This is a genomic window from Pseudomonas sp. NPDC087690 (assembly GCF_044743175.1).
GTDB lineage: Bacteria > Pseudomonadota > Gammaproteobacteria > Pseudomonadales > Pseudomonadaceae > Aquipseudomonas.
In genome coordinates this window covers 112,437-156,922 of the sequence record NZ_JBIUVX010000005.1, presented here as the reverse complement: position 1 = coordinate 156,922, position 44,486 = coordinate 112,437, and the positions used below count along the sequence as shown (strand labels likewise).

Sequence of the window (44,486 nt, the reverse complement as noted above, 5' to 3'; positions counted from 1 at the left end):
CGGCGATCAGTTGGTCTTTAGTAAGAGCCATGTAGTGTTCCTTCCCTATCAAATTCATATGGATTGCAGAGTGCAGTGTCAGCCATCGAGCCCGATCTTCTGGATCTGGCACCCTCGGCGATAACCACGACGAGTCGGGTTATAGATGCCGAAATCAGGGTTTGGTTCGACCTGACAAATGCTGATTGCACGCTTAACGCAGTGACTTCGCGTAAGACCGGGCAAAACTAGCACAGAGACGGGGAAATATCCGCCTCTAGCTACCCATTTGGTCAGCTTTATTGCTCTAAATCGGTAAAAAACTGCATAAGCCCGGCGGCACGACCCGGTTTTGCCCTACAACCCCCCGTTTATACTGCCGTCGACACAGTTTCCCGGTTATGCAGGAGCTGCCGAAGGCTGCGATCTTTTGATTTGGCTTTTGAAAAAAACAAGATCAAAAGATCGCAGCCTTCGGCGGCTCCTACAGAGAGTCTCGACCGGAGATTCGGGTACACTTAGCGCTTTTTCGGGGGAGCCTGCCCTCCTCCCTTCCAACAGCCGAGAAGCCCATGCCGATCCGTCATTGCATCGTCCACCTGATCGACAAAAAACCCGACGGCACGCCCGCAGTTCTGCACGCCCGTGACACGGAACTGGCCGAGTCTGCAGCCATCGAAAACATGCTCGCCGACCTCAACGAGAGCTATAACGCCAAACAGGGCAAAGCCTGGGGTCTGTTCCATCCGGAATCCGGTGCGTTCCCGTTCAGTGGCTGGCTGAAGGAATACATGGAAGGCGGCAAGGACTTCACCGCGTTCAGCAAAGTCGCGGTCGAGCATTTGCAAAAGCTGATGGAAGAATCGAACCTGTCGGTCGGCGGCCACGTGCTGTTCGCCCACTATCAGCAAGGCATGACCGATTACCTGGCGATCGCCCTGCTGCACCACAGCGAAGGCGTGGCGGTGACCGATGAGCTGGACGTGACCCCGTCGCGCCACCTCGACCTCGGTCAGTTGCACTTGGCGGCGCGCATCAACGTCTCCGAGTGGCAGAACAACAAGCAGTCCAAGCAATACATCTCGTTCATCAAGGGCAAGAACGGCAAAAAGGTCTCGGAATACTTCCGTGACTTCATCGGTTGCCAGGAAGGCGTCGACGGCCCCGGCGAAACCCGCACACTGCTCAAGGCCTTCAGCGACTTCGTCGAGAGCGAAGACTTGCCGGAAGAATCCGCCCGCGAGAAGACCAAGACCCTGGTCGATTACGCCAGCAGCCAGGCCAAACTCGGCGAACCCATGGGCCTGGAAGAACTATCCGAGCTGATCGACGAAGAGCGCCCGAAAGCCTTCTACGATCACATCCGCAACAAGGATTACGGCCTGTCGCCAGAGATTCCGGCGGACAAACGCACCTTGAATCAATTCCGCCGCTTCACTGGCCGTGCCGAGGGCCTGTCGATCAGTTTTGAAGCGCACCTGCTGGGCTCGAAGATCGAGTACGACGAAGAAGCCGGCACCTTGGTGATCAAGGGCCTGCCGACCTCGCTCACCGATCAGCTGAAGCGCCGTAACTGATGCTCGGCAATGTGCTGAAGAAGGTTGCGCTGGTTCTGCTGGTGGTCGTGGTTTATCAGAACTGGGGCAAGATCGAGCGGGTGTTCAACCCTTCGCAAATGGTTGCAGAGCAAACGCGCGCGCAAGCCAATGTCGTGCTCTACGCCACCGACTGGTGCGGCTACTGCAAGCAGACCAAACGCTTTCTCGACAGCAAGGGAATTCCCTTCAAGGAGTTCGATATCGAGAAGGATGCCGAGGCGCGCAAGGCGTATGAGGCATTGGGTGGACGCGGGATTCCGTTGATTGATGTCAACGGCACGTTGATTCGCGGGTTTGACCCGGACGAAATCCTCGCTGCCCTGAAATAACCTGTAGGAGTGAGCCTGCTCGCGATAGCGGTGTTTCAGTCGATAAATCCGCCGATTGACACACCGCTATCGCGAGCAGGCTCACTCCTACAAAGTTTTGCTACAGACTTGAGAGATCAGCGGGCTTCGATGCGGAAACCAAAACGCGGGAAGTGCACATGCACTACGCCGCCACGCTCGTCCTCGCGACGAATGATCAACTCTTCGCGACCGGCAAACAACAACTCACCCACCACCGGATCAACCCCGTAATCCGTCGCCGAGATTGCCACCTGCTGGCCAGCCTTGCAGCCGTTTGGGTCAACGAACTGCTCGTTCGGCAAATCTGCCGGCATCGCATTGCGCGCCACTTCCAGTGCTTCCTCAGAAGTCATCGCGCTCGCCGCGCCATGGCCAAAGCCCAGCACTCGACCCAACCACGCCGAAACGGCCGGATACTCATCCACCAGCGGCGCCGTGACGTGAGTCGCCTTGAGGAACCACATTGGATGCGCCAGTGCGAAGTCGGCAATCGACGGCTCACCGAACAGGAAGTCACCCTGCTCGCGCTGCAATTGCTGCTCCAGCCGCGCCATGATCGTCGGCCACTGATGCTTGGCCTGTTCGGCGGATAAACGCGTGGCACTGCCACCCGAGAACAGACCTGCACGGTCGGCGATAAACGCCTTGATCGCTTCCGGTGGCAGCTTGGCGAAACGCACAGCCACCGATTCCGGCTGGAATACCAGACTTACGGCATGCTGGAACACCACCGAATCAACCCAGGTGGCGAAACTCGCGGTGGTCATTTCCTGACCTTCAGGAAAGAAGCTCGGCAGGGCTTTTTCCTGCTCCAATCGACGGGCGATCAGCGAAGTGTCGCAATAGATGTCTGCGCCGATTTGCAGCACCGGAGTCTTGCGATAACCGCCGGTCAGGGCGGTCAGATCAGGTTTCGGCATCACTGGCGAAATGTGTACCGAGCGCCACGACAAGCCTTTGAAGCCCAGCAGCAGGCGGGCCTTCTCGGCAAATGGAGAGGTCGGGTAATGATGCAGAATCAACTCGGACATGCTCGGCTCCGCCGCTCAGATAGTGAGCTGGCAGCTTAGCGTGCATTTGCTTAGCAGCCTACAGATCTGGCTGATGGGAACCAATCAGTCAGATTGATAAGACGCGACCAGACATTCCTTGGCACTCTTGCGCAACTTTTTGATCAGCCGTTCCTGGCGCAACGCATCACTTTTGTCGCGGCACAGTTCAGTGTAAACCAATGCCATGGCCGGGCTGGAGAGGAAGAACCGTGCGCCTTTGCCACTTTGATGCTTGGCGAAACGACGCACCGGATCGTCGCTGATCCCGCAATACAACGAACCATTGGCAGCGCGAACGAGGTAGACGAACCAGGATTTGCTCACCGGCTCGGCAACATCGACAGATTTTTCGCTAAGGCTGGTCACTTCGGGATCAGAACGTGTAGGAAACAGGCGGCGATCTTATCAGCGACTGGCCTGAAATGCCCTCAGTCCCTTCAACGCCTGCGCTCGCACGGCATTGCGTACCAGCGGCGTCCAGCCGAGCAGCAAGCCTTTGAACCCCAGTGCCTGACGGGACCAGCGCCACAGATCGAAGTGGTCGTGATGCTCGCAGATCCTGCCGTCACGGAAGACGAAACGCGCCTGGATATCATTGATGACGATATTGCCGGTCTGGCTGAACAGGTAAGTCGCGACCCAATGCGCTCCGCCGCTGCGCTCGTCGGCGCGGACGTTGTCGAAGGTCAGCGAGAAATCCCTGGCCCGAGTGGTAAGCATGCGCCACATGTCGCCGGCATCGCGCCCGCGCAGTTCGCCAAAGGCCGGGTCGCTGAACACCACGTCGTCGGTATAGCACGCGGCCATGGCCTCGGCATCCAGACGCTGGAAGGCTTCGTAGAAGCGGGTGATCAACTCGGCGTGGACTTCACTCATGGGCAATCTCCAGATAGGTACAGATTGCCAGCACGATAATCTGCAATGGGCGGAAACACTATCGGCATTCGCCCACCGAATACGGCAACACACAAAACTCCTGTAGGAGCTGCGGCACGCTGCGATCTTTTGATGTTGATTTACCAAGGATAAAATTCAAAAGATCGCAGCGTGCCGCAGCTCCTACAGGGGTCAGATTCTTTCGCTCTGCACTTGCACGTACAGCGCACGCCCGGCTCCGAGGCCGGCGAGGATCGCACCTGTGCCAATGATGCCGAAGATCCAGCCCACCGCGTTCCAGCCGCCGGTCCAGTCATGCACCACGCCGACCGCGAACGGCCCCATCGACGCCAGCGTGTAACCGAAGCCCTGAGACATGCTCGACAGGTTCGCCGCAACATGGGAATCGCGTGAGCGCAACACGATCAGGGTCAATGCCAGACTGAACGTACCGCCCTGCCCCAGACCCAGCAGAATCGCCCAGCCCCACAAACCTTCGATCGGCGCATAGAGACAGCCGAACAGGCCACCGAGGGTCAACGCCATGACCACGACAATCGCCAGACGCTGATCCTTGCCACGGGTCGCCAGCCACGGCGCCGCCAGCGAACTGGCGAGCTGGATAATCACCGAACCGGACAACACCAGACCTGCCTGAGTCGGCGTCAATCCACGACCGATGAGGATCGACGGCAACCAGCCGAACACGATGTACGCCAGCGACGATTGCAGGCCCATGTACAACGTCACCTGCCAGGCCAGCGGATCACGCAGCAAACCGCGCACGCGATAGGCGGCATTGTGTGCGCCGTGTTTCTGGCCGACCTGCGGCAGCCAGAACAACGCCGCCACCAGCGCCGGGATGACCCAGAAGCCCAGGCCAATTGTCCAGTCGCCGCCAAAATGCTCGCTTAGAGGCACACTCGTGCCCGCCGCCATTGCCGCGCCCAGGCACAGGGCCATGGTGTAGACGCCGGTCATGGTGCCGGCGTGTTTGGCGAAGTCGCGTTTGACGATGCCCGGCAGCAATACGCCGACGATGCCGATACTCGCGCCGCCCAGTACGCTGCCGGCGAACAGACCGATTTCACCAAAGCTGCTGCGCAAAATGATGCCGCCGGCCAGTGTCAGCAGAATCCCCAACACCACACGTTCAGCACCGAAACGCCGCGCCAGAATCGGCGCCAGCGGTGCGAACAAACCGAGGCACAGCACCGGCAGCGTGGTCAGCAATCCTGCCTGAGCCGCCGACAGACCGAGGCTTTTCGACACGTCGCTGAGCAGCGGCGCCATGCTCGACAGGGCCGGACGCAGGTTCAACGCGACCAGAATCAAGCCGAGCAGCAACAGCCAGGGCCGGCGCACCAGCGGATGGCTTTGTTGCACTTGCTCGTCATCGGCCTCGGCATCGATCAGCAGCTCTTCAAGCTCCGTTGTGCGTTTGGGGGTTGTGGATATCTCACTGCGGGACATGGATTTCTCGGTTTCAAGGTTCATTGATCAACTGCCTCGACAAGGCTTTGGCCCGTTCCGGGTCGCGTTGTTCGACCGCATCGAGCAACGCGATGTGCAGGTCGAACACTTCCTGACGGCGCGGGACGATGTTCAGGGTCTGGCGCAATTGCGCGCCGACGATGCTGGAGAAATAGCGATACAGCTCGCTGAGGGTCGGGTTGTGCGCGGCGTCGACCAGCCGGCGGTGGAACACCAGATCACAGGCAATGTAGGTGTCGAGGTCGCCATGGTAGTGACTGCCGCTGGTGCCAAGGGCCTCGCGCAACGCAGCGAGGTCTTCATCGGTGCGGCGCAATGCCGCCAAACCGATGGCTTCGACTTCGAGGATGTGCCGGGTTTCACGCGCTTGATCCAGCGAGCAGCACGACAGCGCCTTCAGCGTGTCGAGCGGATCGACCAGCGCGCGCAAATAACTGCCGTCGCCCTGACGAATCTCGATCAGCCCGGAAAACGCCAGCACCCGCATGGCTTCACGCACGGTGTTGCGGCTGATGCCCAGCTCAGCGCACAGCTCGGGTTCGGTCGGCAGACGCTCGCCGACTTGCCAGGTACCGCTGTTGATGCGCTGACGGAGTTGATCCAAGGCCTGATCGACCAGGGATCGTTTGATGAGTGGAGAAATGTCTGACATAGGATTCGCCCTTTCATCCAATCATAGGATGAATTTTCTGACATGTTAGTCAGACCCGTGTAGGACGGCAACCACCTAGGGTCAATCGGAGACCCATGAAGCGGTATTTTCGATTGGTCAAAATTACCCTTTAAGGGTAATTTCAGGGACAGGGTTTTGGTTTCTTATGGAAAAGAACACACCCCATTATGAGCTGGCGGTGATAAAGGCTGAGGTGAGGCGGTTAGGTCAAAAAGCTTTCACCAAAGCTTCGGTCAAATCAGCGGAGAAGCTCGGCTTCAACCTCAGCGAAATGCTAGAGATCGTTTTCGAGCTAAAAACCAGGATGTTGTACAAATCGATGACTACTTATGACGATCATCGAATCTGGCAAGACGTGTATCACATCAATTCACGAGATCAGGAGATTTACATCAAGGTGACCTACCGCCCCGGCGGCAGCCCACCGGTAATCTCCTTCAAGGAGAAGAACCCATGAAAACCCAGCAATGTGTCAGCTGCGGTGCACGTGAGGGAATGAGGCATTTCCAGGGTCGCGGAGAAACCCTGAGTGTCAAAGGCATGGAGCGCCGTGTAGACGATCTATCTGGTTGGGAGTGCCAGAAGTGCGGTGAAGTGGAATGGGATTTCGACACCGATAGTGCTGAGCGTTATTGTGATGCCGGTGACGAGCTGGTTCTCGCTGGCAGACAAATGATCGGCGCCGAGATGAAACGTATTCGACGCAAATTGCACCTGACGCAGAAAGAGACGGTACAACTGCTCTCTGGTGGCGGGCATAACGCATTCTCTCGCTACGAACGCGGCGAGTTACTTCCACCCAAAGCATTGGTGCTGCTGATGCGTCTATTGGATCGTCATCCCTACATGCTCGTCGATATCCAGACCTTGGCTGAAGGCGCAGACCTGCGAGGTTTCACGCACACCGTACACAAGGAACACGAAACCCTCAGCGTTTCCTGACTCCAAAAAACAAACCCGGCACAAGGCCGGGTTCGTTTTACTCACAAACCATCAATGCAAAATCTGACTCAAGAACAACTTCGTCCGCTCATTCTGCGGATTATCGAAGAAGTCGTTCGGCGCCGCCTGCTCAACGATTTCACCCTTGTCCATGAAGATCACGCGGTTGGCCACGGTACGGGCAAAGCCCATTTCGTGAGTCACGCAGAGCATGGTCATGCCGTCTTCAGCCAGACCGATCATGGTGTCCAGAACCTCTTTCACCATCTCCGGATCGAGCGCTGAAGTCGGTTCATCGAACAGCATGATTTTCGGTTTCATGCACAGGGCGCGGGCAATCGCCACACGCTGTTGCTGACCGCCGGACAGTTGCCCCGGAAACTTGTGCGCCTGCTCCGGAATGCGTACGCGTTCCAGGTAATGCATGGCAATTTCCTCGGCCTTGCGCTTGGGCATCTTGCGTACCCACATCGGCGCCAGGGTGCAGTTCTGCAAAATGGTCAGGTGCGGGAACAGGTTGAAGTGCTGGAACACCATGCCGACTTCGCGGCGGATCGCTTCGATCTGCTTGAGGTCGTTGGTCAGTTCCACGCCGTCGACGACGATGCGGCCCTGCTGGTGTTCTTCCAGACGATTGAGGCAACGGATCGTGGTCGATTTGCCCGAACCCGAAGGGCCGCACAGGACGATACGCTCGCCCTGTTTGACGTTGAGGTTGATGTCTTTGAGCACGTGGAACTGGCCGTACCACTTGTTGACGCCCTGCATCTGAATAATGCCTTCAGGACCTGCAGGCTTTTTGATTGCTTCACTCATTTACACAACTCCTAACGCTTGTGGCCAGTGTCGAGCTTGCGTTCCAGATGCATGGAATAGCGCGACATACCAAAACAGAAAATCCAGAACACCAGGGCGGCGAACACGTAGCCTTCGGTGGCCATGCCCAGCCATTTCGGATCGGCAGCGGCTTGCTTGACGCTGTTGAGCAGGTCAAAGAGGCCGATGATGATCACCAGACTGGTGTCCTTGAACAGCGCAATGAAGGTGTTGACGATGCCGGGGATCACCAGCTTCAGGGCTTGCGGCAGGATCACCAGGCCCATCGAACGCCAGTAACCGAGGCCCATCGCCGCAGCCGCTTCGTACTGACCTTTGGGGATCGCTTGCAGACCGCCGCGCACCACCTCAGCCACATAGGCCGACTGGAACAGGATCACGCCGATCAGCGCCCGTAGCAGTTTGTCGAAGTTCATGCCCTCAGGCAGGAACAACGGCAGCATCACCGAAGACATGAACAGCACGGTGATCAACGGCACGCCGCGCCAGAACTCGATGAAGGTCACGCAGACCACACGAATCGCCGGCATGTTCGAGCGTCGCCCCAGCGCCAGCACAATCCCCAACGGCAAGGCACCGGCGATGCCGACGGTGGCGATCACCAGGGTCAGCATCAGGCCGCCCCACTGGCTGGTCGCCACGTTGGTCAGACCGAACCCGCCATGCAGCAAGGTGAAGGCAATGATCGGGTACAACACCAGAAAGCTCAGCCCGTAGATCGCTTTGTGCGGCATACGCGCGATGAACAATGGCGCCGCGCCGATCACCGCCAGCCACACGGTCAGGTCGACGCGCCAGCGCAGTTCCGGCGGGTAGTAGCCGTACATGAACTGGCCGAAACGCTGCTGAATGAACACCCAGCAGGCGCCGTCCTTGGTGCAGTCGGCGCGAGTGGTACCGACCCAGTTGGCATCAATGATTGCCCAACTGAGGATCGGTGGCACGACGAGGTAGATCAGGTAGAACGCAAACAGGGTCAGCAGGGTGTTGAGCCAGCTGGAGAACATGTTCGCGCGCATCCACGCCACCACGCCGATGCTGCTGTTGGGTGGAGGCATGTCGGGTTTGAAAGTATGAGTACTCATGCGCTTTTCCTTACCGCTCGATCAGCGCAATGCGCTTGTTGTACCAGTTCATCAGCAGAGAAATGCTGATACTGATCGCCAGGTACACGCTCATGGTGATGGCAATCACCTCGATCGCCTGACCGGTCTGGTTAAGCACCGTGCCGGCGAACAGCGAGACCATTTCCGGGTAACCGATACCGGCGGCCAGCGAAGAGTTTTTCGCCAGGTTGAGGTATTGGCTGGTCAGCGGCGGAATGATCACGCGCAGGGCTTGCGGAATGATCACCTTGCGCAGGGTCGGGCCGTTGCGCAGGCCGAGCGAACGCGCCGCTTCGGTCTGACCATGGCTGACCGACTTGATCCCGGAACGCACGATCTCGGCAATGAACGCCGCGGTGTATACGGTCAGGGCCAGAGTCAAGGCGAGCAATTCCGGGATCAGCACCCAGCCGCCGACAAAGTTGAAGCCTTTGAGCTCAGGCATTTCCCAGTGCAACGGGGCACCGAAGATCAGTGCGCACAGGGTCGGGATCACTAGCAGAATCGCCAGACCAACCCAGAACTTGTGGAACGGCACACCGGTTTCTTCAAAACGCTTGTTCGCCCAGCGTGTCATCAGCACGATGCCGACAATGGCCACCACGATACTGATCACGAACGCCCAGAAACCGTCGGCGGCCAGCGCGGCCGGCATGTTCAGGCCACGGCTGCTGACGAAGAAGGTGTCACCGAAGTTATGGCTGTTGCGCGGCCCTGGCATGGTCAGGAATACCGCGAAGTACCAGAACAGAATCTGCAGCAGTGGCGGAATGTTGCGGAAGACTTCCACATACACCGTCGCCAGCTTGCTGATGATCCAGTTCTGCGACAGGCGCGCCACACCGATGATGAAACCGAGGATCGTCGCCAGAATCACGCCGATGACGGTCACCAGCAGGGTATTGAGCAGACCGATGACAAAGACGCGGGCATAGCTGTCCGCTTCGGTGTAGTCGATCAGGTGTTGAGCGATGCCGAAGCCGGCACTGCGCTCAAGAAAGCTGAAGCCGGAAGTGATGCCCCGGTGCTGCAGGTTGGTTTGGGTGTTGTCGAACAGGTACCAGCCCATCGAGACCACCGCGACAACGGTGATGATCTGGAATAGCCACGCACGCACTCGTGGATCGCTGAGGCTGAGCCTCTGCTTTGGTGCGCCGATTGAATTTTGCATGAAGTGCCCCGCAAGAAATGGAACAGAACATCACCCGGCGGTTGGCCCGCCGGGTGATAGAACCATTAGCGCACTGGTGGTGCGTACTGAATGCCGCCGTTGTTCCACAGGGCGTTCAGGCCACGGTCGATTTCCAGCGGAGTGCTCTTGCCGAGGTTTTTCTCGAAGATTTCGCCGTAGTTGCCGACTTGCTTGACGATCTGCACAACCCAGTCCTTCGGCAGTTTCAGGTCTTTGCCGTATTCGCCGTCGGCACCGAGCATACGAGCGACGTCCGGGTTCTTGGTCGACTTGGCTTCAGCCTCGACGTTCTTCGAGGTGATGCCGGCTTCTTCGGTGTTGAGCAGCGCGTAGCCAACCCAACGCACGATGGCCAGCCACTCGTCGTCGCCGTTACGCACGACCGGACCCAGTGGTTCTTTGGAAATGGTTTCCGGCAGAACCACGTAGTCTTTCGGCGATGCCAGCTTGGAGCGCTGGGCAAACAGCTGAGACTTGTCGGAAGTCAGTACGTCGCAACGACCGGATTCCAGCGACTTGGCGCTTTCATCGGAGGTATCGAAAGTGATCGGGGTGTATTTCAGACCGTTGCCGCGGAAGTAGTCGGAAACGTTCAGTTCGGTAGTGGTACCGGCCTGGATGCAGATGGTTGCACCGTCCAGCTCTTTGGCACTTTTCACGCCCAGCTTGTTGTTCACCAGAAAGCCGATGCCGTCGTAGTAGGTAATGAAGCCCGGGAATTTCAGGCCCATGCCCGCATCGCGGGAACTGGTCATGGTGGTGTTGCGCGACAGGATGTCGATCTCGCCCGATTGCAGCGCGGTGAAGCGCTCCTTGGCGTTCAACTGACTGAACTTGACCTTGGTCGCGTCGCCGAATACGGCAGCGGCCACAGCGCGGCAGACGTCAGCGTCGATCCCGAGGATCTTGCCGGTAGCGTCCGGTACCGAGAAGCCCGGCAGACCGTCGCTCACGCCACACTGCACGAAACCTTTCTTCTGCACTGCATCCAGGGTTGCACCCGCCTGAGCGAACCCGCTGACACCGAGTACTGTTGCTGCAGTCACGATGGCCAGGGTGGATTTCAACATCTTCATTCAAACCTCCAGTTTTGCTCTTGTTGTGTCGGAGCTTGAGTCCAGTCGCACCCTTTTGAGGCGTTGTTGACCCGTGTTGGCTTTTTTTGGGGTCAACCGACGTAAGACCTTCGCTATGAGTCTAGTAGGAGAAAATCCACATCATGGACAACTCACTTCTCACCAATCGGCCGAACGGGCTGTAGCCCTTTCACGTTCGCTGCGCCCGTAGCGGCCATTGGCGAACATCCATCACCGGATTTTTTGCAATCCCGTCGCCAGTCGTACACTGATAGTGTTACCGCCGGGCGTAGGATCTTTCGTACAGTTCCCTCCATAGCAAAGCCCGTACCACACCGACTGCGGAAACGATTCGGCGACAGGTCAATAGCAAAACTTGTAACCTTGCGACATCTTCTTAACGGATCAACCAGACGCGCACTCGAATCACGCACTCAATGAGAGCGCCCGCACATATTTGGAGCAGACATGACCGAGCCCTTGATTCTTCAGCCTGTTAAGCCCGCAGACGCCTGCGTGATCTGGCTGCACGGCCTCGGCGCCGATCGCTATGACTTCCTGCCCGTAGCGGAAGCCTTGCAGGAAAGCCTGTTGAGCACGCGTTTCGTGCTACCGCAGGCGCCGACTCGTCCAGTGACGATAAATGGCGGATATGCCATGCCAAGCTGGTACGACATCAAGGCGATGAGCCCGGCGCGAGCGATTGATCGCGATGAGCTGGAAGCCTCTGCTGATCGCATCATCGAATTGATCGAAAACGAGCGCGCCAGCGGAATAGACGCCTCGCGGATTTTCCTCGCAGGGTTTTCCCAAGGTGGCGCCGTGGTCCTGCACAGCGCATTTGTGAAATGGCAGGGGCCGTTGGGCGGTGTGCTGGCGTTGTCGACGTATGCGCCGACCTTTAATGATGAGATGCAGCTTTCAGCCAGTCAGCAGCGGATTCCCGCAATATGCCTGCACGGCCAGTTTGATGGCGTGGTGCAGAACTCGATGGGACGCAGCGCCTACGAGCATTTGGTGAAGCATGGTGTCACCGTGACATGGCAGGAATACCCAATGGAGCACGAAGTGTTACCCGAGGAAATTCGCGACATTGGCGTCTGGTTGAGCGAGCGTCTGCGCTGATCACGCCAGCATTGCCTGTCCTTTGATCATCCCACTACGCCGCGCCCGTTTCTTGCATTACACTGGCCGGCGTACATTCCTTAACCAATTGATGAGATGACCGTGCTCGAAGCACTCAAGAAAATGTTCGGTAAAAGCGAGGCTGAGCAGCTCGCGCCAGTTCCCAGTGTGCCGTCGCACGCCCCCGGTCATCGCCACGATGCGCCCCAGGCCGACCGCCCCGCTGCCGTAGCAGCACCGAAGCAAGACCCAAAACCCGTTCCGGCCGCGCCAATCGTCGCCGAGCCTGCACGCAGTGAAGAGCCGAAACCGGCCAGACCGCGTCGCGAACCGAAGCCCAAGGCTCCGGTCATTCCGTGGAAGCTCGAAGATTTCGTCGTCGAGCCACAGGAAGGTAAAACCCGCTTTCACGATTTCAAACTGGCTCCAGAACTGATGCACGCCATTCAGGATCTGGGCTTCCCGTATTGCACGCCGATCCAGGCGCAAGTGCTGGGTTTCACCCTCGCCGGCAAAGACGCCATTGGCCGCGCGCAAACCGGTACCGGTAAAACCGCCGCGTTTTTGATCTCGATCATCACCCAACTGTTGCAAACACCGCCGCCGAAAGAACGCTACATGGGCGAACCCCGTGCGCTGATCATCGCGCCGACCCGTGAGCTGGTGGTGCAGATCGCCAAGGACGCCGCCGACCTGACCAAGTACACCGGCCTCAACGTCATGACGTTTGTTGGCGGCATGGACTTCGACAAGCAGCTCAAGCACCTCGAAGCGCGTCACTGCGACATTCTTGTGGCAACCCCGGGCCGCCTGCTCGACTTCAACCAGCGTGGCGACGTGCACCTGGACATGGTCGAAGTGATGGTGCTGGACGAAGCCGACCGCATGCTCGACATGGGATTCATCCCGCAAGTGCGGCAGATCATTCGTCAGACCCCACCGAAAAGCGAACGCCAGACGCTGCTGTTCTCCGCGACCTTCACCGAAGACGTGATGAACCTCGCCAAGCAGTGGACGACCGATCCGTCCATCGTCGAAATCGAAATCACCAACGTCGCCAACGAAAACGTCGAGCAACATATTTACGCCGTGGCCGGTGCCGACAAGTACAAACTGCTCTACAACCTGGTCAACGACAATGGCTGGGAGCGGGTGATGGTCTTCGCCAACCGCAAGGACGAAGTCCGCCGCATCGAAGAGCGTCTGGTGCGCGACGGTGTGAACGCTGCGCAGTTGTCCGGCGACGTGCCACAACACAAACGCATTAAAACCCTGGAAGGCTTCCGCGAGGGCAAGATTCGCGTTTTGGTCGCCACCGATGTTGCCGGTCGCGGCATCCACATCGACGGCATCAGCCACGTGATCAACTTCACCCTGCCGGAAGTGCCGGACGACTACGTGCACCGCATCGGCCGTACTGGTCGTGCGGGCGCTGACGGCGTGTCGATCAGCTTCGCCGGTGAAGACGACTCCTACCAGTTGCCGTCCATCGAAGAGAAGCTCGGTCGCAAGATCAGCTGTGAAACGCCGCCGACGCACCTGTTGCGTGCGGTTGAGCGCAAACGTCCGCAGTAAGCGCCGTTTGAAAGCGAAGCGCAGCCGGCAACGGACTGCGCTTTTTTTTCGCCCGGGATTTGATCGGAGCTTGCGAGACACAACTAAAAGTCCATAATGGACAAATAAGTTTAAATAAAGACTCCGGAGCCTGACATGTCCAGTACGCCCTACGTGATCGACCAGCATCAGGCCCGCGAGTTGTTGGCGCGTCTCGATGTGCCGCAGATCCTGCGCAAGTTGTTTCGCGACCTTGCAGCGGGTAACGCCGTGCAACCGGCGCAGCAGCTGGTGGAATTCCCGCAGGGTGCTGGCGACTTCATCAATTATCTAGGCGTGCTGGCCGAGGATGGCGTTTACGGGGTCAAGACTTCGCCGTACATCGTTCGCGAGCAAGGTGCGCTGGTGACAGCGTGGACGCTGTTGATGTCGATGAAAACCGGTCAGCCGTTGTTGCTGTGTGATGCAGGTGAATTGACCACTGCGCGTACGGCGGCGACTACAGCGGTGGCGGTTGATGCGCTCGCGCCTTTGGACGCTGAACATTTGGCGATTATTGGGAGCGGCAAGGTTGCTCAGGCGCATCTGCACTATGTGAAATCGCTGCGTGACTGGCAGAGCATCAGCCTGTATTCGCCAAGTTTGTCCGCCGACATGCAAACTCAATCACTGTTGAAAGCCATTACGCCCAATCTGAAGATCGCTGACAGCCGTGAAGCGGCCATCGCCGAAGCTGATGTGATCATGCTCTGCACCTCCTCAGCCGGGCCGGTGATCGATCCGGCCGCGTTGAGCAAACCGACGCTGATCACCTCGATCAGCACCAACGCCCCGCGCGCCCATGAAGTCCCGCCGCAGAGTCTCAATGACATGCAGGTGTTCTGTGACTATCGTCTGACCACGCCGGGGTCGGCGGGTGAGATGTTGATTGCCAGTGAACAGCATGGCTGGAGCCAGGATTCGATTGTCGGTGACCTCGCCGACCTGCTCAGCGAGAAAGTGCAGCGCCCGGGTTACGACCGTCACGTGTTTTTCCGCTCAATCGGCTTGGGCCTGGAAGACATTGCTCTCGCCAATGCGGTTTACCACTTAACCCACTAACGCCAAAAATCCCTGTAGGAGTGAGCCTGCTCGCGATAGCGGTCTTACACTCAGCATTATTGTTGCCTGATACACCGCTATCGCGAGCAGGCTCACTCCTACAGGGGATAGCGAACTATTGGATATTGCGTACTCACTGGAGAACCTCATGAGCCAGGCAGATTTCATCATCATCGGCGGCGGGATTGCCGGCGCTTCCACTGGTTTCTGGCTGTCGCCCCACGCCAAAGTCATCGTGCTCGAACGCGAATCCCACCCGGCCTATCACTCCACAGGGCGCTCCGCTGCGCTGTTCACCGCCGCCTACGGCACGCCGCAAGTGCGCGCACTGACCCAGGCCAGCCGAGCGTTTTTCGACAACCCGCCAAGTGGTTTCTGTGAACATCCATTGCTGACCCCGCGCGGCGAAATGACCGTGGACTTCACCGGCGACGCCGCCGAACTGAACAACCAATACCTCAGCGCCAAAGCCACGGTGCCGGAGATGCAACTGCTTAGCGCCGACGAAGCCTGCGCGCGGCTACCGATCCTGCGCCGGGAAAAAGTCCACGGCGCGATCTACGATCCGAGCGCCAGCGACATCGACACCGACGCCTTGCATCAGGGCTACCTGCGTGGCATTCGTCGCAATAACGGTGAAGTCCACACCGAGTGCGAAGTGCTCGGCCTGAGCCGCGACGCCGACGGCCTCTGGCAGGTGCAAACCAACGGCCAGACTTTCAGCGCACCGATGATCATCAACGCCGCTGGCGCCTGGGCCGACAAAATCGGCGTGTTGGCCGGCGCCAAGCCGCTGGGCCTGCAGCCGAAACGCCGCGCCGCGTTCATCTTCGCCGGCCCCGAAGGCGTCGACATTCATCACTGGCCGATGCTGGTCAGCCTCGATGAGTCCTTCTATATGAAGCCCGACGCCGGCATGTTCCTCGGCTCGCCGGCCAACGCCGACCCAGTCGAACCTCACGACGTGCAACCGGAAGAACTGGACATCGCCATGGGCATTTACCAGATCGAAGAGGCCACCACGCTGACCATCCGCCGCCCGACCCGCACCTGGGCCGGTCTGCGCAGTTTTGTCGCCGACGGCGATCTGCTCAGCGGTTTTGATCAACAGGTGCCGGGGTTGTTCTGGGTCGCCGCGCAAGGTGGCTACGGCATTCAGACTTCGCCGGCAATGGGCCAGGCCAGCGCGGCGTTGGTGCGTGGCGAGCCACTGTCCGAGCACTTGCGCAACTTCGGCCTGAGCAGCGCCATGCTCTCCCCTGCCCGCCTCGCCTGATCGCCCCATCCGGATGACGCGCCCAACGGATTGCGGCACACTCGCAGCGCCTCCTGATCACGGAGGCGTTGACGCTGCCTGGAGTTCCACTGTCATGACCGCCCCTGAATTCGACCCGGCCCTGGATAACTTCCGTGCCATCGCCGATGCCATCGCCACGCTGTTCTTTCCGCACGCCGAAGTGGTGCTGCACGATCTGCGCACGCAGAAGGTCGATTACATCGCCAACAACCTGTCCAAGCGCGAGATCGGTGACGACTCATCGCTGGAAGAAATGCTCAGCGAAGATGTCAGCGACAGGAATATCGGCCCGTACGAAAAGCTCAACTGGGACGGTCAGAAGATTCGCAGCCTGAGCAGCGTCCTGCGCGACAGCGAAGGTCTGCCACTGGCGGTGCTGTGCATCAACCTGAATATTTCGTTGTTCGAGAACGCCAAGGCTGCGCTGGACCTGTTCCTGTCGCCGAGCAAACTGATCCCGCAGCCGGATTCACTGTTTCGCGATGACTGGCAGGAACGCATCAACACCTTCCTCCACGCCTGGCTGCGCGAGCGGCAACTGAGCCTGAATGTGCTGACCCGCGATCACAAACGGGAGCTGGTGCTGGCACTGCACGCCGAAGGCGCGTTCAAGGGCAAGAGCGCCTCGAACTATGTGGCCAATGTGCTGAACATGGGGCGGGCGACGGTGTACAAGCATTTGAAGGAAATGAAGGGCTAGAGATTTGCGGTGATTGAACCGACCCCATCGCTGGCAAGCCAGCTCCCACAGTTTTTTTGTTGCACACAACATCTGTGTACGACTCAATCACTGTGGGAGCTGGCTTGCCAGCGATGACGGACTATCAGTCGCCGTAAATATCAGACTTGAAATATTTCTCGGAAATCTTCTGATACTCGCCACTCGCGCGAATGCCATCGATGGCGCCATTCAACTGGCTGACCAGTTCGCCATTGCCCTTGCGCACCGCAATCCCCGCGCCCTCGCCCACGTACTTCGGATCCTTCAGCTCAGGCCCGACAAACGCATAACCCTTGCCGCGTGGCATCGACAAAAAGTCATTTAACGGAATGGTATCGGCAAAAATCGCATCGAGGCGCCCCGCCGCCAGGTCCATGTAGATCTCTTCGTTGTTACTGTAGCGCTTGACGTTGATCCCCTTCGGTTCGAACACCTCGGTGGCGTAACGATCAGTAGTCGTTGCGCGCTGCACGCCGACGTTCTTGCCCTTGAGACTGGCGTATTGATCATCAACCGTGGCGCCTTCCTTCATCACCAGACGCGACGAAGTGAAGTAGTACTTGTGGGTAAAATCCACCGACTTCTTGCGGTCTTCGTTGATCGTCATCGACGACAGCGCCAGGTCGATCTTCTTCACTTTCAGCGAAGGAATCAGACCGTCGAACTCACCTTCGACCCACACGCACTTGACCTTCATCTGCGCGCACAGGGCGTTGCCGATGTCGTAGTCGAAACCGACGATTTCGCCCTTGTCGGTTTTCGACGCGAATGGCGGGTAAGCGGCTTCAATGCCGATGCGCAGGGTTTGTTCGGCGGCGAACGCGCTGGCCGAGGCCAACAGGCTCAGGGCCAGACCGGTGATGAGGGGGAGTTTCTTCATGTTCGTTCTCTCGCGGGTTGTTGTTGGTTTGGCAAGAAAGAGCTGAAACGGAGGGAGATACTTTTTTGTACTTATAAATCCATATTGGACTTATATGTATAGGCAGTCAATCAGGCAAAGACAGAGGTTTTTGGTGTTGCAGATGACGTCATCGCGAGCAGGCTCACTCCTACAGGGGGAACGCATTCCAATTGTAGGAGTGAGCCTGCTCGCGATGGCTGACTAGAGGGCGACTCAGGGTTTATTTCTTCCAGCGATCCGCAGCCGCATGATCGCTGTCCCGCCCCTCAACCCAACGCGGCCCGTCACTGGTGTTTTCCTTCTTCCAGAACGGCGCACGGGTTTTCAGGTAGTCCATGACAAAGGCGCAGGCATCGAACGCGGCCTGGCGATGGGCGCTGGCGGCGCCGACGAAAACGATCGGTTCGCCCGGCTCCAGTGCGCCGATGCGGTGCAGCACTTCCAGTTTCAACAGCGGCCAGCGCTGTTCGGCGTCGATGACGATCTTGCCGAGGGCTTTTTCGGTCATGCCTGGATAGTGCTCGAGGAACATTCCCGCCACATCCAGTCCATCGTTGAAGTCGCGCACATAGCCGACAAAACTCACTACCGCGCCGACGCCGACATTGGCCGCATGCATCGCGTTGACTTCAGCGCCCGGATCGAACGGCGTGGCCTGCACACGAATCGTCATGGCTCAGCCTCCGGTCACGGTAGGGAAGAACGCCACTTCGTCGCCATCGACCACCGGCTCGTCGAGCTGGCAGAGGTCTTCGTTGCGCGCGCACATCAGGTTCTGCTCGCTCAGTACTTCAGCGCCATCACGTTTCGCCAGTAATGCGCGCACGTCTTCAACGGTGGCGAAATCGCCTTCAACGGTCACCGAATCGACGCCCAGCGCTTCACGGTAACGGGCAAAAAACTTCACGGTCAGGTTCATGGCTGCTCCGCTTTAAAGTGCCCGCTCTTGCCGCCGACCTTTTCCAGCAGGCGCACGCTTTCGATGGTCATGCCGCGATCCACGGCTTTGCACATGTCGTAGATGGTCAGGGCGGCGACGCTGGCGGCGGTCAGCGCTTCCATCTCGACGCCGGTCTGCCCGGACAGCTTGCAGCGGGCGACGATGCGCACCGCGTCTTCACCTTCGGCGCTGAGTTCGACTTTGACGCCAGTGAGCAGCAGCGGGTGGCACAGAGGAATCAGATCGCTGGTTTTCTTCGCCGCTTGAATGCCGGCAATGCGCGCCACGGCGAACACGTCACCCTTGGGATGGCCGCCGCTGACGATCATCTGCAGGGTTTCGGGGAGCATGCGCACCAGCGCTTGGGCCGTCGCTTCACGGAACGTCACGGCTTTTTCGGTGACGTCGACCATGTTGGCGCGACCTTGGGAATCGAGATGAGTCAGCACGGGATTACTCCTGATCAGGAGCGTGGATTGTAAACCTGCGGGTCAAATTTCTGCGAGTGAGATTACCGTCACCCCGCAAATCCCCTGTAGGAGTGAGCCTGCTCGCGATAGCGGTGTGTCAGCCAACACTCATGTTGAATGTCACACCGCTATCGCGAGCAGGCTCACTCCTACAATGGTTTTGTGTTCAGGCATAAAAAACCGGGCGGCTTTGCGGCCGTCCGGTTTTGGTTGTGATGCAGTTACAAATGCGTTTCGGCGTATTCAGCCAGAATCGAGCGAGGCACCCCTTGCAGGGTGATGTGCACACCGTTGGGGAAATCCTTGAAGCGTTCGGTCAGGTAGGTCAGCCCGGAGCTGGTCGCGGACAGGTAAGGGGTGTCGATCTGTGCGAGGTTGCCCAGGCACACCACTTTGGAACCGGCGCCGGCACGGGTGATGATGGTTTTCATCTGGTGCGGCGTGAGGTTCTGGCATTCGTCGATCAGGATCAGGCTCTGCTGGAAGCTGCGACCACGAATGTAGTTGAGCGATTTGAACTGCAACGGCACTTTGCTGAGGATGTAATCGACGCTGCCATGGGTGTTTTCGTCATCCATGTGCAAGGCTTCGAGGTTGTCGGTGATGGCGCCCAGCCAAGGCTCCATTTTTTCCGCTTCGGTGCCGGGCAGGAAGCCGATTTCCTGGTCCAGGCCCTGCACGCTGCGGGTCGCGATGATGCGGCGATAACGCTTGCTGACCATGGTCTGCTCGATCGCAGCAGCCAGTGCCAGAATGGTTTTACCGGAGCCTGCGGCACCTGACAGGTTGACCAGATGAATGTCCGGATCGAGCAGCGCGTACAGCGCCAGACTTTGATAAATGTCGCGCGGTTTAAGGCCCCACGCTTCCTGGTGCAGCAGCGGTTCCTGGTGCAGGTCGAGAATCAGCAAGCGGTCTTCTTCAATCTCCTTGATCCAGCCGACGAAGCCCTGCTCATCAATGATGAACTCATTGATGTGTACCGCCGGCAAATTGTCGATCAATTGCACCTGGTGCCAGGTGCGGCCGTGATCCTGACGGGTTTCAACCTTGCTCACGCGGTCCCAGAAGGAGCCGGTCATGTTGTGGTAACCGTTGGGCAGCAGGGACACGTCGTCGACCAGTTGGTCGGTGCTGTAGTCCTCGGAGGCGATACCGCAGGCGCGCGCCTTGAGGCGCATGTTGATGTCTTTGGTGACCAGCACCACCGGTTTTTTCGGCTCGCGGGTGTGCAGGTCGATCAGTTGGTTGATGATTTTGTTGTCGTTCAGGTGCTCGGGCAGAATCAGGTTCGATTCAGCCTGCTTGCTCATCAGAATTGACAGCAAGCCCTTCGGCCCGCCCTTGCCGCGCTGGATCGGTACACCCAGTTCGACGTCTTCCGGGGAAGCATCACCCAGGGTCTTGTCGATCAGCCGGATGGCCTGACGGCATTCGGCGGCCACGCTGTGATGCCCGCTCTTGAGCTTGTCCAGCTCTTCAAGCACGGTCATCGGGATCGCGACGTGATGTTCTTCGAAATTCAGCAGGGCGTTTGGATCGTGAATCAATACGTTGGTATCGAGTACATACAGGATTGGCTGGTTGGAGGAAGGGCTACGTCCGTGATCATCCATACTCGGTCACCTATGTCAGAGCCAGTAGACGCAATACCTGAGCGGTGCTGCGCCTCGAAGTGACTGCCGAAATCTCACCTGCGGAGATTCAAGTGACTGCAAACAAACGGGTCTTGGAAGACGCCACCTGTGTTGCAGGTTTCGGCGGTCTGTCTTCGTAATACTCCAAAACCGATGACATAAAAAAGTACTTTGACGGTTTTTTTAAGTTTATTTTGCAAAGTGACGAAAAGCCCTTGGCGGACTCCGTCGACACCGTTAGAGTCGGAAGTCCGCCTGCATCAAATCCTCTGAAAAAATCGCCCTACGCCCAATGTTTCCGGGCTTTTGCCGTTTCTCAGCGAAACGCGTCCTGACAGTCTTCCCAACCGATGCCGCTCTGCGCGGTTTGCGTGATCAGCCACGGCAACGAGGTCTTCACCGCATCTTGTTTCATGTTGAAATTGATCACCCCGTGACGCCACAGCAGCATCAGGGTCAGCACTCGCCGTGCACTCGCCGCGCCTTTGAGTTTGCCGGCACCGTCCTGGGCATCGATGTCCCACAGTGCCACTTGCAGCCCTTGGCTATTGAAGAAGCCTTGTGCATCACTGCGGCGCTGGCCCTCCGGCGGACGGAACAGCGGCACGTAGTTTTCCGGCAGTTTGGTCTTCACCAGATCGGCGCTGCGGCGCACTGAATCCTGCCAGTCCTGCCAGTGACTGTGGGAGCGGAACTCCCAACCCTGCACACCGACGCATTGTTTCGAGAAGCTCGCTTGCAGGCTGGTGACCGAGCGATCGGCCAACCGCGCCTGGATATCCTTGCCCAACACGAAGAACGTGCCACTGAGGTTCGATTTGCGCAGGTACTCGGTGAGCCAGTCGGTGTTGTCCGGCTGCAGGTTGGCGGCGCTGTCGAAGGTCAGCAGAAACAGCCGGTCGTGCATCTCGTCGCCATTGCGCTCGTAGTCGCCGAAACGATCGAATTCGTTGCTGGTCTGCGGTGACAAGGCCGCCTTGCGCATCAATTCGTCCAGATACTGCAAATGGAAGATCCGGCTCGGCTCGGCCCACTTGGTGTAATAACTGTCGTCGCTGACCACGAACTTCGCGGCCTGCTCGCGCAGGGTCGGCAGGTCTTCGACGAGGAAGCAGAACGAGGCATCCTGGTCGCAGCTTTGCTGGGCGTAGTTGTAGTTGGTCAACAGCCGCTGCCAGAGGTGCTGGCGCAGGCTGTTGACCGCGTCGATATTGATCGTGCGCAGGCCCAGACGCTGAGCCAAAGCAGCTTCGTCAATCGATTCGGTGCCGAGCAGGCCACGGGCGAACATGAGGATTTCTGCCCGGGACGCGACGTCGAACAAGGTCGGACTGGTCAGTTGTTCCGGCCAGGTGCTGCGATCCAGCGTCGCCACATCGCCCGGCGCCGCAACGGCACCGAAGCTCAACAGCCACGCGGTGAATAAAAGAACAATGCGCAAAGGGATGTCTCCGTAACAAAACCCGCGCGGCACTATAGCTGATAAGCCACGACGCTGATCCCTGTAGGAGTGAGCCTGCTCGCGATAGCAATAGATCAGTCACCACCCTGTTGAATGTCAGACCGCTATCGCGAGCAGGCTCACTCCTACAGGGAATGCGCCAAGCCGTCGATCACCTATCACGCTCATAGCTGGAGTCAACACCGACAACCCCCTAGAATCGCCCCCACGATTAAAGGAGACGACTTCATGCTGATGGTGATTTCCCCCGCCAAGACCCTCGATTACGAAACACCGCCGGCGACCCAGCGCTTCACTCAGCCGCAATACCTCGACCACTCCCAGGAACTGATCCTGCAACTGCGCGACCTGACGCCTGCGCAGATCAGCGAGCTGATGCACGTATCGGACAAGATCGGCGGGCTCAACGCCGCGCGTTTCGGCAGCTGGACGCCCGCGTTCACCCCAGAGAATGCCAAGCAGGCACTGCTCGCCTTCAAGGGTGACGTCTACACCGGTCTCGACGCGCAATCCTTCAGCGAAGCCAATTTCGATTACGCGCAAAAACACCTGCGCATGCTCTCCGGCCTCTACGGCCTGCTGCGTCCGCTGGACTTGATGCAACCGTATCGCTTGGAAATGGGCACCAAACTGGCCAACGCCCGTGGCAAAGACCTTTATGCCTTCTGGGGCACGCGCATCAGCGAATGGCTGAACGAAGCGCTGGCCGATCAGGGCGACGACATTCTGCTCAACCTCGCCTCAAACGAATACTTCTCGGCGGTCAAACGCACAGCGTTGAACGCGCAGATCATCAACACCGAGTTCAAGGATCAGAAGAACGGCCAGTACAAGATCATCAGCTTCTACGCGAAGAAGGCTCGCGGCCTGATGAGCCGTTTCGTGATCCAGGAAAAAATCAACGATCCAGCGCTGCTCAAGCAATTCGATGTACAGGGTTATCGCTACAGCGCTGAACAGTCGAAACCCGACAATCTGGTGTTTTTGCGCGACCACGCACCTGAATAAAGCATGCCCAATGCACGACTCTTTCTATAAAGAGTCGTGCAGCTCGCACGATGTCAAAAATCCCCCGCCTGTTTTCGCCATTTTAATGACGCCAGAAAAACCTCCCTGTCTTTTCTAAGATTAGTTTCACTCGACACTGATCATTTTTTTCAGTAGTGGCACCTAAATTTTTTCACCGTAGTGGCACAAAACTATCTAACGTGATTATTCGCCTGTTAATAAAGGTCGGAAACGAAAGTGCTATCAAATTGAGATTAGTGCCATCTCTGACAATATTTCAAGAAATTTCAGATTTCGCGATGAGCGGACAGGAACTTCGTCCGAATGCATAGCTCATACCACCGGTAACGATTCTCGCCGAGTTTGTACGAGATAACTTACGCAGAGCAGAAAGCCATGTAACCAAGTTGTCACAGCAACTTGCCCGAATGACTAACTAGTCTGATTACGGAACGATGGACAGGAGATACGCACCATTAATATCCCCTACAAAGGCCATGGCCGCGCCCCTATAAACGTGCTCGCCTGAGCACCAAACCGCTTGATTTACGGGACTTTCATCCTGCCATCGAGCGCGCAAGACGATTGCACAAGAGTCTTCCACAAGGAAGATCGGCTGCATAACAGGGCAAGTCATAACAACAAGGCCTGGTTGCGCACATCTTGAGTGCACTTATTTAGACACTCGAAACTTAGTATGCCTGCACACGGCATTGTGGCGCCTGTAAGCAGCACTTTCGAGTGCACTAATGAACGCTGAACACCATTAACTACGGCGTTCTTAGGCCTGATATATACAGAGGTAATTGCGATGCGCATCAGCATATTTGGTTTGGGTTACGTTGGCGCAGTATGTGCCGGTTGCCTGTCTGCACGGGGCCATGACGTGGTTGGCGTCGATGTTGCCAAAGACAAGATCGACATGATCAACGCTGGCAAATCCCCCATTGTTGAACCGGGCCTGGGCGAACTTCTGCAACAGGGTATCCAGACCGGTCGTCTGCGTGGCACGACAAACTTCGCCGAAGCGATTCGTGACACTGACCTGTCGATGATCTGCGTCGGTACGCCGAGCAAAAAGAACGGCGACCTCGAACTGAACTACATCGAAGCGGTATGCCGCGAGATCGGTTTTGTTCTGCGTGAAAAGACCACCCGCCATACCATCGTCGTACGCAGCACCGTACTGCCGGGCACTGTTGCCAACGTGGTGATCCCGATTCTCGAAGACTGCTCGGGCAAGAAGGCCGGCGTCGACTTCGGCGTTGCGGTCAACCCGGAGTTCCTGCGTGAATCCACCGCCATCGCCGACTACGACCTGCCACCGATGACCGTCATCGGCGAGTTCGACAAGGCTTCGGGCGACGTTCTGCAATCGCTGTACGAAGAACTCGACGCACCGATCATCCGCAAGGACATCGCTGTCGCCGAGATGATCAAGTACACCTGCAACGTCTGGCACGCGACCAAAGTGACCTTCGCCAACGAGATCGGCAACATCGCCAAAGCGGTCGGCGTTGATGGCCGTGAAGTGATGGAAGTGGTCTGCCAGGACAAGACCCTCAACCTGTCCCAGTACTACATGCGCCCGGGCTTCGCCTTCGGCGGCTCGTGCCTGCCGAAAGACGTGCGTGCGCTGACCTACCGCGCCGGTTCCCTGGACGTCGAAGCGCCGCTGCTCAACTCGCTGATGCGCAGCAACGAATCGCAAGTGCAGAACGCCTTCGACATCGTTGAAAGCCACGACAAACGCAAAGTCGCCCTGCTCGGCCTGAGCTTCAAGGCCGGCACCGACGACCTGCGCGAAAGCCCGCTGGTAGAACTGGCCGAGATGCTGATCGGCAAGGGTTACGACCTGAGCATCTACGACAGCAACGTCGAGTACGCCCGTGTTCACGGCGCGAACAAGGACTACATCGAGTCGAAAATCCCGCACGTATCGTCCCTGCTCAACGCGGACTTCGATTCGGTGATCGACAACTCCGACGTGATCATCCTCGGCAACCGCGACGAGAAATTCCGCGCGCTGGCCCAACAAGCGCCGCACGGCAAACAGGTCATCGACCTGGTCGGCTTCATGGCCAAAGCCACCGACGCCGGTACTCGCACCGAAGGTATCTGCTGGTAAAGCAGCCCTGTAGGAGCTGTCGAGTGAAACGAGGCTGCGATCTTTTCGGGAACACCAAAATCCCAAGCGAAAGATCAAAAGATCGCAGCCTTCGGCAGCTCCTACATGTCCTTGCAAGTTTTTGTAAGCCTGCCTTAACCCCATCGGGCCCGGCCCGAGATAGAGACGGATGCAGATTATGCACAGGCTAAAGCACGGCCTACTTCAGGCCGCCGGTTGGCTGTTTTACCTAAGTTTGTTGATGGGCCTGGCCTTGATGCTGCCCACGTCCACATTCGACTCCGAGTCGAAGGACTTCATTTTCCTGATTGGCGCCGTGGGTATCTGGCGCTACTCGATGGGTGCAACGCACTTTGTGCGCGGCATGATTTTTCTCTACATCGTTTACCCGCACCTGCGCCGCAAAGTGCGCAAGCTGGGTAAGGCGGCGGACCCGTCGCATGTGTTCCTGATGGTCACCAGTTTCCGTATCGACGCGCTGACCACGGCGCAGGTCTACAGCTCGGTGATCCGTGAAGCCATCGACTGCGAACTGCCGACCACCGTGGTCTGCTCGATCGTCGAAATGTCCGATGAGCTGCTGGTCAAGGCACTGTGGGCGCGGATGAATCCGCCAGATCGCGTCAAGCTCGACTTCGTGCGCATTCCCGGCACCGGCAAACGTGATGGCCTGGCCTACGGTTTCCGCGCGATCTCCCGTCACCTGCCGGACGACCGTGCAGTCGTCGCGGTGATCGATGGCGACACCGTGCTCGGCGAAGGCACCGTGCGCAAGACCGTGCCGTGGTTCCAGCTGTTCGGCAACGTCGGCGGCCTGACCACCAACGAATTCTGCGAAGTGCGCGGCGGCTACATCATGAGCGAATGGCACAAGCTGCGTTTCGCCCAGCGCCACATCAACATGTGCTCGATGGCCCTGTCCAAGCGCGTACTGACCATGACCGGTCGTATGTCGGTGTTCCGCGCCACCGTGGTGACCAACCCGGAATTCATCGCCGACGTTGAAAGCGACTCGCTGCAACACTGGCGTCTGGGCCGATTCAAGTTTTTGACCGGCGACGACAAGTCGAGCTGGTTCAGCCTGATGCGCCTCGGTTACGACACCTTTTACGTGCCTGACGCGGCGATCAACACCGTGGAACACCCGCCGGAAAAAAGCTTTATCAAGGCCAGCCGCAAACTGATGTTCCGCTGGTACGGCAACAACCTGCGGCAGAACTCGCGAGCGCTGGGCCTGGGTGTGAAACGCCTCGGCGCCTTCACCTCGGTGGTGCTGTTCGATCAACGCGTATCGATGTGGACCTCCTTGCTCGGCCTGACCGTGGCGCTCATCGCCAGCTTCAAATACGGCACCGCGTTCATCCTGGTTTACCTGCTGTGGATCGGCATCACCCGCCTGATCCTGACCTTGCTGTTGTCGTGTTCCGGTCACCGCATCGGCCCGGCTTACCCAGCGATTCTGTATTACAACCAGATCGTCGGTGCACTGGTGAAGATCTACGTGTTCTTCCGCCTCGACCAACAATCCTGGACTCGCCAACCCACATCCCTGACCCGTGATCTCGCCAGCTTTCAACGTTGGTTCAACACCTGGTCGTCTCGGACCATGACCTTCTCCGCCGGCAGCATTTTTGTCGCCGTGCTGCTGATGATGGTCTGACCCGCCCCTATTGAATTAACAAGGAAATCGCCCCTATGAATACCGCCGTCAACGCCAACGTAGTGCATGAATCCGAAGCCCAGCGCCAACACGCCCGCGTGAAAATCCCGGCCAAGCTGCGCTTCTTCGGTCCAGACCGGACGCCGGTCGAAGCGCGGGTCATCGACCTGTCTGCCGGTGGTCTGGCGTTCAACGCCGGGCAACTTCAGTTGACCATTGGCCAGGTGTACAAGGCGCGTCTGCAATTCGTCATCGACAACCTCGGCATCGCCATGGACGTTGAACTGCAAGTACGTTCCTTCGACCGCCAGACCGGCCGCGCCGGCTGCCAGTTCCAGAACCTTGAGCCGCAGGACATTTCCACCCTGCGCCACTTGATCACTTCGCACCTGGCCGGCGACATCGTCAGCATCGGCGAAGTACTGGCAACCCTGCAGCGCGACAACTTCACCAAAGCGCGCAAGGTCAAGGACGGCGGCTCCGGCATGACCCCGTTCGGGCGCCTGAAAGCAGTGACCTTCAGCGCCGGTATCTTCGCGGTCGGTCTGGTCGCGGCGGGGTTCATTTTCAAATCGGTATACGGCATGTACTTCGTCAGCCACGCGCAGGCCGGTCTGGTCAGCGTACCGGGGATGAACATCACCATGCCGCGCGACGGCACCGTGCAGAGCCTGGTCAAGTCCGACGGCGTAGCAGCCAAAGGCGCGCCACTGGCGACCTTCAGCACCAGCATGCTCGATGTGCTCAAAGGCCATCTGGAAGAAGATCAACTGTCCCCGGCCAAGGTTGAAGAACTGTTCGGCAAGCAAATGACCGGCACCCTGACTTCGCCGTGCGATTGCACCGTGGCCCAGCAACTGGTGGCGGACGGTCAGTACGCAAGCAAAGGTGATGTGATCTTCCAATTGGTGCCGCGCAACACCCAGGCCACCGTCGATGCGCGCTTCTCTTATCGCCAGTTCGGCGACGTGCGTCCGGGCACCCCGGTGAGCTTCCAGATCGCCGGCGAAGACAAGACCCGCACCGGCAAGATCGTCAGCAGCACCAGCCTGAAAAGCGCCGACCTGTCCTCCGACATCCGCGTGCAGATCCAGCCTGACGAGCCGCTCGACAGCAGCCTCGCCGGCCGTCCGGTGGAAGTGAACAGCGACCGTGGCCCGAACCTGAACTGGCTGATCGACAAAGCCATGGCTGCCGGTCTTTAAGTCGAGGACATGCCTGTGACTACTCCTATCTTCAACACACCGCCAACCCTGTGGGAGCGAGCCTGCTCGCGATGGGAGCGCCGCGGTTTGTCTGATGTACCGAGTTGCCTGAATCGCGAGCAGGCTCACTCCTACATGGGGACCGTGTGTGCCTTGGCATTGGCGGTGAGCCTGGCCGGTTGCGCCGGCCTGCCCGATCAGCGTCTGGCCAACGAAGCGCTGAAGCGTGGCGACACCGCCACCGCCGCGCAGAACTATCAGCAACTGGCCGATCTGGGTTACAGCGAAGCGCAAGTCGGCCTCGCCGATATCCAGGTCGACAGCCGCGACCCTGCACAAATGAAACAGGCCGAAGCGACTTATCGCGCTGCCGCCAGTGTTTCGCCGCGTGCGCAGGCACGTCTTGGCCGTCTGCTGGTGGCCAAACCGGGTTCCACCGAAGCCGAGCATCAGGAAGCCGAAAGCCTGCTGAAAAAAGCCGCCGCCAATGGCGAAGGCAACACGTTGATCCCGCTGGCGATGCTCTACCTGCAATACCCGCACAGCTTCCCCAACATCAACGCGCAGCAGCAGATCGATCAGTGGCGCAAATCCGGTTACCCGGAAGCAGGTCTGGCGCAGGTGCTGCTGTATCGCACTCAGGGCACTTACGACCAGCACCTGGATGACGTGGAAAAGATCTGCAAAGCCGCGCTGAACACCACCGACATTTGCTACGTCGAACTGGCGACCGTGTACCAGAAACGCGCGCAGCCAGAGCAACAGGCCGAGCTGATCAAACAAATGCAGGCCGGTTACGCCCGTGGCACCGTCACTGCGCAACGCGTTGATTCCGTGGCCCGTGTACTGGCCGATTCGACCCTGGGCAAGCCTGACGAAAAAACCGCGCAGTCGCTGCTTGAACCAATCGCTCCGGGCTACCCGGCGTCGTGGGTGACCCTCGCGCAATTGCTTTACGACTACCCGGAACTGGGCGACGTCGATCAGATGATGAAGTACCTCGACAACGGCCGCGCCGCCGACCAGCCGCGCGCCGAACTGTTGCTGGGCAAGCTCTACTACGAAGGGAAAATGGTCCCGGCCGACGCCAAAGTCGCTGAAGAACATTTCCAGAAAGCCGTCGGCCGTGAAGTCGCCGCCGACTACTACCTCGGCCAGATCTATCGCCGTGGCTACCTCGGCAAGGTCTATCCGCAGAAGGCACTCGACCATCTGCTGACCGCTGCGCGCAACGGCCAGAACAGCGCCGACTTCGCCATCGCGCAACTGTTTTCCCAAGGCAAGGGCACCAAACCCGACCCGCTCAACGCCTACGTGTTCAGCCAATTGGCCAAGGCACAAAACACTCCGCAAGCCGATGAGCTGGCGACCACCCTCGCCGCGCAATTGCCGCCCGAGCGTCTCGCCGAAGCCCAGCGTCTGCTGCAACAGGAGCAAGCCAGCCGTGGCGCTCTGAACCCGAACACGCTGCAACTGCACGCCCTGCAAGAAGAAGACGGCGAGGAAAAATTATGAAGTTGAATCCATTCGTGAAGGCCGGTATTGGCCTCACTTTCGCGCTGATCTGGTCTTGCCCGACACTGGCCGCGATGACTGAAACCAAGAACTTCGGCCTCGAAGTGAAAGTCACTGGCCAGTCCGAAGACGACCGCGATCTTGGCACCGCCAGCGGCGGCGACGTCAACGGCGTCGGCCTCGACCTGCGCCCGTGGATCTACGGCGAAAGCGGCGCGTGGAGCGCCTACGCCATGGGCCAGGCCGTGACCTCGACCGACATCATCGAAACCGACACCCTGCAACAATCCGACGGTGAACAAGCCACCGACAACAGTGATCGCAAAACCAAGAAAAACTACCTGGCGATGCGCGAGTTCTGGGTCGGCTACAGCGGCCTTACCCCGTACCCAGGCGAGATGCTCAAGTTCGGTCGCCAGCGCCTGCGCAATGACGACGGCCAATGGCGCGACACCAACATCGAAGCGCTGAACTGGACCTTCGACACCACCCTGTTGCGCGCCAACGCCGGTGTCGCCGAACGCTTCAGCGAATACCGCACCGACCTCAAAGAGCTGGCGCCGAAAGACAAGGATCGCCTGCACGCCTACGCCGATGCCGCTTACCAGTGGACACCGGGGCAATGGGTCGGCATTCGTGGTCACCACACCCACGATGACGGCAAACTCGATTACGCCGAACCCGGTGTTCCGCGCGACTCGCTGGACAAGACCGAGAACGGTGACATCAGCTGGATCGGCCTGACTGCCGACAGCGACGCCTACAACTGGCGCAACACCAACACCGTCAACTACTGGGGCAGCATCACCGGCATGAGCGGCGACCGCGACACGGTCAACGCGCTGAACGCCGATGGTTCGCGCCCGGCGCAAGCCAAGCGCAGCGATGACGTCAACGGCTGGGCTACTGACATCGGTGTGCGTCTGCGCCTCGATCCGCAATGGCAAGTCGGCGGCGCCTATGCCCGCGCCAGCGCCGATTACGAGCAAAACGGTCTGGAGAGCAACCGCTCCAACTACACCGGTACGCGCTCGCGGGTGCACCGTTTCGGCGAAGCGTTCCGTGGCGAAATGAACAACATGCAGACCGCAACGCTGTTCGGTTCGTGGATGGTCAACGACGAGTACGACGCCAGCCTGATCTACCACAAGTTCTGGCGTGTCGACGGCAACAAGCCAGTCGGCAGCAACGGTATCAACGCGGTGGAAAACAACACCGACGACGCCACCGGCGCGATCCTTTCCAGCACCTCGCTGCCGCTTGAAGACGGCAACAAGGACCTCGGTCAGGAGATGGATCTGGTCGTCACCAAGTACTTCAAGCAAGGCCTGTTGCCGGCGGCGTTGAGCCAGTCGATCGACGAGCCTTCGGCCCTCGTGCGTTTCCGTGGCGGTGTGTTCAAACCGGGCGATGCCTACGGCAAGCAGGTTGATTCGTACATGCACCGCGCGTTCATCGACGTGATCTGGCGCTTCTGATGCAAACCGCCAAGGGAGTGCCCGACATGATCAGCACCAGGATAGGCTCACTCAGCCTGCTGGCCGGCGCGATGCTGCTGGCCAGCGCTGGCGCCTTCGCCAATGTGGAGCCGGCCAAGCCTGCGACCACGGCCAAGGAGCTGCAGCAGGCCAAGACGTATACCGTCAGCAGCGCACCCACCGAGGCGCTGAATCTGGCCGCGCCGAAACTGCCGGACATTTCCGGCTACACCGCCGAAGCCGCTGCGGCGAAAATCAACCGCAGCAAACCGGGCAAGATCAGCGTGCGCCGGATGATGCAGGAAGACGCGTTGAAGGACTTCATCGGCGGCGACAACAAGATGGCCGAATGGGTGGTGCGTCAGCACGGCATCCCGCAGGCGATCTTCGTCGACGACGGTTACATGAACCTCAAGGACTTGGCCAAGAAACTGCCCAAGCAGTACTTCAGCGAGACCGCGCCGGGCGTCTACCTGTCGAAGCTGCCGATCGTTGTGGGCCGTAAAGGCATCCTCGAAATCGACGGCCAGACCCAGGAACTGCGCCTGTCGCAAGAGGCCGGTGCGTTCATGGTCAACGACGGCCAACTGTTCGTGCGTGACACCAAAGTCACCGGCTGGCGCGAAAAGGAAAACGGCCCGGCAACCTTCCGTTCGCCGAAGGAATTCCGTCCGTTCCTGCTCGCCTGGGGTGGCACCGAGACCTACATCGTCAACAGCAAAATGGCCAGTTTCGGCTATGCCAACAGTAAGTCTTACGGGGTGAGTATTTCCCAGTACACGCCGAACATGGCCAAGGTGCTCAAGCGACCTGAACCGACCGGCTGGATCGTCGGCTCCGAGTTCTCCGACATGTGGTACGGCTTCTACTGCTATGAGACCCGCGACTTTGTGGTCAAGGGCAACACCTACAAAGACAACATCGTCTACGGCATCGACCCGCACGACCGTTCCCACGGCCTGATCATTGCCGAGAACACCGTGCACGGTACGAAGAAGAAGCACGGGATCATTATTTCCCGTGAGGTCAACGACAGCTTCATCTTCAACAACAAGAGCTTCGACAACCACCTCTCGGGCCTGGTGATCGACCGTAACAGCGTCAACAACATCATTGCCTACAACGAGATCTACAAGAACCACACCGACGGCATCACCCTCTACGAGTCCGCCGACAATTTGCTGTGGGGCAACAAGGTCATCAGCAACAAGCGCCACGGCATTCGCATTCGTAACAGCGTGAACATCCGCCTCTACGAAAACGTTGCCATGGCCAACGGTCTGACCGGCGTCTACGGCCACATCAAAGATCTGACCGACACCGACCGTGACATCAAGCTCGATCCGTTCGATGCGCAGGTGTCGCTGATCGTCGTTGGCGGTGAACTGGCGGCCAACGGCAGCGGACCGCTGTCGATCGATTCACCGTTGAGTGTCGAGCTGTATCGCGTGTCGATGCTGGCGCCGACCAAATCCAGCGGCATCAGCTTCAACGGCATCCTCGGCGAGCGCCAGGATGAAATTCTCGACCTGCTGGTGCGCCAGCAGAAAGCCGTGCTGATCGACCCTGTCGAACGCCAGACCGAAATGCAGGACTGAGGATAATTTTATGCACCCACACTTGATCAGATTACTCAGCCTGTCGGCCCTGACCGTGGGCATTCTCGCGGCCAGTAACGGCGCCCGTGCCGATGACGCAGCTGGCGCGACGCCGCCAAAGTTCAGCGCCGAACCGTGCTGCAACCTGTGCCCGGCGGCGCATGACGCGAAGAACTACACCACGCGTTATCAGCAGAACTTCACCACCCTGGTGCAGGCGCAAGGCGACTGGCTGTTCCGGACGCAGGAAGATTTGCGCACCGAATTCAACACCACCCCGGCCGGCTACAAACGCCTGCAACAGCTGCACGATGCGTTCAAAGCCAAAGGTGTCGAACTGGTGATCGTCTACCAGCCGACCCGTGGCCTGGTGAACCGCAACAAGCTCAACCCGCAGGAAAAAGCCGCGTTCGATTACGAGAAAGCGCTGGGCAACTACAAGACCATGCTCGGCCGTTTCGCCAAGATGGGTTACGTGGTGCCGGACCTGTCGCCGCTGACCAACGAATCGCTGCCGGACACCCTGCCCGCCCACGATTTCTACTTCCGTGGCGACCAGCACTGGACGCCATACGGTGCGCAGCGCACGGCGAAAATCGTCGCTGAAAAGGTCAAGCAGATCCCGGCCTTCGCCGACGTGCCCAAGCGTGAATTCGAGACCAAGCGCTCCGGACGCATGGGCAAGACCGGTACCCTGCACAACATGGCCGGGCAACTCTGTGGCACCAGTTACGCGATTCAGTACATGGACCAGTTCACCACCGAGCCTAAGGGCGAGGCCGGTGACGGCGATCTGTTCGGTGATTCCGGCAACCCGCAAATCACCCTCGTCGGTACTTCGCACAGCGGCAAGAACTACAACTTCGCCGGTTTCCTCGAAGAGGCCATCGGCGCTGACATTCTCAACGTCGCCTTCCCCGGCGGTGGCCTGGAAGGTTCGATGTTGCAGTACCTCGGCAGCGACGAATTCCAGAAGACCCCGCCGAAGATTCTCATCTGGGAATTCTCGCCGCTGTACCGCCTCGATCAGGAAACCATCTATCGCCAGATGATGTCTCTTCTCGACAACGGCTGCGAAGGCAAAGACGCGCAAATGTCCGCGAGCACCACGCTCAAGCCGGGCAGCAAACAAGAACTGCTGGTCAACAGCAAGAACCTGAACCTGCAGAACAGCAGCCATCAGGTCGACATCCGCTTCGCCGACCCTTCGGTGAAAACCCTGCAAGCCACCCTCTGGTACATGAACGGTCGCCACGAGGACATCAAGATCGAGAAACCGGAAACCTCCGACACCGACGGTCGTTACGCCTTTGAGCTGCTCACGGACGAAGACTGGGCCTCGCAAAAGCTGCTGGCGGTCGAAGTCCAGGGCCCGGAAGCGGGTACCGCGCCACAGAAAGTCGAAGCGAAAATCTGCAAACGCAACGTATTCCCGGGCGCTGGGCAACAAACCGCTCAGGTCGGGCAATGAGGTCTGCTATGCGAAACTCGAAACTGAAAACTCTTTTAGCGCCAACGCTGCTCGGGCTGGCGATCTTCGCCGGCACCGCGCAGGCCGCCGCGCCACTGCGTCCACCTCAGGGCTATTTCGCGCCTGTGGATAAATTCAAGACCGGTGACAAAAGCGAAGGCTGCGATGCGATGCCGACGCCGTACACCGGGCCGCTGCAATTTCGCAGCAAATACGAAGGTTCGGACAAGGCCCGCGCGACGCTGAACGTGCAGTCGGAAAAGGCCTTTCGCGACACCACCAAAGACATCACCACGCTGGAACGCGGCACCGCCAAACGGGTGATGCAGTTCATGCGCGACGGTCGTCCGGAACAGCTCGACTGCACGCTGAACTGGCTGACCGCGTGGGCCAAGGCCGATGCGTTGATGTCGAAAGACTTCAACCACACCGGCAAGTCGATGCGCAAATGGGCGTTGGGCAGCATGGCCTCTTCGTACATCCGCCTGAAATTTTCCGACTCGCATCCGCTGGCCCAGCATCAGCAGGAAGCGCAGTTGATCGAGGCGTGGTTCAGCAAAATGGCCGATCAGGTGGTCAGCGACTGGGACAATCTGCCGCTGGAAAAAACCAACAACCACTCGTACTGGGCCGCATGGTCGGTGATGGCGACGTCGGTCGCGACCAACCGCCGCGACCTGTTTGACTGGGCGGTGAAGGAATACAAGGTTGGCGTCAATCAGGTCGACGCCGACGGCTTCCTGCCGAACGAACTCAAGCGCCAGCAACGCGCCCTCGCCTATCACAACTACGCCCTGCCGCCGCTGGCGATGATCGCCAGTTTCGCCCAGGTCAACGGGGTCGATTTGCGTCAGGAAAACAACGGTGCGCTGAAGCGACTCGGTGATCGGGTGTTGGCGGGGGTGAAAGACCCGGATGAATTCGAGAAGAAGAACGGCAAAGAGCAGGACATGACCGATCTGAAAGAGGACATGAAATTCGCCTGGCTCGAACCGTTCTGCACGCTCTACACCTGTGCGCCGGATGTCATCGAGAAGAAGCACGGCATGCAGCCGTTCAAGACTTTCCGCCTCGGCGGCGACCTGACCAAGGTCTATGACCCATCCCATGAAAAGGGCAACAAAGGCAGTTAGTCGCTGATCGTTCCCACGCTCTGCGTGGGAATGCAGCACGGGACGCTCTGCGTCCCAAAACGTGACGCAGAGCGTCACAAGAGGCATTCCCACGCAGAGCGTGGGAACGATCACATAGCCCGCCGGTTTTTCGTGGGGGGTTTGGGGGGGCTTTGGCCCTTGACTGTTGGTTCAAACATGGAGAGATCGGGATGGTATTTTCATCCAACGTGTTCCTGTTTCTGTTCTTGCCGATCTTTCTCGGCTTGTACTACTTGAGCGGGCAACGCTATCGCAATTTGCTGCTGCTGATCGCCAGCTACGTGTTCTATGCCTGGTGGCGTGTGGACTTCCTCGCGCTGTTCGCCGCCGTCACGCTGTGGAACTACTGGATCGGCCTCAAAGTCGGTGCCGCCGGCGTACGAACCAAACCGGCGCAGCGCTGGCTGTTGCTCGGTGTCGCAGTCGACCTGTGCATCCTCGGCTACTTCAAGTACGCCAACTTCGGCGTCGACAGCATCAACGCGATGATGACATCGGTCGGTCTTGAGCCGTTCATCCTCACCCACGTGCTGCTGCCGATCGGTATCTCGTTCTACATTTTCGAATCGATCAGTTACATCATCGACGTGTATCGCGGCGACACCCCGGCCACGCGCAACCTGATCGACTTCGCGGCATTTGTGGCGATCTTCCCGCACTTGATTGCCGGCCCGGTTCTGCGTTTCCGCGACCTCGCCGACCAGTTCAACAACCGCACGCACACCCTCGACAAGTTCTCCGAGGGCTGCACGCGGTTCATGCAGGGTTTCATCAAGAAGGTCTTCATCGCTGACACCCTCGCGGTGGTCGCTGACCATTGCTTCGCCCTGCAAAACCCGACTACGGGTGATGCCTGGCTCGGCGCGCTGGCCTACACCGCGCAGCTGTATTTCGACTTCTCCGGTTACAGCGACATGGCCATTGGTCTGGGCTTGATGATGGGTTTCCGTTTCATGGAAAACTTCAAACAGCCGTACATCAGTCAATCGATCACCGAGTTCTGGCGTCGCTGGCACATCAGCCTGTCGACCTGGCTGCGTGACTACCTGTACATCACCCTCGGCGGTAACCGTAAAGGCACGCTGATGACCTATCGCAATCTGTTCCTGACCATGCTCCTCGGTGGTCTGTGGCACGGCGCGAACATCACCTACATCGTCTGGGGCGCCTGGCACGGCATGTGGCTGGCGATTGAAAAAGCGCTGGGCCTGAACACCTCGCCGCGCAGCCTCAACCCGATCCGCTGGGCGCTGACCTTCCTGCTCGTGGTCATGGGCTGGGTGATCTTCCGCGCCGAGAACCTGCACGTTGCCGGTCGTATGTACGGCGCGATGTTCAGCTTTGGTGAATGGTCGTTGTCGGAACTCAATCAGGCCAGCCTCACCGGTCTGCAAGTGGCGACTCTGGTCGTGGCGTACGTGACGCTGGCCTTCTTCGGTCTGCGCGATCTGTACACCAATCAGCCACCAGCCAAAACCAAACCTGAAGTCAACGTCGAGGCCAACGGCCCTGCGACGGCGACCCCGGGGATGATCAAGGCAGCGCCTGGCGAAAACCCGGCAAGCATCCATGAGCCTGGCTACACCGTCGGCGTCGAAGCCCAGGTGCAACCGGCCTACTGGAGCGCTGACTGGTCGCGCTACGTGATGCGCGGCTTGATCCTGCTGCTGTTCATCGCCTCGATTCTCAAACTCTCGGCGCAAAGCTTCTCGCCGTTCCTTTACTTCCAGTTCTGAGGGATCTGACATGACCCGCTCATTACGCATCTTCTACATCGCCCTGTTCCTGGTGACCCTGTTGGTCCTCGGTGTGTGGTCGGTTCGCAGCTTCTTCGGCTTCAGCACCAATGCCGATGCGACGGTGCTCAACGGCCGCTGGACCAAAGCTGTGGAAACCCATTACGACGAAGAATTCCCGATCAAGCGTCTGGGCACCAACCTCTGGGCCGCGCTGGATTTCAAACTGTTCAACGAAGGTCGTCCGGGCGTGGTGCTCGGTCGCGATCAGTGGTTGTACAGCGATGAGGAATTCAACCCGATCGTCAACGAAGAGCTGAACCTGCAAGGCAACTACGCGCTGGTCGAAGGCGTGCGCCAGACCCTGAAAGACAAAGGCGTGAAACTGGTGATGGCGATCGTGCCGGCCAAGGTTCGTCTGTACCCGGAGCATCTGGGTGAAGTGAAACCGGCGAGCATTCACGAAAACCTTTATGAGGATTTCCACCACCGCGTCGCGGCGGACAAGATCCTCGCCCCTGACCTGCTCAAGCCACTGCAACAGGCCAAGCAGAATGGTCAGCAAGTGTTCCTGCGCACCGACACCCACTGGACGCCGGAAGGCGCCGAGATCGCTGCCAACACCCTGGCGAAAACCATCGCCGACAAGTTCCCGCTCAGTGGCGAGCCGCAGCGCTTCGTCACCACCCCGGCGGAGAAGGTTACGCACAAGGGCGATCTGCGCTTGTTTCTGCCGCTCGATCCGCTGTTTGAAAACCTGATGCCGGCGCAAGAGCCGCTGCAAAAGCGCAACACCGTCGCGGCCGGCGAGCAGCCTGCCGGTGACGACGCGCTGTTCGCCAGCAACGAAGTGCCGGTGGCACTGGTCGGCACCAGCTACAGCGCCAACCCCAACTGGAACTTCGTCGGTGCGCTGAAACAAGCGCTGCACAGCGACGTGGTGAGCTACGCCGAAGACGGCCACGGCCCGATCCTGCCGATGCTCAGCTACCTGAAAAGCGATGACTTCAAGAACAGCCCGCCACAGGTGCTGATCTGGGAGTTTCCTGAACGTTATCTGCCTGTGAACAACGAAATCGGCGACGCCGACCCGCAGTGGGTCGCAGAGCTTAAACAAGCCGGCGCACGCCAACAAAACGTAGCAATCAACACTAAATCCGAGACGCCCGATCGGGCGCAAAACTGAAAGAGAGGTACACCATGACTTTCACTACTACTCCTCGTCGTCTCGCTAAAAGCTTCGCTCTGGTTGCTGGCCTCAGCGTGCTTTCCGTGCCTGCCTTCGCCGGTGGCGACGCCGCGCTGTACGGCCCGACCGCACCGAAAGGCTCGTCCTTTGTGCGCGTCTATAACGCCAGCAACGCTGAAGTCAGCGCCACTGTCGGCAGCACCAATCTGAGCGACGTTGCGCCACTGGCCAGCAGTGACTTCAGCTTCATGCCGGGCGGTGATTACAGCGCCAAGGTCGGCAGCCAGACCCTGCCGGTGAATCTCGCCGGTGACCATTACTACACCCTGGTCAACAACGCTTCCGGCGCGCCGCAACTGATCGAAGAGCCGCCGTTCAAGAACAAGCAGAAATCCCTGGTACGCGTGCAGAACCTCAGCGACAAGCCGCTGACCCTGAAGACCGCCGACGGCAAGACCGACGTGGTGCCGAACGTGGCTGCCAAGGGCCGTGGCGAGCGTGAAATCAACCCGGTGAAAGTCAGCCTGGCGCTGTACGAAGGCGACAAGAAAGTCGGCGACGTCAAACCGGTCGCCCTGGAACGCGGTGAAGCCGCGGTGCTGTACGTCACCGGCAGCGGCAGCAGCCTGTCGCCAGTCTGGGTGAAACGCCCGGTATCGACCCGCTAACAAATTTCCCGAACTGACGCAGTCCCCCCATGTGGGAGCGAGCCTGCTCGCGAATACGGTCTGACATCCAACATCAATGTTGACTGATACGCCGCTTTCGCGAGCAGGCTCGCTCCCACCCTTGACCGGGTTGTCAGTTCGGGTACGAAACAAAAACAAGAGTGAAACGACACAGCGTTCGTGCCTCTAACCAATCGATTTTATGGAGTAAACAATATGATTCCGGTGATCTTGTCAGGTGGTAGCGGTTCACGTCTTTGGCCGCTTTCGCGTAAGCAGTTCCCTAAGCAATTCCTCGCCCTGACCGGCGAACACACACTGTTCCAGCAGACCCTCGAGCGCTTGGTGTTCGAAGGCATGGACACCCCGATCGTGGTCTGCAACAAGGATCACCGCTTCATCGTCAACGAGCAGTTGGCCAATCGCAATCTCGAATGCCAGCGCATCCTGATGGAACCATTCGGCCGCAACACCGCGCCGGCCGTGGCGCTGACCGCGATGATGCTGGTCAATGAAGGTCGTGACGAACTGATGCTGGTGCTACCGGCTGACCACGTGCTGGAAGATCAGAAAGCCCTGCAACGCGCTCTGGCCCTGGCCACCGTCGCCGCCGAAAACGGCGAAATGGTGCTGTTCGGCGTGCCGGCGACCAAACCGGAAACCGGTTACGGCTACATCAAGTCCACCGGCGATTCGCTGCTGCCCGAAGGCGTTAGCCGCGTCTCGCACTTCGTCGAAAAACCCGACGTCAAACGTGCCACCGAGTACGTCGAATCCGGCGGTTACTACTGGAACAGCGGCATGTTCCTGTTCCGCGCCAGCCGCTTCCTCGAAGAGCTGAAAAAGCATGATCCGGACATCTACGACACCTGCCTGCTGACCCTTGAGCGCAGCGAGCAGGACAATGACACCGTGACCTTCGACGAAGCCACCTTCGCTTGCTGCCCGGACAACTCCATCGACTATTCCGTGATGGAAAAAACCCAGCGCGCCTGCGTAGTGCCACTGACCGCTGGCTGGAGCGATGTCGGCTGCTGGTCGTCGCTGTGGGAAGTCAACGAGAAAGACGCCAACGGCAACGTCAGCAAAGGCGACGTGGTCATTCAGGACAGCAAGAACTGCATGATCCACGGCAACGGCAAACTGGTGTCGGTGATCGGTCTGGAAAATATTGTCGTGGTCGAGACCAAAGACGCCATGATGATCGCCCACAAAGACAAGGTTCAGGGCGTCAAGCAAATGGTCAATACGCTCAATGAGCAAGGCCGCAGCGAAACCCAGAACCACTGCGAGGTTTACCGTCCGTGGGGCTCGTACGACTCGGTGGACATGGGCGGGCGTTTCCAGGTCAAGCACATATCAGTGAAACCGGGCGCGTGCCTGTCGCTGCAGATGCATCACCACCGCGCCGAACACTGGATCGTGGTCAGCGGCACCGCCGAAGTGACCTGCGATGAAAACGTGTTCCTGCTCTGCGAAAACCAGTCGACCTACATCCCGATTGCCTCGGTGCATCGCCTGCGCAACCCGGGCAAGATCCCGCTGGAAATCATCGAAGTTCAGTCGGGTTCGTACCTGGGCGAAGACGATATCGAACGCTTCGAAGATATCTACGGTCGCTCCACCCCGGTCGAGCGCGGCGTGTCGGTGAAAACCATCGCGCAATAACGTTCAGCAAGACAAGAAGCCCCCGTCCAGCCCGCTGCGTCCCCTATCCGCAGTGGGTTGGGCGGGGGCTTTTTCTTTCGAATCAGCCCATTTTCAAAGGCCTTGCTTTCTGCTTTGCGAACGTTTTCCAGTTGTCCAACTGCTGACTCGACAACGCCTTGAGCTTTCCGGTTTTAAAGAACGCTGTGTGCAATTCCTGCTTGGTCACATGACCTGAATCGATCATGAATTTCGCCATGTTTCCGCCCCAATGCTGAGGTCCCCCCCCGACATTCGTGGTGAAGTAGGCCGTTTGATACTCGGCCCCCGGGTACATCGCAGTGAACACTTCGTAGGCAAAAAAATCGGCGATGTATTCGTCATAGTTACTATTGGCAACGCTCGTATCCGTTAATGGCTGAAAGCCAACATGTGCATGTGAAAGGTAGTGCATGGCTTCATGGACGATCGTTGAGCGTATCTTGTCGGCGTTGAGCCGGCCATTTTCCGAATAATCCGGCGCAGTGACCCCCATATAGATAACGCCCTTGGGCGAAGTCCACGCAGGAGGATTCGCGGCAAGATTTTCTTTATTGAAGTACATACTGCCATTACCGGGAATCTCACGGATCTTTTCGGTGAGCTGTTCATGCGTCACATCGACAACATTGATCGCCCCCACCTGTAATCCAAACAATTGATTCGCTGTCTTCGCGAGACGGGAAAGATCTACATAGTCTTGAGTTCGCCAGCTTTTTGAAGCGACGTTGGCTGATTGTTTCCCGGGAGCCAGGATTACAGGCTGAAACACGTTCGGGGCTTGCGCTACCGATCCCGGCGGCGGTGGTCGTGGTGGCGCCATGGGGCCCGCGCCGGGAAGCGGAGGCCGAGGCGGAGCCATCGGGCCGGCACCGGGCGGCGCCGGGGGGGCAGGCCGTGGTGGCGGTGGACGGGGCGGTGGCAACGACGACACATCCGGTTTTTGTGGTTTCCTACCGTCACCATCAACAAGCGTTACGGGATTGTTAAGCACCATCCGATAAAGATTCAGACCGTCAATGGCCCCAGCCGGATCCGGATTTATCCAGCGCTGCAACCACGGGATGTAATACCGAAAGCCGTAGTAGTACAGCCCGCTGGCATCACGTTCCTTGCCCGAATAACGCACGGTACGGTAACTGACCTCGGACTCGCTGCTCCACGCCGTTTCGCCGAATGGATAGTAGGTTTCCTGACTGATTATCCGCGCGTCTTCGCCCAACTCGAGACTGGCCGAGCCGAGATGATCGGTGAAGGTGTAGCGATAGCGATCATTGCCACCGGGCGGAGGCAGCGTTTGCCAATGCAGGACACTGGCGCTGTTAAGCCCGGCCTGTACCGAAACAACCTGCAGTGTCTCGCCAGCGCTGTCGATACGTAACTCCAGTCCCGGCAGATAACGCACCTCGGTGAGCACCGTGCGCGCATTAGTCTGCAAAGACCTGATCTTGCGTACGCGTTGCCCCCCGGCGTCGTAAAGATAAGTTTCCTGATCGTCAGATTCGCCGATCCGCTCCACCGGGCTCACCGATTGCAACTGGTTGCGCATGTTCCATCGCACCCGTCTGCGTTGATCCAGCTCGAGCAAATTGCCGCGTGCATCGAAGGCAGCTGCAATGTGCTCCTCGGTCGGCGGCAGGTCGTTGCACCAAGGCAGAGCGCGATTGCTGTAGCGGGCGGTCTTGATTTGGCGTCCGTGCGCCTGAACGCCGACATGCGTCAACTCGAGCAAATTGCCGCCGGCATCATATCGATAGGTTTGCCGGTAGTTGCTGAATGCCGCCGGATCGGCGCGACCGGCAAACTCCGGCCCCTGGTTCCGCGCCCCCGCCTCCCAGCCGCTCGCCTCGTTCAATTGATAGAGACTGTCGTAAGTAAATCGGCTGATCGGCTCGATGCGCTGGTTGGCAAAAAATCGGATGGGCTGGGCTTTGTCCTCAATGCTCAACACATTGCCCATCGGGTCGTAGGCGTAGACCAATTGCTGCAATAACTGGCCGCTGGTGCTGCTAGCACTGCGGCTGGTCAAACGACCGTTCTGCGGCTGATAGGCCAATGTGCTGCGTACACCGTTGCCCGCCAACTCATGCTCGACTTGCCCGTCGGCGTTGTAACGAATGTCACTGACCATCGGTCGGCTATCGGGCTGGTGCTTCAACTGCAAATGCGCGGCACGCAAACGCCCGTCGACTGTCAGTTCAACCCCCTGCCTATTACCTCGCGCGTCGACTTGTTCGAGCACTTGAGCAAGCGGGCCAAAGCGCCATCGGCTAGTGGCGCCCTCGCCCGGCTCAAGCAACCGTGCACGTTCTTCAATCAGTTCGGGCCAATCGGGGGTGACGGGATCCTGGGTGAAGTGGCGAGTGTTTTCGTTGCATTGGCCGCTGATCGCAAAGGTTTCAAACAACACGCTGCCCGCCGGATCGTCATGGCGGATTAACTGGCCGAGCTGATTTCTGTTCGGGTCACCGGCGCCGAGCTGGCCATAGCTGTAACGCTCGACGCACCGGCGCGGCGTCGCTACGGTTTCTTCGAAGATCGCCACCGGTCGCAGCAATACGTCATATTCCACGTCACGACGGGTTCCCCGGCTGTCCCAATCAAGCAGCAATTGCCCGCCGAGACCGTACAACGCGACCTGCGTACCAGCGTCGACGTTATCCGAGCGCAACACTTGGTTACTCAACGAGTAAACCGTGGCCAGAGTGGCCGGGGTCTGTGGGTCGGACATTTGCAGTGCCCACGAACGCGGGTCCCACTGCGCAACAGCGCGCCCGGGCATGTCATGCAAGGTGCGGTGGATGCGACTTTGAGTGGCGCCGACGCCATCGCCGCGCCAATAGTCGACCGTGCGAATCAAAAGCCCACGAGGGTCGCTCGCCGTAAGCGTCGGAGTGTTGTAATGGACCCCCATATGTCTCGTACCCTACATTCAATGACTGCGCCATTTCGTCCCAGCGAAGACATATAACCGCTCGGACGCCCGGATGCCTACTGTCAGAAATTACAGTTACGACCCACGGTCGCATTCGATTGCCGCGCCAATGAAGACGATATCGAACGCTTTTTCATACCCTTGCCAGTTAACGCGCGATCGCCACACGCTTGCTCATCGACTGGCGGATTTTAGTAAAGGCATGCGCAGATACACTGGCATTTGTTCTGGTGAACAAGCCTCTCTTGCCCGGTTGATAACGGGTGATACTGGCAGTTCCTTCAACGGTCTGATAATGGATATTCCATGCCTGCAGTTTTCGATCGAATTTCATGAATGCAAAAGCGTTTTTAAACTCCTGCATTTGTCCACTGTCGTTAACGGCAAAACCGTAATCGGGGTACTCCATCGCAGCACCGAGACCCAAACCACGTTCGCTACGAGGCAGGTTATTGAACTGGGCATCTTCCTTGCCACCTTCCACATGACGCACTCGAAGCACATTTTTGTTCAACTGCTCGACCGTCAGCGAACAGCCACTGAAGGCCGGGGTGAAAACGTGATCCGGCTGGACCCCGGACGGATTGACGGGGATATCGACATAGCCCCCCTGAGGTGCCCAATAGCCGGCGACCGCGTTGGCTTTATCAGGCATCTCGCCGGCAGCGATGT

Annotated in this window: 39 protein-coding genes (1 of these 39 only partly in view); 22 read left to right on the top strand and 17 right to left on the bottom strand. The window is 58.7% G+C overall.

The window, feature by feature from the left end; all coding sequences use genetic code 11:
* Nucleotides 1–551: 551 nt before the first annotated feature.
* Nucleotides 552–1,556 carry a nucleoid-associated protein YejK gene (gene yejK, locus ACIPIZ_RS10050; protein ID WP_007909053.1) on the top strand — a complete coding sequence of 335 codons (1,005 nt, stop codon included), beginning with the start codon at nt 552–554 and terminating at the stop codon, nt 1,554–1,556.
* Nucleotides 1,556–1,906: a glutaredoxin family protein gene (locus ACIPIZ_RS10045; RefSeq protein ID WP_034154584.1), complete on the top strand. Its 351-nt coding sequence runs from the start codon at nt 1,556–1,558 to the stop codon at nt 1,904–1,906. Before yejK ends, ACIPIZ_RS10045 begins: the two co-directional genes overlap by 1 nt.
* Before the next feature lie 116 nt (nt 1,907–2,022).
* On the opposite strand, the gene ACIPIZ_RS10040 is transcribed toward ACIPIZ_RS10045, so the two are convergent.
* From ACIPIZ_RS10040 to ACIPIZ_RS10020, 5 genes are all read right to left on the bottom strand, one after another.
* Complete coding sequence (locus tag ACIPIZ_RS10040; RefSeq protein ID WP_401165158.1) at nt 2,023–2,958, bottom strand: glutathione S-transferase family protein; 936 nt, start codon at nt 2,956–2,958, stop codon at nt 2,023–2,025.
* 84 nt (nt 2,959–3,042) lie between these two features.
* The gene (locus tag ACIPIZ_RS10035; protein WP_008083651.1) at nt 3,043–3,345 is read right to left on the bottom strand and encodes a GIY-YIG nuclease family protein; all 303 of its coding nucleotides are present in this window, start codon (nt 3,343–3,345) and stop codon (nt 3,043–3,045) included.
* A 39-nt stretch (nt 3,346–3,384) separates the two neighbouring features.
* Entirely contained in the window at nt 3,385–3,855 is a 471-nt protein-coding gene (locus tag ACIPIZ_RS10030) for a nuclear transport factor 2 family protein (RefSeq protein ID WP_401165157.1), read from the bottom strand.
* Between the two features lie 192 nt (nt 3,856–4,047).
* Nucleotides 4,048–5,352 carry a CynX/NimT family MFS transporter gene (locus tag ACIPIZ_RS10025; RefSeq protein WP_122853530.1) on the bottom strand — a complete coding sequence of 435 codons (1,305 nt, stop codon included), beginning with the start codon at nt 5,350–5,352 and terminating at the stop codon, nt 4,048–4,050.
* The gene (locus ACIPIZ_RS10020; protein ID WP_401165155.1) at nt 5,342–6,001 is read right to left on the bottom strand and encodes a FadR/GntR family transcriptional regulator; all 660 of its coding nucleotides are present in this window, start codon (nt 5,999–6,001) and stop codon (nt 5,342–5,344) included. The genes ACIPIZ_RS10025 and ACIPIZ_RS10020 overlap by 11 nt, the downstream gene beginning before the upstream one ends.
* A 166-nt stretch (nt 6,002–6,167) precedes the next feature.
* On the opposite strand from ACIPIZ_RS10020, the gene ACIPIZ_RS10015 reads away from it, so the two are divergent.
* Both ACIPIZ_RS10015 and ACIPIZ_RS10010 read left to right on the top strand, forming a co-directional pair.
* Nucleotides 6,168–6,479 (top strand): type II toxin-antitoxin system MqsR family toxin, encoded by a 312-nt coding sequence (locus ACIPIZ_RS10015; protein ID WP_064393289.1) that lies wholly within the window; start codon nt 6,168–6,170, stop codon nt 6,477–6,479.
* The gene (locus ACIPIZ_RS10010) at nt 6,476–6,964 is read left to right on the top strand and encodes a type II toxin-antitoxin system MqsA family antitoxin (RefSeq protein WP_064393290.1); all 489 of its coding nucleotides are present in this window, start codon (nt 6,476–6,478) and stop codon (nt 6,962–6,964) included. The genes ACIPIZ_RS10015 and ACIPIZ_RS10010 overlap by 4 nt, the downstream gene beginning before the upstream one ends.
* 51 nt (nt 6,965–7,015) lie before the next feature.
* On the opposite strand, the gene ACIPIZ_RS10005 is transcribed toward ACIPIZ_RS10010, so the two are convergent.
* From ACIPIZ_RS10005 to ACIPIZ_RS09990, 4 genes are all read right to left on the bottom strand, one after another.
* A complete protein-coding gene (locus ACIPIZ_RS10005; RefSeq protein ID WP_038357653.1) occupies nt 7,016–7,780 on the bottom strand; it encodes an amino acid ABC transporter ATP-binding protein in 765 nt (254 codons plus the stop codon).
* 11 nt (nt 7,781–7,791) lie between these two features.
* On the bottom strand, nt 7,792–8,886 hold the full coding sequence (locus ACIPIZ_RS10000; protein WP_401165152.1) for an amino acid ABC transporter permease: 1,095 nt from the start codon (nt 8,884–8,886) through the stop codon (nt 7,792–7,794).
* Nucleotides 8,887–8,896: 10 nt separating this feature from the next.
* Nucleotides 8,897–10,078: an amino acid ABC transporter permease gene (locus ACIPIZ_RS09995; protein ID WP_064393292.1), complete on the bottom strand. Its 1,182-nt coding sequence runs from the start codon at nt 10,076–10,078 to the stop codon at nt 8,897–8,899.
* Between the two features lie 65 nt (nt 10,079–10,143).
* Nucleotides 10,144–11,175, bottom strand: a complete 1,032-nt coding sequence (locus ACIPIZ_RS09990) for an amino acid ABC transporter substrate-binding protein (protein WP_007914328.1) — start codon at nt 11,173–11,175, stop codon at nt 10,144–10,146.
* Nucleotides 11,176–11,643: 468 nt separating this feature from the next.
* On the opposite strand from ACIPIZ_RS09990, the gene ACIPIZ_RS09985 reads away from it, so the two are divergent.
* The 5 genes from ACIPIZ_RS09985 (at nt 11,644) to ACIPIZ_RS09965 (ending at nt 16,952) form a co-directional block, all read left to right on the top strand.
* Nucleotides 11,644–12,300 carry an alpha/beta hydrolase gene (locus tag ACIPIZ_RS09985; protein WP_064393293.1) on the top strand — a complete coding sequence of 219 codons (657 nt, stop codon included), beginning with the start codon at nt 11,644–11,646 and terminating at the stop codon, nt 12,298–12,300.
* Nucleotides 12,301–12,396: 96 nt separating this feature from the next.
* A complete protein-coding gene (gene rhlB, locus ACIPIZ_RS09980) occupies nt 12,397–13,875 on the top strand; it encodes an ATP-dependent RNA helicase RhlB (RefSeq protein ID WP_064393294.1) in 1,479 nt (492 codons plus the stop codon).
* 135 nt (nt 13,876–14,010) lie between these two features.
* Nucleotides 14,011–14,955: an ornithine cyclodeaminase family protein gene (locus tag ACIPIZ_RS09975; protein WP_150646924.1), complete on the top strand. Its 945-nt coding sequence runs from the start codon at nt 14,011–14,013 to the stop codon at nt 14,953–14,955.
* Nucleotides 14,956–15,103: 148 nt separating this feature from the next.
* Complete coding sequence (locus tag ACIPIZ_RS09970; RefSeq protein WP_401165148.1) at nt 15,104–16,231, top strand: NAD(P)/FAD-dependent oxidoreductase; 1,128 nt, start codon at nt 15,104–15,106, stop codon at nt 16,229–16,231.
* A 94-nt stretch (nt 16,232–16,325) separates the two neighbouring features.
* Nucleotides 16,326–16,952 carry a transcriptional regulator gene (locus ACIPIZ_RS09965; RefSeq protein ID WP_401165146.1) on the top strand — a complete coding sequence of 209 codons (627 nt, stop codon included), beginning with the start codon at nt 16,326–16,328 and terminating at the stop codon, nt 16,950–16,952.
* A 124-nt stretch (nt 16,953–17,076) separates the two neighbouring features.
* Here the strand turns inward: ACIPIZ_RS09965 and ACIPIZ_RS09960 are convergent, their stop codons facing one another.
* The 6 genes from ACIPIZ_RS09960 to ACIPIZ_RS09935 all read right to left on the bottom strand — a co-directional run bounded on the left by ACIPIZ_RS09960 (nt 17,077) and on the right by ACIPIZ_RS09935 (nt 22,362).
* Entirely contained in the window at nt 17,077–17,853 is a 777-nt protein-coding gene (locus ACIPIZ_RS09960; protein WP_401165144.1) for an ABC transporter substrate-binding protein, read from the bottom strand.
* A gap of 241 nt (nt 17,854–18,094) precedes the next feature.
* Nucleotides 18,095–18,547, bottom strand: coding sequence for a molybdopterin synthase catalytic subunit MoaE (moaE, locus tag ACIPIZ_RS09955; RefSeq protein ID WP_105705599.1), 453 nt, complete (start codon nt 18,545–18,547; stop codon nt 18,095–18,097).
* Nucleotides 18,548–18,550: 3 nt separating this feature from the next.
* Nucleotides 18,551–18,793 (bottom strand): molybdopterin converting factor subunit 1, encoded by a 243-nt coding sequence (gene moaD / locus ACIPIZ_RS09950; protein ID WP_253480086.1) that lies wholly within the window; start codon nt 18,791–18,793, stop codon nt 18,551–18,553.
* Nucleotides 18,790–19,263 carry a cyclic pyranopterin monophosphate synthase MoaC gene (gene moaC / locus ACIPIZ_RS09945; protein ID WP_253480088.1) on the bottom strand — a complete coding sequence of 158 codons (474 nt, stop codon included), beginning with the start codon at nt 19,261–19,263 and terminating at the stop codon, nt 18,790–18,792. Before moaC ends, moaD begins: the two co-directional genes overlap by 4 nt.
* 242 nt (nt 19,264–19,505) lie before the next feature.
* On the bottom strand, nt 19,506–20,900 hold the full coding sequence (locus ACIPIZ_RS09940) for a PhoH family protein (RefSeq protein WP_008080207.1): 1,395 nt from the start codon (nt 20,898–20,900) through the stop codon (nt 19,506–19,508).
* Nucleotides 20,901–21,237: 337 nt separating this feature from the next.
* Nucleotides 21,238–22,362, bottom strand: a complete 1,125-nt coding sequence (locus ACIPIZ_RS09935) for a polysaccharide deacetylase family protein (RefSeq protein ID WP_401165142.1) — start codon at nt 22,360–22,362, stop codon at nt 21,238–21,240.
* A gap of 249 nt (nt 22,363–22,611) precedes the next feature.
* On the opposite strand from ACIPIZ_RS09935, the gene yaaA reads away from it, so the two are divergent.
* The 13 genes from yaaA to ACIPIZ_RS09870 all read left to right on the top strand — a co-directional run bounded on the left by yaaA (nt 22,612) and on the right by ACIPIZ_RS09870 (nt 40,861).
* Complete coding sequence (gene yaaA, locus ACIPIZ_RS09930) at nt 22,612–23,391, top strand: peroxide stress protein YaaA (RefSeq protein WP_401165140.1); 780 nt, start codon at nt 22,612–22,614, stop codon at nt 23,389–23,391.
* 811 nt (nt 23,392–24,202) lie between these two features.
* Nucleotides 24,203–25,519: a nucleotide sugar dehydrogenase gene (locus tag ACIPIZ_RS09925; protein ID WP_008087506.1), complete on the top strand. Its 1,317-nt coding sequence runs from the start codon at nt 24,203–24,205 to the stop codon at nt 25,517–25,519.
* A gap of 178 nt (nt 25,520–25,697) precedes the next feature.
* On the top strand, nt 25,698–27,179 hold the full coding sequence (gene alg8 / locus ACIPIZ_RS09920) for a mannuronan synthase (protein WP_371857959.1): 1,482 nt from the start codon (nt 25,698–25,700) through the stop codon (nt 27,177–27,179).
* A 35-nt stretch (nt 27,180–27,214) separates the two neighbouring features.
* Nucleotides 27,215–28,384, top strand: coding sequence for an alginate biosynthesis protein Alg44 (locus tag ACIPIZ_RS09915; protein WP_105705589.1), 1,170 nt, complete (start codon nt 27,215–27,217; stop codon nt 28,382–28,384).
* 9 nt (nt 28,385–28,393) lie between these two features.
* Complete coding sequence (gene algK, locus ACIPIZ_RS09910; RefSeq protein WP_305889162.1) at nt 28,394–29,899, top strand: alginate biosynthesis TPR repeat lipoprotein AlgK; 1,506 nt, start codon at nt 28,394–28,396, stop codon at nt 29,897–29,899.
* On the top strand, nt 29,896–31,377 hold the full coding sequence (locus ACIPIZ_RS09905) for an alginate export family protein (protein ID WP_064393307.1): 1,482 nt from the start codon (nt 29,896–29,898) through the stop codon (nt 31,375–31,377). Before algK ends, ACIPIZ_RS09905 begins: the two co-directional genes overlap by 4 nt.
* Nucleotides 31,378–31,403: 26 nt before the next feature.
* Nucleotides 31,404–32,975, top strand: coding sequence for a mannuronan 5-epimerase AlgG (algG, locus tag ACIPIZ_RS09900; protein WP_064393330.1), 1,572 nt, complete (start codon nt 31,404–31,406; stop codon nt 32,973–32,975).
* A 10-nt stretch (nt 32,976–32,985) separates the two neighbouring features.
* Entirely contained in the window at nt 32,986–34,446 is a 1,461-nt protein-coding gene (locus tag ACIPIZ_RS09895) for an alginate O-acetyltransferase (RefSeq protein ID WP_401165138.1), read from the top strand.
* Between the two features lie 8 nt (nt 34,447–34,454).
* On the top strand, nt 34,455–35,579 hold the full coding sequence (locus ACIPIZ_RS09890) for a mannuronate-specific alginate lyase (RefSeq protein ID WP_064393309.1): 1,125 nt from the start codon (nt 34,455–34,457) through the stop codon (nt 35,577–35,579).
* Between the two features lie 191 nt (nt 35,580–35,770).
* Complete coding sequence (locus ACIPIZ_RS09885) at nt 35,771–37,336, top strand: MBOAT family protein (RefSeq protein WP_105705580.1); 1,566 nt, start codon at nt 35,771–35,773, stop codon at nt 37,334–37,336.
* 10 nt (nt 37,337–37,346) lie between these two features.
* Nucleotides 37,347–38,522 carry an alginate O-acetyltransferase gene (locus tag ACIPIZ_RS09880; protein ID WP_401165136.1) on the top strand — a complete coding sequence of 392 codons (1,176 nt, stop codon included), beginning with the start codon at nt 37,347–37,349 and terminating at the stop codon, nt 38,520–38,522.
* A 14-nt stretch (nt 38,523–38,536) separates the two neighbouring features.
* A complete protein-coding gene (locus tag ACIPIZ_RS09875) occupies nt 38,537–39,193 on the top strand; it encodes an alginate O-acetyltransferase AlgF (RefSeq protein ID WP_401165134.1) in 657 nt (218 codons plus the stop codon).
* A 216-nt stretch (nt 39,194–39,409) separates the two neighbouring features.
* On the top strand, nt 39,410–40,861 hold the full coding sequence (locus ACIPIZ_RS09870; RefSeq protein ID WP_064393313.1) for a mannose-1-phosphate guanylyltransferase/mannose-6-phosphate isomerase: 1,452 nt from the start codon (nt 39,410–39,412) through the stop codon (nt 40,859–40,861).
* A gap of 82 nt (nt 40,862–40,943) precedes the next feature.
* Here ACIPIZ_RS09870 and ACIPIZ_RS09865 read toward each other — a convergent pair whose 3' ends face one another.
* Nucleotides 40,944–43,793, bottom strand: a complete 2,850-nt coding sequence (locus ACIPIZ_RS09865; protein WP_401165132.1) for an RHS repeat-associated core domain-containing protein — start codon at nt 43,791–43,793, stop codon at nt 40,944–40,946.
* 169 nt (nt 43,794–43,962) lie between these two features.
* A protein-coding gene (locus ACIPIZ_RS09860) for an RHS repeat domain-containing protein (protein WP_401165130.1) crosses the window boundary here: on the bottom strand, nt 43,963–44,486 show its final stretch. 2,302 nt of this gene lie beyond the right edge of the window; only the last 524 of its 2,826 coding nucleotides appear in the window; the start codon falls outside the window, past its right edge; the stop codon is at nt 43,963–43,965.

What these genes read in the sequence shown, in the direction of transcription:
- yejK (WP_007909053.1), top strand. Translation starts at nt 552, where the DNA reads ATGCCGATCCGTCATTGCATCGTCCACCTGATCGACAAAAAACCCGAC.
- ACIPIZ_RS10045 (WP_034154584.1), top strand. Translation starts at nt 1,556, where the DNA reads ATGCTCGGCAATGTGCTGAAGAAGGTTGCGCTGGTTCTGCTGGTGGTC.
- ACIPIZ_RS10040 (WP_401165158.1), bottom strand. Translation starts at nt 2,958, where the DNA reads ATGTCCGAGTTGATTCTGCATCATTACCCGACCTCTCCATTTGCCGAG.
- ACIPIZ_RS10030 (WP_401165157.1), bottom strand. Translation starts at nt 3,855, where the DNA reads ATGAGTGAAGTCCACGCCGAGTTGATCACCCGCTTCTACGAAGCCTTC.
- ACIPIZ_RS10025 (WP_122853530.1), bottom strand. Translation starts at nt 5,352, where the DNA reads ATGAACCTTGAAACCGAGAAATCCATGTCCCGCAGTGAGATATCCACA.
- ACIPIZ_RS10020 (WP_401165155.1), bottom strand. Translation starts at nt 6,001, where the DNA reads ATGTCAGACATTTCTCCACTCATCAAACGATCCCTGGTCGATCAGGCC.
- ACIPIZ_RS10015 (WP_064393289.1), top strand. Translation starts at nt 6,168, where the DNA reads ATGGAAAAGAACACACCCCATTATGAGCTGGCGGTGATAAAGGCTGAG.
- ACIPIZ_RS10010 (WP_064393290.1), top strand. Translation starts at nt 6,476, where the DNA reads ATGAAAACCCAGCAATGTGTCAGCTGCGGTGCACGTGAGGGAATGAGG.
- ACIPIZ_RS10005 (WP_038357653.1), bottom strand. Translation starts at nt 7,780, where the DNA reads ATGAGTGAAGCAATCAAAAAGCCTGCAGGTCCTGAAGGCATTATTCAG.
- ACIPIZ_RS10000 (WP_401165152.1), bottom strand. Translation starts at nt 8,886, where the DNA reads ATGAGTACTCATACTTTCAAACCCGACATGCCTCCACCCAACAGCAGC.
- ACIPIZ_RS09995 (WP_064393292.1), bottom strand. Translation starts at nt 10,078, where the DNA reads ATGCAAAATTCAATCGGCGCACCAAAGCAGAGGCTCAGCCTCAGCGAT.
- ACIPIZ_RS09990 (WP_007914328.1), bottom strand. Translation starts at nt 11,175, where the DNA reads ATGAAGATGTTGAAATCCACCCTGGCCATCGTGACTGCAGCAACAGTA.
- ACIPIZ_RS09985 (WP_064393293.1), top strand. Translation starts at nt 11,644, where the DNA reads ATGACCGAGCCCTTGATTCTTCAGCCTGTTAAGCCCGCAGACGCCTGC.
- rhlB (WP_064393294.1), top strand. Translation starts at nt 12,397, where the DNA reads ATGACCGTGCTCGAAGCACTCAAGAAAATGTTCGGTAAAAGCGAGGCT.
- ACIPIZ_RS09975 (WP_150646924.1), top strand. Translation starts at nt 14,011, where the DNA reads ATGTCCAGTACGCCCTACGTGATCGACCAGCATCAGGCCCGCGAGTTG.
- ACIPIZ_RS09970 (WP_401165148.1), top strand. Translation starts at nt 15,104, where the DNA reads ATGAGCCAGGCAGATTTCATCATCATCGGCGGCGGGATTGCCGGCGCT.
- ACIPIZ_RS09965 (WP_401165146.1), top strand. Translation starts at nt 16,326, where the DNA reads ATGACCGCCCCTGAATTCGACCCGGCCCTGGATAACTTCCGTGCCATC.
- ACIPIZ_RS09960 (WP_401165144.1), bottom strand. Translation starts at nt 17,853, where the DNA reads ATGAAGAAACTCCCCCTCATCACCGGTCTGGCCCTGAGCCTGTTGGCC.
- moaE (WP_105705599.1), bottom strand. Translation starts at nt 18,547, where the DNA reads ATGACGATTCGTGTGCAGGCCACGCCGTTCGATCCGGGCGCTGAAGTC.
- moaD (WP_253480086.1), bottom strand. Translation starts at nt 18,793, where the DNA reads ATGAACCTGACCGTGAAGTTTTTTGCCCGTTACCGTGAAGCGCTGGGC.
- ACIPIZ_RS09940 (WP_008080207.1), bottom strand. Translation starts at nt 20,900, where the DNA reads ATGGATGATCACGGACGTAGCCCTTCCTCCAACCAGCCAATCCTGTAT.
- yaaA (WP_401165140.1), top strand. Translation starts at nt 22,612, where the DNA reads ATGCTGATGGTGATTTCCCCCGCCAAGACCCTCGATTACGAAACACCG.
- ACIPIZ_RS09925 (WP_008087506.1), top strand. Translation starts at nt 24,203, where the DNA reads ATGCGCATCAGCATATTTGGTTTGGGTTACGTTGGCGCAGTATGTGCC.
- alg8 (WP_371857959.1), top strand. Translation starts at nt 25,698, where the DNA reads ATGCACAGGCTAAAGCACGGCCTACTTCAGGCCGCCGGTTGGCTGTTT.
- ACIPIZ_RS09915 (WP_105705589.1), top strand. Translation starts at nt 27,215, where the DNA reads ATGAATACCGCCGTCAACGCCAACGTAGTGCATGAATCCGAAGCCCAG.
- algK (WP_305889162.1), top strand. Translation starts at nt 28,394, where the DNA reads ATGCCTGTGACTACTCCTATCTTCAACACACCGCCAACCCTGTGGGAG.
- ACIPIZ_RS09905 (WP_064393307.1), top strand. Translation starts at nt 29,896, where the DNA reads ATGAAGTTGAATCCATTCGTGAAGGCCGGTATTGGCCTCACTTTCGCG.
- algG (WP_064393330.1), top strand. Translation starts at nt 31,404, where the DNA reads ATGATCAGCACCAGGATAGGCTCACTCAGCCTGCTGGCCGGCGCGATG.
- ACIPIZ_RS09895 (WP_401165138.1), top strand. Translation starts at nt 32,986, where the DNA reads ATGCACCCACACTTGATCAGATTACTCAGCCTGTCGGCCCTGACCGTG.
- ACIPIZ_RS09890 (WP_064393309.1), top strand. Translation starts at nt 34,455, where the DNA reads ATGCGAAACTCGAAACTGAAAACTCTTTTAGCGCCAACGCTGCTCGGG.
- ACIPIZ_RS09885 (WP_105705580.1), top strand. Translation starts at nt 35,771, where the DNA reads ATGGTATTTTCATCCAACGTGTTCCTGTTTCTGTTCTTGCCGATCTTT.
- ACIPIZ_RS09880 (WP_401165136.1), top strand. Translation starts at nt 37,347, where the DNA reads ATGACCCGCTCATTACGCATCTTCTACATCGCCCTGTTCCTGGTGACC.
- ACIPIZ_RS09875 (WP_401165134.1), top strand. Translation starts at nt 38,537, where the DNA reads ATGACTTTCACTACTACTCCTCGTCGTCTCGCTAAAAGCTTCGCTCTG.
- ACIPIZ_RS09870 (WP_064393313.1), top strand. Translation starts at nt 39,410, where the DNA reads ATGATTCCGGTGATCTTGTCAGGTGGTAGCGGTTCACGTCTTTGGCCG.
- ACIPIZ_RS09865 (WP_401165132.1), bottom strand. Translation starts at nt 43,793, where the DNA reads ATGGGGGTCCATTACAACACTCCGACGCTTACGGCGAGCGACCCTCGT.